Below are 56,534 nucleotides of genomic sequence, written 5' to 3'. Positions count from 1 at the left end.
TCATGGGCGCCCCACACTGCGGACCAGCGGTACACCATGGGCAGCAGGCTGTTGGAGTTCTCCGCGACGTAGCGGACGGAAAAATCCTGCTGTACGAAGGCGGCCGTCAGCACCGCGAACGCCGCGAGCACCAGCACCAGCTGCGCGAACGCGGCAGGCCGGGCGACCTGCATCCAGCTGCCGATGCGGCGATGCGCACCCACCAGAGGCAGGCTGGACTGCAGCAGCGCGGCCAGCAGGGCCAGCAGCATCAGGATCTGTCCGAGTTCGGGCAGCACTCAGCGCACCTCGGGCACGGGCACGGGCACATCGTGCTTCACGTGCGCCTCGCCCATCTTGTCGGCCAGTTCCTTCGGCATGTAGGTTTCATCGTGCTTGGCCAGTACTTCTTCGGCGACGAACTGGCCGCCCTGCAGACGTCCGGTGACCACCACGGCCTGGCCTTCGCGGAACAGATCGGGCAGGATCTGGTCGCTGCGCACGACGAGGTCCGCATCGCCATCGGTCACGGTGAAATGGGCGACCAGCGAGCCAGGCTCCCGGGTCAGAGAGCCCTTGGCGACCATGCCGCCCAGTCGGAAACGTTCGGCATTGCCGTTCTCGCCACGCAGCACTTCGGCCGGCGTATACAGATAGGCCACGTTGCGCTGCAGGGCCATCGCCACCAGCGCGGTGGCCAGCCCCGAAGCGGCCAGCAACAGCACTACCCACAGCAGGCGACGGCGGCGCTGCGGGTTCATCGCTCCAGCTCCAGCGGCCCGGTCGCGGCACTGCGCCGCGCGTCCTGGCGTTGCTGGCGCTGCCGTGCGACCTGCAGGGCCCGGCGCAGGCGCAGGCGCGAGCCGATGGCATCGACGACCAGCAGGCCGACGAATACCGCGTAGGCGCCGACGACGTAACCGAGATAGCTCATGGCGCGCCTCCCAGCTGGCGTTGTACCCAGTCCTTGCCGGCCTCGCGCTGCAGGTTGTCCGCACGCGCCTTGGCCAGCAGCGAGCCGACGAACCACAGCTTGGTGCCGATGACCATCAGCCACAGCGGCAACTGCATGCTCGCATCCAGCGTGGTCGGCCCGAACAGACGGATCGTCTGGCCCTGGTGCAGGCTGCCCCACCAGTCCACCGAATAGCGGATGACCGGTAACAGGGCAACGCCAACGATGGCCAGCAGCCCCGCGGCGCGCGCGGCATTGCGCCGGTCTTCGATGGCCATGTACAGGCCGATCACCCCGAAATACAGGAACAACAGAATGAGTTCGGTGGTCAGCCGCGGATCCCAGTCCCACCACGTGCCCCACATCGGCCGGCCCCAGATGCTGCCGGTGAGCAGGGTGACGGCGGTGAAACCGGCGCCGATCGGCGCGCAGGCCATGGCCAGCACTTCGCAGATCTTGATCTTCCAGATGAGCGCGATGGCGGCATACAGGGCCATCAGCGCGAACACAAACAGGCTCATCCACGCGCTGGGCACGTGCACGAACAGGATGCGGAAGCTGTCGCCCTGCTGGTAATCGGCGGGCACCACGAACAGCGCCTGCCACAGGCCCAGGGCCAGCACCGGCAACGAGGCGACGAGGAAGAGACGGGACCAGCGACGAGCGAAGCGGTCGAAGGTGGGCGGCGAGCCGAGTTGGTGGAACCAGCGGACGATCGGTTGCATGCGGTAGCGGCTATCCCGGGTGGTCGGTGTGGCTCGGCTCAAGAACAATCAGCTCAACGAGATGCGGATCGCCGCTGCCGTGGCCAGGGGCGCCAGCACCAGCGCGACCACCAGGCCGGCGGCGAGCATCAGCAGCGCACCCAGTGGATCCTGGCCGCGTGCGGCGGCGGCGACACTGCCTGCACCGAACACCAGCACCGGTACGTACAGCGGCAACGACAACAGTGCAACGAGGATACCAGAGCGTCGGATGCCCACCGTCAGTGCGGCGACCATGCCACCGATCAGGCTCAGCAGGGGGGTTCCCAGCAGCAACGATGCCAGCAGCATCGGCCATTGGTCATGTGGCAGATGCAGCATTTCCGCCAGCAGTGGACTGATCACGATCAACGGCAGGGCGGTGGTCAGCCAGTGCATCAGCACGCGGACCAGCACCAGCCAGGACAGCGGTACCGGGGCCAGCAGCCATTGCTCCAGCGAGCCGTCTTCGGCATCGGAACGGAACAGCGAATCCAGCGCCAACTGGCCTGCCAGCAGCACCGCCAGCCACAACACGGCCACCGCATTGGCCGCCAGCACCTGCGGGTCGCGGCCCAGCGCCAACGCGAACAGCACGACGACCAGCAGGGCGAAAAGCACCGGTTGCAGCGCATCCCCCCGCCGCCGCCAGACCAGGCGCAGGTCGCGGCTGGCAAGGGCGCGCGCGGTCTGCCACAGGCCCGGCTCGGTGCCCGGGGCGATCATGCGATCACCTGCAGCGGCAATTGCAGTTGGCGCGTCCGCACCGGCGGCGCAGCGTAGGCACCGTGGGTGGTGACCAGCGCCGCGCCACCGCCGCGCAGGTGGGCGGAAATCATCCGGTTCACCAGGTTGATGCCCTCCAGGTCGAGGTTGGCGTAGGGCTCGTCCATCAGCCATAACGGTGCCGGCGACAGCCACATGCGGGCCAGCGCCAGCCTGCGCTTCTGCCCAGCGGAAAGATGCCGCACCAGGGTGTTTTCATATCCGGCAAGGCCCACCACGGCCAGCGCACTGCCCGGCATCTGCCGCGCGCGTCGCCCATGCAGCCCGCACAGGAAGTGCAGATTTTCCAGGGTATCCAGATCCGCCTTCAGCGCGGGCAGGTGGCCCAGGTAGGCGACGAAGTGCGCACGTTCGGCGACGCCTGCGGCGCGTCCATCGATCTCGACCGTGCCTGCGGCCGGGCGCAGCAGCCCGGCCAGCACACGCAGCAGGGTGGTCTTGCCGGCGCCGTTGTCGCCCTGCACCAGCAGGGCCTCGCCTGCATCGACATGGAAGTCGAGCGGACCAAACACCGTTTCTTCGTCGCGGGAAAAACACAGGCCACGGGCGGCCAGCAGCGCAGGGGTATCCAAGGGGCGATTCTCTGCGCCGAACACGGGCCCCGATTGTAAAGGGTAGTGACGGCCGCTGGCCGTCAAGGCGCTACACTCACATGCCTGTCTTCCAACCCCGCACAGGCCGATGCAACCGCAGACCAAGCTGCCCAAGGTGGGCACCACCATCTTCACCGTGATGTCCCAGCTGGCAGCCGAACACGGCGCCGTGAACCTCGGCCAGGGCTTTCCCGACTTCAGCGCGCCGCAGCGGCTGATCGATGCCACCACGGCGGCCATGGCCGACGGTCTCAACCAGTATCCGCCGATGACCGGCGTGGCGCCGCTGCGCCAGGCCATCGCGCAGAAATCGCTGGACCTGTACGGCGCAGAGGTGGACCCGGATACGGAAATCACCGTCACCAGCGGTGCCACCGAAGCGATCTTCAACGCGATCCACGCCGTGGTACGTGCCGGCGAAGAAGTGATCGTGCTCGACCCGGCGTATGACTGCTACGAGCCGGCGATCGATCTTGCCGGCGCGCGCGCGGTGCACGTGCCGCTGGATCCGCATACCTTCGCCGTCGACTGGGATCGCGTGCGTGCGGCGATCACCCCGCGCACGCGGATGCTGATGGTCAACACACCGCACAATCCGTCCGGCGCGATGCTTGATGCGGCGGACATGCAGGCCCTGGCCGATCTGCTGCGCGGCACGGACATCTATCTGATTTCCGATGAAGTGTACGAGCACATCATCTACGACGGCCGCCGCCACGAGTCCGCCCTGCGGCATCCGGAGCTGCGCGAGCGCGCGTTCGTGATCTCCAGCTTCGGCAAGACCTACCACTGCACCGGCTGGAAGATCGGCTACGCCATCGCCCCGCCCGCGATGAGCGCGGAATTCCGCAAGGTGCACCAGTACAACACCTTCACCAGTTTCGGCCCGGCACAATATGGATTCGCGGCAATGATCCGTGATGAGCCGGAACACCACCTGCAGTTGGGGGCGTTCTACCAGGCCAAGCGTGACCGCTTCCGTGAGCAGCTGGCGCAGACGCGCCTGCAGGCGCTGCCGGTGCCCGGCGGTTACTTCCAACTGGTGGATTACTCGGCGATCAGCGACTTGCCGGACCATGAATTCGTGAAGTGGCTGACGATCGAGAAAGGCGTGGCGGCGATTCCGCTGTCACCGTTCTACGAAACGCCGCCGGCCGGCCAGCGCATCGTGCGCTTGTGCTTCGCCAAGAACGAAACGACGCTGGATGCGGCCATCGAACGGTTGGCACGGCTGTGAGCGCGGTCCCGACGAACGCACAGGGTGCTGTGCAGGACCTGCGTATCAGCCTGGTGCAGGGCGACACGCGTTGGCACGATCCGGCCGGCAACCGCACGTATTACGGTGACCTGCTGTCGCCGCTGGCGGGCCGCACCGACCTGGTGGTGCTGCCGGAAACCTTCACCAGCGGCTTCTCCAACGAGGCGATTGCCCAGGCCGAAGACATGCAGGGGCCGACCGTCGCCTGGATGCGCCAGCAGGCCGCGCAGCTGGATGCGGCGGTGACCGGCAGCGTGCAGCTGCGCGAAGGCGAGGCGGTCTACAACCGGTTGTTGTTCGCCACGCCCGATGGCGAGGTGCAGCAGTACGACAAGCGCCACCTGTTCCGTTACGGCGGTGAGCATGAGCGCTACGCCGCCGGCCGCGAGCGCCTGAGCGTGCAGTGGAAGGGCTGGCGGATCAATCCGCAGGTCTGCTACGACCTGCGCTTCCCCGTGTTCTGCCGCAACCGGTACGACGTGGAGCGGGCAGGGCAGTTGGACTTCGACCTGCAGCTGTTCGTGGCCAACTGGCCCTCGGCGCGTGCCTATGCCTGGAAGACCCTGCTGCGTGCGCGTGCGATCGAAAACCTCTGCTTCGTCGCCGCGGTCAACCGGGTGGGTGTGGACGGCAACGATCTGCACTATGCCGGCGACAGCGCGGTGATCGATTTCCTGGGCCAGGCTCAGGTGGAGGTGCGTGAGGTCGAACAGGTCGTGACGACCACGCTGTCGGCCGGTGCGCTGGCGGCACACCGCGCCCGTTTCCCGGCGATGCTCGATGCCGATGCCTTCGTGCTGGAGCAGCCGACGGCTGACTGAACCACGGGACGCGGATGGCGCAGCTGCCCCTGTCCGGAGGAGGGGGCCACTGCTAGATTTCGCGCATTCCACAACGCGGAGCACCCCTATCATGAAGTCCACCGTTTCCCTGCTGCTCGTGCTCGCTGCCTCTGCTTTCGTCGCGCCCGCCGCGCAGGCAGCGGGCAACATCGAATGCAACCTGCGCTACGACATGTCCGGTTGGTCGGTGTTCTACAAGACGGCCTCCGGTACCGGCACGATCACCTGCGACAACGGCATGACGATGCCGGTCAAGCTCAAGGTCAAGGGCGGCGGGCTGACGATCGGCAAATCGAAGATCGTCGATGGGACCGGCCGCTTCAGCGGCGCGTACTCGCCCAATGATCTGTTCGGCACCTATGCCGCCGTTGGCGCACATGCGGGCGTGATCCGCTCCAGCGGTGCAGCGGCGATGACCAAGGGCGACATCTCGCTTGCCTTGGCCGGCACCGGGAAGGGCTGGGACCTGGGCATCGACGGGACCGCGTTCACCATCGAGCGCCGCTGAAAGCCGCCACTACCCGACACAAAAAAACCCGGCCGCGAGGCCGGGTTTTTTATTGATCAGCCGCCGCGCGGGCCGCCGCCACGTCCGCGGTTGCCACCGGGGCCACCCGGACCGCGATTGCCGCCACCGGGGCCGCCGGGACCACGATTGCCGCCACCGGGACCACCCGGTCCGCGGTTGCCACCGGGACCACCCGGCCCCCGGTTGCCGCCGGGGCCACCCGCCGAGCGGTTACCGCCCGGGCCACGGTTGCCGCTGGCCGGACGGGCACTGCCGTACGGGCTGAAGCCCGGGTTGGCATGATCGGACGGGAATGACGGGGCGTTGCCCGGATGCCCATAGGGATGCTTGTTGCCCTGGCCACCCTGGCCCTGGCCGCCGCGGTTGCCACCGGCGCCGGCACCCGGCGACTTCGGCTTGGCATAACCGCCACGAGCGCCTTCACCCTGGCCCTGGCCGTAACCGCCACCCTGGCCTGGACCGCGCGCACCCGGACCCCGGGCACCCGGACCACCGGGACCGCGCGCGCCGGGGCCACCGGGACCACGGGCACCCGGACCGCGGGCAGCGCCCGGGCCGGCATTGCGGTGTCCACTCGGGCCGGTGCTGACGCCGTCCGGCACGTACCAGCTGCGGAACGCAGCCGGGTTGCCTTCCGGCAGGCCACGATCGTTCTTCTGCGGGCGGGCCTTGAACGGGCGCTGCGACTGCTTGGCAGCCGCTTCACCGCTGACCGTCAGGCCGCCCTTGAAGCCGCCACCCGGCTTGCCGCCGCGACCGCGGCCGCGGTCTTCGCGCACGTTGTCGAAGCGGCGCAGTTCGCGGCCTTCATCGGCGGTGTTGTGGCCATTGACGTAGGCCGTACCCCGACCTCCGTCACGGCCGATGCGCACCGTGGTCTTGGCAGCGCGACGCTGACCGATCACCGGCTGCAGCGTCAGCGCCGAGGGTGCGCCTTCTTCCAGCTTGAGGTCGGCGCGCAGGGCGTCGACCTGTGCGGTCGTCAGCTCCACGGAATGACCACGGACCAGTTCGCGGGGCAGGCTGACCTTGCCGTAGCGCGTGCGCTTCAGCCGGCTCACCTGGCAGCCCTGCGATTCCCACAGGCGACGGACTTCGCGGTTGCGGCCTTCCTTCACCACCACGCGGAACCAGTCGTGGGAATCGGTGCCGCCGATGCGTTCGACTTCGTCGAACTTGGCCGGGCCATCTTCCAGTGCCACGCCGCGCTGCAGGCGCAGGATGGTGTTGTCGTCGACCTTGTCCTGGCCTTCCGGGGCACGCACGCGCACCACGTACTCGCGCTCGACTTCGAAGGACGGGTGCATCATGGCGTTGGCCAGCTCACCGTCGGTGGTCGCCAGCAGCAGGCCGGTGGTGTTGATGTCCAGGCGGCCGACGGCGATCCAGCGTGCGCCCTTCAGTGCCGGCAGCGACTCGAACACGGTCGGGCGGCCTTCGGGATCTTCGCGGGTGGTCACTTCGCCTTCCGGCTTGTTGTAGACCAGCACGCGCGACGGCTCGGCCAGGGCGGTGGCGACGAAGCCGCGGCCATCCAGCTCGATACGGTCGCCGCTGCGCACGGACATGCCGGTCTGCGCGACTTCGCCATTGACCTTGACCAGGCCCTCGGCGATGCGCTGTTCCAGCGCGCGGCGCGAGCCCAGGCCGGCCTGCGCCAGCACCTTGTGCAGGCGCTCTTCCAGCTTGAACTGTTCGGAGGTGGCTTCACGCTTCAGCGAGAGCTTGTTCAACGAAGGCTTACGGGGGGTGTCACTCATTAACTTTGGCTCCAGCCGACGTTTCGTCATCGGCCTCTGGTTCGGAATCGGCTAGGTCAACAGCCACGGTCGTCATCGCGACGGCGTTGTCTTCGCTTTCGTTCACTGGCGCCGCGCGCGTTCCCGGCGCGGTTTCGGGGTGCCCGTTTTCGGTGGGCGAAGGTGCTTGCTCATCAGGGTCCGCCGCCACGGGGGCGTCGGATGAATCGGGTGCGGCATCGGCGCCATCGGCGGCCAGGGTGCCTTGGTCGTCACTGCCATCGGCGGCGGTGTCATCGTTTGCGGCCAGGTCCGGGCTGCCTGCACTCGCCGTCAGGGGCGCGTCGGGCTGCCCATCGGCGCCAAGCGGCAACTGCGGTTCCAGGTCGGCCAGGTCGCGCAGCTCGGACAGCGGCGGCAGCTCGTCCAGCCGCTTCAGGCCGAAGTAATCCAGGAATCCCTTGGTCGTGCCGAACAGGGCCGGCCTGCCGGGCACGTCGCGGTGGCCGACCACGCGGATCCATTCGCGCTCTTCCAGGGCCTGGATGATATTGCTGCTGACCGCTACACCGCGCACCTGCTCGATCTCGCCGCGGGTGATCGGCTGCCGGTAAGCGATCAACGCCAGGGTTTCCAGCGTGGCACGCGTGTAACGGGTCTTGCGTTCGGTCCACAGCCGGCTGATATGGCTGTGGACTTCAGCGGTGACCTGGTAACGGAAGCCGGAGGCGACCTCCACCAGTTCCACGCCGCGTTCCGCACAGGCCTCACGCAGGTATTCCAGCGCGCGCTCGACACTGCCGGCCGGTGCCGGCTCGTCTTCCGGGAACAGCTCCTTGAGCTGCACCAGGGTCAGCGGCTGCGCAGATGCCAGCAGGGCGCCTTCGACGATACGGTTGATCAGCGGTTGATCCATCGGCAGTTCGGGCTCACTCAGCGTCGTTGTCGTCGAATTCGCTGCTGAAGGACAGCGGCTCATTGGTGTTTCCCGCCGCCAGCGACTTGACGTAGATCGTCGCCAGCGGGGCTTCCTGCACGATATCCAGCAGTTGTTCCTTGGCCAGTTCCAGCATTGCCAGGAAGGTGACCAGCACGCCGAGTTTTCCTTCCTCGGCGCCGAACAACGACTCGAACCGGTAAAACACGCCTTCGTCCATGCGGCCCAGCAGGTCGCCCATCCGCTGGCGCACACTCAGCGCCTCGCGTTTGATCGCGTGGCCGCTGAACAGCTCGGCGCGCTTGAGCACGTCATGCAGCGCCATCAGCATTTCCTTCAGGTCCACCGGCGGTGGCAGCTTTATCGCTGCACGATCGGGGACGAAGGCATGCACCACGGTGGTGTCGCGGTCCTGCCGGGGCAGGCTGTCGATATCCTCGGCCGCCTGCTTGAAACGTTCGTACTCCTGCAGCCGACGCACCAGCTCCGCGCGCGGATCGGCCTCGTCGCCGTCCTCGCTGATCGGCCGCGGCAACAGCATCCGCGACTTCACTTCGGCCAGTATCGCCGCCATCACCAGGTATTCCGCGGCCAGCTCGAAACGCAGCTCGCGCATCACGGTGATGTATTCCACGTACTGCCGGGTGATCTCGGCGACGGGGATGTCCAGCACGTCAAGGTTCTGCCGGCGGATCAGGTACAGCAGCAGGTCCAGTGGTCCCTCGAACGCGTCGAGGATGACTTCCAGTGCATCCGGCGGGATGTACAGGTCCTGCGGTATCTGCAGGACCGGCTGCCCATGCACCACGGCCAGCGGCATTTCCTGCTGCTGTGGATGGGGCGGCCGGGTTGACGGATTCGCGCTGGGCGCGGTTTCAGAGGTCATCTAGGGACATCAGGATTGCAACGGACCGGTCGCGGTACCGCGCAGCGCCAACAGGAGATGACCTGACAGGCGATCGCGGGAACCAGGACACGCCGGAGTCGGCGCGATTCCACACATCAATGAAGCAGGACGCACCGCATCTGCGGAAGCGACGAAACTACGGGGAGGTCGTCTACATGGTCTGGTCGGGGGCAGCGGATCGATCATCGGGGGCTTGTAGGGCCACTGATCCGACGGGACGCTGCGTCCAGCCACGTGCAATGGAAGTAGGTTACGGCTTTGCCTGGCTGCTGTCCAGCCTGCGCGGGGCAGGGGGGGCGAACGGGCTGAGCCCCCTCGCGACTGGCTGCGCTTCGGTTGGACCTGAGAGCGGCCCGGGCGGGGTGGGTTACACGGGGCACGCTGCAAGTACGTCCATGTAAGCTCCTTTCCGCCCGTCCGGGGCTCCAAGGGCCCCGTGTAACCCACCCCGCCCGGACCCCTGACCGGCTACGGGCGCTGCCGGTCGCGGATGAAGAATAAAAAAAAGCGATGGAGCGATAAGGCGGTGGCGCCGCGCCGTGGTCGGCGGCGCTGTTGCCGCTGGGGCTAGAATCACCGGCGATTCCCGTCCCGGGACAGTGAGGAGACAACCATGTGGTACGTGATCGAAGGCTATGACGCTCCGGATGTCCTGCCAGCGCGTCTGGAGGCGCGGCCTGCGCATCTTGCGCGGCTGCAGGCCCTGGTGGAGCAGGGGCGCTTGTTGGTGGCCGGCCCGTGCCCGGCGATCGACAGCGAAGATCCCGGCCCGGCGGGATTCAGCGGCAGCGTGGTGATCGCTCAGTTCGATTCGCTGCCGCAGGCGCGCGCGTGGGCCGATGCCGATCCCTACGTGGCCGCTGGCGTTTATGCGCGGACCGATGTCCGCCCGTTCCGGAAGGTGCTGCCGTGAGCAATGCGGAACGGGTCGAGCGTATTCGTGCGGCACTGCAGCAATCGCTGGCCCCTGTGCACCTCGATGTGGAGGATGACAGCCACCGTCATGCGGGCCATGCAGGGGCCCGCGACGGGCGCGGTCACTTCAATGTGCACGTGGTCAGTGCCGCCTTTGAAGGTATGGGCGCACTTGCGCGGCATCGGGCCGTGTACGCTGCCGTTGGCAGCATGATGGATACCGATATCCATGCGTTGTCGATCAACGCACAGACCCCGGCCGAGGCTGGCTGATCCCTGTCCGCTCTTGTCCCGTGGCGTCGTGGTGACGTCCCGCCAGGACAGCGGGCGGGCGTCGAATGACAATCAGGACTAACGGAGTGTTTACATTGGACATTGGAAACGCTTACATTCCGCGCCAAGCCGAATGGCTCAAGTCGTGGAGGGCGACTTCGTGAACAAGGCAGCGATCACCATCAAGGATGTCGCACGGGAAGCCAAGGTCTCAGTGGCCACGGTTTCGCGCGCGCTCAACGGACACGAAAATGTCGCCGAGCCGGTTCGCCAGCTGGTGCTGGAGGTGGCTGCGCGCCTGCGCTACACCCCGCATGCCGCGGCGCGCAGTCTCAGCAGCCGCCGCACCAATACGGTGGGCGTGGTGCTGCCTGATCTTTACGGCGAGTTCTTCTCCGAACTGATGCGTGGCATCGACCAGATCGCCCGTGTGCGCCGCCAGCATCTGCTGGTGTCCAGTTACCACGGTGACCAGGAACAGCAGGGTGCGGCGCTGCGCGCGATGCGCGGCCGCGTGGATGGCCTGCTGGTGCTGTCGCCGTATGCCGAAAGCCCGGGTTTCCTGACCGACAACCTGCCGCAGTCGTTGCCCACCGTTCTGATCAACACCTATCTGCCCGACCAGGACCATCCTGTGTTGAGCATCGATGACCATGCCGGTGCGGTGGCGATGACCCGCCATCTGCTGGACGTCGGTCACCGACGCATTGCATTCATTTCAGGCCCGGACTCCAACTACGATGCGCGCGAACGCCTGCGAGGCTTCCGTGACGCGCTCACTGCCTTCGGCGCGCAGGCGCAGGGGATCGAGTTGCCCGGTGATTTCGACGAAGCTTCCGGCCATCGTGCCGGTCAGGAGTTGCTGGCAGCGGGGACGCTGCCCGACGCGGTGTTCGCAGCCAACGACATGATGGCGCTGGGGTGTCTGTATGCGTTCGCGCAGGCAGGACTTAAGGTGCCGGACGATGTGGCGTTGGCCGGATTCGATGACATTCCGCTGGCCCGTTTCGTTCACCCGTCTTTGACGACGATGCAGGTGAGTATCGCCGAGCTTGGTGACATGGCGATGACGCGCCTCATGCAGTTGATGGATTCAAAAACCACGGAAGGAGCGGGCGACAAGCAGACGCTGGTGCCGCGACTGATCGTGCGTGATTCAAGTAAGTGCAAGCCCAGGAACGAGACGCCATCCGGCCGCTGAAGCCGGAGGCATTACCTTTTTGTTTGACATGAAAGGGGCGGCCATGACGGTCGCCACCACCCCCGGAGATTTTCATGATGCATCTCAATAACCATCGTCGGATGCCGGCTCGCCGCCTGCTGACCTGTGCCCTGGCCAGTTGCCTGGTGTTCGCCGCTGCCCCGGACGTGATGGCCCAGTCGGCCAACGCGAGCCTGCGTGGCCAGGTCGCTTCGGCCCAGGCCGGCAGCGAAGTGGTCGCCACCAACGTGGCCACCGGCACCGTGCGTCGCGGCACTGTCCGCGCCGACGGCAGCTACTCGCTGATGGGCCTGGACCCGGGCACCTATGACGTGGTGGCCAACGGCCAGACGCAGAAGGTCACCGTGACCGTGGCCTCGACCGCGACGCTGAACTTCAGCGGCGCCCAGGCGGCTGCGCCGGCCGATGGCAGCGCGACCAACCTCGATGCGATCACCGTCGTGGCACCGACCCTGTTGCAGGAAGTGCGCACCTCTGAAGTCGGCAAGACCGTCAGCCTGCAGCAGATCCAGACCACCCCGCAGGTGTCGCGCAACTTCCTGGAATTCGCCGACGCGGTTCCGGGCCTGATCTTCACCCGTGATGCGAAGGGCAACACCTCGCTGCGCGGCGGTGCCACCAACTCCGACGGCACCAACGTGTACATCGACGGCGTGGGCCAGAAGAGCTACGTCAAGGGCGGCGGCGTGGCCGGCCAGTCCGGCAGCGCCGGCAACCCGTTCCCGCAGCTGGCGATCGGTGAATACAAGGTCATCAGCGGCAACTACAAGGCCGAATACGGTCAGGTCTCCAGCGCGGCCGTGACCGCGGCGACCAAGTCCGGTACCAACGAGTTCAAGGGTGAAACCTTCTACCGTTACACCAACGAAGACATGCGCGCCAAGACCCCGGCCGAACGTCAGCCGGGCCAGAGCAAGGAAGCGTCGGCCGAGAAGGAATACGGTTTTGCATTGGGTGGCCCGATCATCCAGGACAAGGCCCACTTCTTCGTGACCTATGAAGCCAAGCGCTTCGACCTGCCGGTCACCATCGCCCCGGAAGGTTCGGTCACCAACCGCGTCGGCCTGCTGCCGGCAGACGCCGCCGCCGGCCTCGGCCCGGCCAGCCAGCCGTTCCAGCAGGACCTGATCTTCGCCAAGATCGACTTCGAGCCGACCGACAACGATCGCATCGAACTGAGCTTCCAGGATCGCGACGAGACCCAGCAGCAGTTCAGTGGTCAGACCGCGCCGGAAGCCGGCCGTGAAGTGGTCAACACCGACCGTCGTTACGCGCTGCGCTGGAACCACAGCGGTGAGCGTTTCTACAACGAAATGATGCTCACCCACGAAGACTCGTTCAACAATCCGACCCCGCTGACGCTGGCCAACGGCTTCACCTACACCGCACCGGACGGCACCGAAGACCGCACCCTGGTGAAGATCGGTGGCGCATCGGCGCTGGATTCGCAGGTGAAGGGCCAGAAGGGCTGGGCGATTGAAGACAACCTGACCCTGGATGGCATCACCTGGAATGGTGACCACACCATCAAGATGGGCGCCAAGTACAAGGAAATCGACCTGTACGCATCGGATGCGGCACAGATCAACCCGGCGTTCACCTATACGCTGGGCGATCCGGACTTCCCGTCCGACATTCCGTACAAGGCGCAGTTCGTCAAGCCGGTGACCGGCGTGTCGGGCGTGTCCGGCGAAGTGCGTTCGAAGTCCAAGCAGATCGGCCTGTTCATCCAGGACGACTGGCAGGTCAACGACCACCTGCAGCTGAACCTCGGCCTGCGCTGGGACTACGAAAAGACCCCGGCCTACCTGGACTTCGTGACCCCGCAGGCAGTGGTCGACGCGATCTACTCGCAGGATCCGCGCGCTGCTGCTGGCCAGACCTACGCCGATTCGCTGGCGCTGGGTGGCCTGGACATCAGCCAGTACATCAGCACCGGCAAGAACCGCAAGGCGTTCAAGGATGCCTGGCAGCCGCGCATCGGCTTCTCGTATGACATCAACGCCGACGAGCAGCACGTGTTCCACGGCGGTGCCGGTCGTTCGTACGATCGCGACCTGTTCGACAACCTGCAGCTGGAAACCACCAAGCTGGCCCTTCCGCAGCCGACCATCTACTTCCGCAATCCGAACACCGGCACCTGCCTCAATGGCCAGGCCGCCTGCTATGACTGGAACCCGAACCTGCTCAACGGCATCGGCAACCTGCAGTCGCTGGTCGGTTCGACCAGCAATGCCGGCCTGGAAGTGGACCTGCTGAACAACAACCTGAAGGTGCCGTACTCCGATCAGTTCAGCTTCGGCATGAGCAACCAGGTCGGCGATTGGCTGACCGATGCGACCATCTCCCGCACCCTGAGCTACGATGGCTTCGCCTTCACGCTGGGCAACCGTTACCCGACCGGTCAGTTCTTCGATGACCCGCGTCTGTGCGGTGGCTCCGACCCGGGCCTGAGCCAGGCCTGGAGCTGCAACGTGCCGGGCTTCGGCAGCCTGATCATCGGCCAGCAGGGCATCAAGACCCGCGCGACCCAGCTGCTGCTGTCGGCGCAGAAGCCGTTCACCCAGGAAAGCGGCTGGGGCTCCTCGATCGCTTACACCTGGACCACCGCACGCCACAACCGCGACATCAATGAGAAGTACGCGTTCGACCGTGGCCTGATCGAGGACTACCCGACCATCCGCTCCAACGGCGCTCCGCGTCACCGCCTGGTGGTCACCGGTTCGTATGCCGGCTTCTGGGGCATCACCTTCGGCGGCAAGGTCACCCTGGCCACGCCGACCGCGGTGAACGACTGGTACCCGGTCACCCAGTCGACCGGCTTCGACCTGCCGACCCCGGGTGCCGCAGTGCCCAACGGCAACGGCAAGTTCCTGCTCGGTGGCAAGATCTTCGGCTACCGTTCGGTCGACCTGCAGGCGACGAAGACGTTCAAGATGGCGCACGAGACCGAGCTGTACGCTCGTATCGACATCATCAACGTGTTCAACTTCGACAACTTCTCCAACTACAACTACACCAAGACCAACGGCAAGTTGCTGGCCAGCTACAACGAGACCGGCGACATCGTCGGTACCCCGCGTCAGGTGAAGGCCGAAGTCGGCTTCCGCTTCTGATCCAGGGGGGTTGAGAGGAACCGCGGTGCCGCCTTCGGGCGGTACCGTGGGCAGGCAATGGCGGATCTTCGGATCCGTCCATTGTCCAGCCCGCTGCCAGTGAGGGGGCAGCGGGCTGGGCAATGATCCATCGGTCCCGACCACCGCAGGTGGTTTTTTTCGGGGCAGATATGTAAACGATTTCAAGTCATGGGACGTTATGCTCTGTACTCTTGAACAGCAAAAAAGGAAGGGGCCGATGCGGGTACGCCACGTGTTGACTGTCGCGTTGTTCGGCCTGGCCACCGTCGGCTGCAAGCCACAAGCGGCGCCGGAGCCGGTCAAGCCAGCCCCCCAGGTGATCCTGGTCGAGGCGGACCTGCCGCCGCGGCCGATGAAGCCGGAACTGCCGCCGCTGTTCGATGACATCGAGCGCCGCACGTTCCAGTTCTTCTGGGATACCACCAACGAGATCAACGGGCTCACCCCGGACCGCTATCCTTCGCGTCCGTTCGCCAGCATCGCCTCGGTCGGTTTCGCGCTGACGGCGTACCCGATCGGCATCGAAAATGGCTGGGTCAGCCGTAACCAGGCGGTCGAGCGCACGCTGACCACCCTGCGATTCCTGCGCGACGTGCCGATGGGCCCGCAGCGCACCGGCAAGGGCGGCTACAAGGGCTTCTATTACCACTTCCTGGACATGCAGCAGGGTCAGCGTTACGACAGTTGGGTCGAGCTGTCCTCGGTGGATACCGCGCTGCTGATGATGGGCGTGCTGTTCGCGCAGTCGTATTACGACGGTGGCGACAGCCGCGAGAAGGAAATCCGTGACATCGCCGACACCCTGTACAAGCGGGTGGACTGGCCGTGGCTGCAGGAACGCGCCCCGCTGATCTCGATGGGCTGGTTCCCGGAAAGCGGCACCATTGAACACGACTGGATGGGCTACAACGAGGCGATGATCGTCTACATCCTGGCCTTGGGGTCGCCCACCCATCCGGTCAGCCCGGATGCGTGGACGGTGTGGACACGGACCTATGACAACGACTGGGGCGTGTACCAGGGCCAGGAATACCTGTCCTTCGGCCCGCTGTTCGGTCATCAGTACAGCCACGTCTGGATCGACTTCCGTGACATCCAGGATGCGTACATGCGCGAGCGTGGCAGCACCTATTTCCTCAACAGCCGTTCGGCGGCGCTGGCACAGCGCGAGTACGCCATCAGCAACCCGATGAACTGGAAGGAATACGGCCAGAACGTGTGGGGCCTGACGGCCAGCGACGGGCCGCAGAACACCACGCAGGAGTATCGCGGCGAGCAGCGCCAGTTCCGCCATTACTCTTCGCGTGGCGCGGGCCTGCGCGAGAATTTCGACGACGGCACGATCGCCCCGACTGCGGCGATCTCGTCGATCGTGTTCGCCCCGGAAGAGGTGATCCCGGCCACCCAGGAAATGCACAAGCGCTTCGGTGACTACATCTATTCCAGCTACGGGTTCCTGGATTCGTTCAACCCCAGCTTCAACTACGACATCCCGATCAAGACCGGGCGGATGGTGCCTGATCGTGGTTGGGTGGCCAGTGATTACATCGGCATCGACCAGGGCCCGATCCTGACCATGATCGCCAACTACCGTAATGATTTCGTGTGGGAGGTGATGAAGAAGAACCCCCACATCCGCAAGGGGCTGGAGCGCGCTGGATTCAGCGGCGGCTGGCTGACCCCCGAAGGCGAGCAGCAACCGCTGCAGCTGGAGAAGGACGAACAGGCCGCCGGCGCACGCGCTGTTGGTATTGCAGAATCGCGCGCTGCCGCGGCACAGGAACAGAAGAATGCATCCCGCAACAACAACCCCGGCAAGTAAGCCGGTGGCCGCAGTGAAATCCGTCGCCCGGCGTTGGCGCCGTGCCGCCGTGCTGGTCGCCATGCTGGCGCTGGCCGGCTGCGGTCGGCAGGACGAGGGCACCACGGTGCGCTTCTGGGCAATGGGGCGCGAAGCCGAAGTAGTGGCCGAGCTGATCCATGAGTTCGAAGCGGAAAACCCGGGTATCAAGGTGGATGTGCAGAACATCCCGTGGACGGCGGCGCATGAAAAGCTGCTGACCGCGTTCGCCGCCGATGGGCTGCCCGACGTCTGCCAGCTGGGGAACACCTGGATCCCCGAGTTCGCCGAACTCAATACGCTGGTGCCGCTGCAGCCCTACATCGACCGCTCCAGCGTGGTGAAGCCGGACGACTATTTCCCCGGCATCTGGGACACCAACGTCATCCACGACGAAGTGGTCGGCGTGCCGTGGTACGTGGACACGCGCCTGCTGTATTACCGCAAGGACCTGCTGGCCAAGGCCGGCCACGATGCGCCGCCGCGCACCTGGGCCGAGTTCGAGCAGCAGATGGCCGACATCAAGAAGATGCAGGGCGCGAACCGCTATGCGGTGCTGATGCCGATCAACGAGTTCGAGCAGCAGCTGTCCTTCGCCCTGCAGCAGCCCGATCCGTTGCTGCGCGACGACGATACCCGTGGCAATTTCCGCAGCCCGGGCTTCCGTCGCACGCTGGGCTTCTACGCCAACATGTTCGAGAAGGGCTGGGCGCCGAAGATGTCCGAAACCCAGATCTCCAATGTCTGGGATGAGTTCTTCCGCGGCTTCAACGTGTTCTACATCTCTGGTCCCTGGAACATCCGTGAGTTCAAGAAGCTCGAGCCCAAGGAGCTGGCGGGCCAGTGGGGCACGGCCGCGCTGCCGGGTCCGGATGGCCTGGGTGCTGGCATCGCCGGGGGCACCAGCCTGGTGATCTTCCGCAAGTCGCAGCAGAAGGAAGCGTCATGGAAGCTGATCGAGTTCCTGTCGCGTCCGGAAATCCAGGCCCGCTTCCATTCCATCATCGGTGACCTGCCGCCGCGTCGCAGCACCTGGGAAGCGCCCTCGCTGGCCAATGACCCGCTGGCGGCTGCCTTCCGTGACCAGCTCGAGCGCGTGAAGCCCACGCCGAAGGTGCTGGAGTGGGAGCGCATCGTGCAGGAAATGCGCATCGTGACCGAGAAGGTCGTCCGCGGTGGACAGGCGCAGGATGCGGCCGTGACCGAACTGGATGATCGCGTGGACAAGGTGTTGGCCAAGCGTCGCTGGATGCATGAGCAATCGTTGCAGGAGGCACCGCCGCAGGGCGATGCATCGGCGGTCGAAGGAGGCCTGCCATGAACCGTTCTTCCCTTGCCGGCTGGATCTTCGCCGCACCGGCGGTGATCGTGCTGGGCGTGTTCTTCGGCCTGCCGGTGGCTTCGGCGCTGGCGCTGAGTGTCACCGATTTCGACCTGTATTCGCTGGCCGACAGCAGCAACCTGCGCTTTGTCGGGCTGGGCAACTACATCGACCTGCTGCAGACGCCGATGTTCTGGAAGTCGCTGTGGAATACCACCTACTTCGTGGTGATCGGCGTGCCGCTGTCCATCGCGGTGTCGCTGGGTGCGGCCATCCTGCTCAATGCACCGGCCGCCCGTTTCAAGGCGCTGTTCCGCACCGCGCTGTTCGCCCCGGTGGTGACCACCCTGGTGGCGGTGGCGGTGATCTGGCGTTATCTGTTCCATACCAGCTACGGTCTGGTGAACTACGGCCTGGGCCACATCGGCATCAGCCCGATCGACTGGCTGGGCGACCCGAACTGGGCCATGCCGACCATCATGCTGTTCGCGGTGTGGAAGAACTTCGGCTACAACATGGTGATCTTCCTGGCCGGCCTGCAGGCGATCCCGCATGACCTGTACGAGGCGGCGCGCATCGATGGCGCATCGCGCTGGAAGCAGTTCCTGCACATCACCCTGCCGATGCTCGGCCCGGTGCTGCTGGTGGTGGGGGTGATCACGGTGTCCGGCTACTTCCAGCTGTTCGCCGAACCCTACGTCATGACCCGCGGCGATCCATTGCAGAGCACCGTCAGCGTGCTGTATTTCATGTTCGAAGAAGGCTTCAAGTGGTGGAACCTCGGCCGCGCGTCGGCGGTGGCGTTCCTGTTGTTCCTGATCATCCTGGCGGTGACGTCGGTGATGCTGCGCTTCGGGCGCAAAAGGCAGATGGTATGAGTCGCGAAATCGGCCAGTCACGCTGGCACGGATGGTGGATCAACGGTGGGCTGCTGGTGCTGGCGCTGGTCAGCCTGGCGCCGCTGTTGTGGATGGTCTCGGTGTCGGTGATGCCGGCTGGCGAGGCCACCACGTTCCCACCGCCGCTGACCCCGTCGCACGTCACCTTCGCCAACTACCACGAGCTGTTCGCGCGGACCGGCATGGGCGTCAACTTCGCCAACAGCCTGCTGGTGTCGGTGTCCATCACCCTCGGTTCGCTGCTGATGAACACGATGGCCGGGTACGCCTTCGCCAAGTTGCGGTTCGTTGGCCGTGAGCGTCTGTTCCAGGTGCTGATGGCGGCCCTGGTGATCCCGGCACAGGTGGCGATGCTGCCGCTGTTCCTGCTGATGAAGCAGCTGGGCCTGGTCAACAGCTTCGGCGGGGTGATCGTGCCGGCGCTGGCCACGGTGTTCGGCATCTTCCTGGTGCGCCAGTACGCGCGCTCCATTCCGGATGAGCTGCTGGAAGCAGCGCGCATGGACGGGGCAGGGGAGCTGCGGATCTTCTTCCAGATCGTATTGCCGATGCTCAAGCCGGTGCTGGTGACACTGTCGATCTTCACCTTCATGGGCGCCTGGAACGACTTCATGTGGCCGCTGATCGTGCTGACCGACCAGGAGCACTACACGCTGCCGGTGGCGCTGGCGACATTGTCACGCGAACACATCATGGATGTTGAGATGATGATGGCCGGCGCGGTGGTCACCGTGATTCCGGTGCTGGCGTTGTTCCTGCTGCTGCAGCGCTATTACATTCAAGGTCTGATGTTGGGGAGTGTCAAAGGGTGAACCGGAAAATCATCGCTGGCCTGGCGTTGTTGTGGTCCTGCGTGGCAGTTGCTGCCCCGCCTCCTGCCGCACCTGCACCGAAGGTCATCGATGATTTCGACGACATGGGCCAGTGGAAACTGGTGCTGTCCGACCAGGTCAGTGGTTCCCTGCGCAACGTCGCCGGTGCGGGCGGCGGGCGTGCGATGTGCCTGGATTACGATTTTCACGACGTGTCCGGCTACGTCGGCGTGCGCCGCGCGCTGAACATCGAGTACCCGGCCAACTACCGGTTCGGTTTCCAGCTGCGCGGTGATTCGCCGTCCAACGACCTGCAGTTCAAGCTGATCGACGCCAGCGGCGACAACGTCTGGTGGGTCAACCGCCCGGCCTACCGCTTCCCCAAGGCGTGGACGCCGGTGGAATTCCGCAAACGGCACATCGACAAGGCATGGGGCCCTTCGCCGGAGAAGGAGCTCAAGCGCAGCGCGGCGATGGAGTTCACCGTCTACAGCAAGGTCGGTGGTCGGGGCTCGGTCTGTTTCGACAAGCTCACCCTGCAGGGCTTGCCCGCGCAGGATGATTCGCCGCTGCATCCGCAGGTGCTGACCGATACGGCGACTGCGCTGCAGGACCGGATGATCGACGGTAAATCCGATACCTTCTGGGTCAGTGGCGGGGTCAAGGAGCAGACCATCAGCCTGGACCTGGGCAAGCCGCGCGAAGTCGGCGGGGCGGTGATCGACTGGCTGCCCGGCCTGGAGGCCACGCGCTACACCGTGCGCGCATCGCAGGATGGACGTGACTGGCACACCGTGCGCGAAGTCACTGCCGGGAGTGGCGGCCGTGACTGGCTGGCCCTGCCGGAAACCGATGCCCGCTACCTGCGTTTCGACCTGCAGGGCGGCCCGAACTGGCGCTACGGCATCCGCGATATCGCACTGAAGCCGCTGGCGTTCGCCGCCACGCCCAACGCGTTCCTGTCCTCGGTGGCGGCTGATCTGCCGCGCGGTTCACTGCCGCGTGCCTATGTGGGCGAGCAGCCGACGTGGACCCTGCTGGGCCTGGACGGCGGCCGCGAACAGGCGCTGATCAGCGAAGACGGCGCGCTCGAAATGGCACGCGGCAGCTTCAGTGTCGAGCCCTTCGTAAAACTCGACGGCAAGCTGATCAGCTGGGCTGACACCACGACGATCCAGTCACTGCAGGACGGCTACCTGCCCGTGGCCAGCGTGGACTGGCAGCATGACAAGGCATCGCTGGCGGTCACCGGCTTCGTGCAGGGCACGCCGGATGCTTCGCAGCTGGTAGCGCGTTACTCGCTGAAGAATCCCGACAAGGTGGCCCACGAGTACACGCTCGCGCTGGCGATCCGTCCGTGGCAGGTCAACCCGCCCACCCAGTTCCTCAATACGGTGGGTGGCTTCAGCCGGATCGACAGTCTGGACGTGGAAGAGGGCCTGGTGAAGGTCAACGGCGAGCCGCGGCTGTACCCGCTGCAGGTGCCGGACGCACGCTTCGCCACCCCGTTCGACGGCAAGCTGGAGGTGATGCACCTGGCCGACGGCAAGCTGCCGACGACCACCTCGGTCAAGGACCCGACGGGCATGGCGTCCGGCGCGCTGTTGTACACGATCAAGCTCGAGCCGGGCCAGAGCCGCGAGATCGCGCTGGTGTTGCCGCAGGTCGGCAACTTCAATCCGCGCGGCTTCGATGCCGGCAAGGCGCAGGCGCAGGTGGCGACGATGTGGCGGCAGAAGCTGGACGGCCTGCAGTTGCAGCTGCCCCGCGAAGGCCAGCCGTTGGCCGATACCCTGCGCACAGCGCTGGCCCACATGCTGATATCGCGCGTCGGTCCGCGCCTGCAGCCCGGCACGCGTTCCTACGGACGCAGCTGGATCCGCGACGGCGCGATGATTTCCGAAGGCCTGTTGCGCATGGGCCGCAGCGATGCGGTGCGCGATTACGTGCAGTGGTATGCCCCGTTCCAGTTCGACAACGGCAAGGTGCCGTGCTGCGTGGACGACCGCGGCAGCGATCCGGTACCGGAAAACGACAGCCATGGCGAGCTGATCTACAACATCGCCGAGTACTGGCGTTACACCGGCGATGACGCGTTCCTCGAGGCCATGTGGCCGCACGTGGCCGGCGCCTTCCATTACATGGAGCGTCTGCGCGCCAGCGAACGCACGGAAGAAAACCGCGCAGTCAATCCGGCGTTCTACGGCATGATGCCGGCGTCCATCAGCCACGAAGGGTATTCGGCCAAGCCGATGCACTCGTACTGGGACAACTTCTGGGCGCTGCGTGGCTACAAGGACGCGGCGATCATCGCCGAGCATCTGCAGAAGATGGAAGTGCTGGCGATCACCGGCGCGCGCGATGAGTTCCGCGCCGACCTGCAGGCGTCGCTGTATTCGGCGATGGAGCAGCATCACATCGATTACCTGCCCGGTTCGGCCGAGCTGGGCGACTTCGACGCCACCTCGACCACGATCGCGCTGGCACCGGGCGGCGAGCAGGGTCGCTTGCCGCAGCCGCAGCTGGACAACACCTTCCAGCGCTACTGGACCGAGTTCGTCGCGCGTCGCGACGGCACGCGCGAGTGGAAGGATTACACCCCCTACGAATGGCGCAATGTGGCGGCCTTCGTGCGGCTGGGCTGGCGCGACCGCGCTTGGCAGGCCACCGAATTCTTCTTCAAGGATCGCTCACCGCAGGCCTGGAACCAATGGGCCGAAGTCGTCTCGCGCACCCCGCGCAAGCCGTTCTTTGTCGGCGACCTGCCGCACGCCTGGGTGGCATCGGACTTCGTCCGCTCCGCGCTGGACATGTTCGCCTACAACCGTGACATCGATCAGTCGCTGGTGCTGGCTGCCGGCGTCCCGGTGCGCTGGTTCGAAGGGCAGGGCATCGCGGTGAAGGGCCTGCGCACGCCGCAGGGCCAGCTGGACTACCGCCTGCAGCGCAGCGACAAGCAACTGGTGCTGGAGGTGCGTGCCGGCATCGTGCCGCCCGCCGGCGGTCTGGTACTGCCCTGGCCGTATGCCGGTGAGCCCGGTGCGGCCACCCTCAATGGCGAGCCGGTGCACTGGGTTGACGGCGAACTGCACGTGCACCAGGTGCCGGCGAAGATCGAGATCGAGGTCCCGGCGGCCGTTCGCCGGGCCGAGCGCAAGGGGTAACAGCATGCGGGTGAGGGAAATGAAGGTCGCGCACCCGCTCGTCGGACGCGCGCTGGGCGGTGTGGTGGGGCTGGCGTTGCTGCTGCCCTGTGCTGCAGGAGCGGCAGATCCGCCCTCGCGCGCCCTCGCTGCAGCCAACCCCACCGTCGCGGGCGACGCCATGCGCGATGCGGGCATGAGCATGGTGACCTTCAACCTGCATCATGATCGCGAGGATTGGCCGGAACGCCGGAAGACCATCCTCGCCGAACTGAAGCGCCTGCAGCCCGATGCGATCGCACTGCAGGAGGTCATCCAGAAGCGCGACGTACGCAACCAGGCCGAATGGCTGGCGGCGAAACTCGGTTACAGCTACCAGTTTGTTTCCACTGATCCGGTCGGGTCGGTGAAGCGCTATGGCAATGCCTTGCTGACGCGGCGTCCGGTACTGGCGCGTGGCGAGCACCTGTTGGCGCCGCTGGGTGACTACCGCACGGTGGCTCATATCCGCATCGATGTGGACGGACGGCCGGTAAACGTCTACGCCACGCACCTCAACGAACGGGCGGACGACGCAGGCAAGCGGATCCGTCGCGAGCAGGTGGAAGACCTGCTGCGTTTCATCAGCGCCACCTCGGCCGGTGCGCCGGTGGTGATCGCCGGTGACTTCAATGCACTGGTGGACGCGGGCGATCTCAGCGAGCTGCGCAGCCACTACGGCGACAGCTACGGCAGCGTGCACGTCAACAATGACCTGAGCACGGTCAGCACGCTCAACCGCCACTACTTCCAATCGCCGTCGCGGATCGACCATATCTTCTTCCAGCAGGACGTGATGCTGGCGCGCGAGGCGCGGATCCTGTTCGACACGCCCGACGAAGGCGGCCGCTGGGCATCGGATCACTATGGCGTGTGGACGCGCCTCCAGTTCGCGCCGGATCCCCCGCGCTGAGCGCCGGGTAGAGCCGCGGGTAGAGCCGACTTCAGTCGGCTGATCTTTTGGTAGAGCCGACTTCAGTCGGCTGAACATCGGGTAGAGCCGACTTCAGTCGGCTTGCAGCATGAGCCGACTGAAGTCGGCTCTACCAGCGGAATGCGCCCAGCCGACTGAAGTCGGCTCTATCAACGGAATGCGCCCAGCCGACTGAAGTCGGCTCTATCAACGGAATGCGCCCAGCCGACTGAAGTCGGCTCTACCGGGGATATCGGCTGCGCCGGCCACAAAAAAACAGCGGCCCGAAGGCCGCTGTTTTCGTTTGCGTCACCGCTGGAGATCAGCCCTGGGGCAGATTGTCCGGCTTGGCCTTCTCTTCATCCGCGTCGGCAGCCCGTGCGTTGGTCTGGCTGACGATCGCGGCCTGCTCGGCGGCGTCGGTGCCGCCGGCCAGGATCGCCGGTTCGGCAGCCGCAACGGCTTCGACCACGGCCGGGGTGGCGACCGCTGCAGGCAGCGGATCCGCAGCCGGCTCAACCGTCGGCTGGACGGCCGGCGTGCTGGCGACCGGACGTGCAACCGCGGCAGCTTCCTGTGCAGCCACCGGCGCACGGGCGGCAGGTGCGTTCACCGCGTCGAGCATGGTGGTCTGCACCGGGGCAGGCGATGCCACCGGCGAAGGCTTGACGGCTTCCGGTTCGGCGGCAGGCACGTGGGCGGGAGCCGACGGTGCCGGCTGCCAGGTCGGGGCGGTGTCGGTAGCAGCTGCCGGCGTCGCAGCAGCCACCGGGGCGTCAACCTTGCTGGCCTCAACCTTCGGGGCCTCGACCTTCGGAGCCTCAACCTTCGGAGCCTCAACCTTCGGAGCCTCAACCTTCGGAGCCTCCACCTTCGGAGCCTCCACCTTCGGAGCCTCGACCGGCGTTTCGACCTTCGGTGCCTCGACGGCCGCGACGGGCGGGGCCATCGGAGCTGCGGCAACGATCGGCGTCTCGACCTTGGGCAGTTCAGCCTTCGGTGCTACTTCCTTCGGCGCCTCGACCTTCGGCGCGGCCGGAGCCACGAAGGCGACCGGTGCGCTGCTGGCTGCCGGGCTGGCCGCGACCGGCACGATCGCCGCCGTGGTCATCACCGCAGCCGCACGCTTCTCGCGCTCGGCCGGCGCAGGCGCATCGCCTTCGTCATCGAAGTCGAACTCCGGCTGCGGACGCGACGACCTGGGTGCACGCGGTTCGGCCGAATCGCCGTCCTGCGCCTCAGCGCCCTGGGCGACGTCACCGTCCTCGTTGTCATCCTCGTCCGCATCATCCTGGCCGAGCGAATCGGTGGCGGTGCCTTCGGCATTGCCACGACGACGGCGACGACCACCACGACGGCCACGACGACGACGCGAGCCGCCTTCGCCTGCACCTTCATCACCGGCGGGCGGCAGTTCGCCGTCGGCCTGGGTGACCGTGTTGGTTTCGTCCGTGTCCGCTGCGTTGTCGGCAACAGCATGGGAAACCGCAGCAATGTCCTGTGCGGCCGGCATGACCGGCGTTGCCGCCACGTCCTGCCTGGACGGGTCGGCGGCAGTCGATGCGGCAGCAACGCCTGCCGTCGCGGTCGCAACGGTGGCGGCGATGGCGGCCGTGTCGATCTGCTCGGCCGCATCACGCTGCGGCTTCTCGCCATTGGCACGCTCGCCATCCTGCTGACGCGGCTGGCGCGGCTGCTTCACCTTCGGCTGCTGCTGGCCCTGTGCGGGCGCCTGGCCTGCGGCCTGCTCGCTGCGTTCGCCACGCGGCTTGCCCTGTTCCTGGCGCTGCTTGGGCTGCTGCTGGCCATTGCCGTTACCGTTTCCGGCAACCGGCTGGGCGGCGACCTGTGCATTGCCACCCTGTGCGTTGCCCTGGCGGCGTTCGCCGCGTTCGGCACGTTCACCGCGCTCGCCACGGTCCTTGTTGCGACCCTGGCCCTGTGCAGCAGCGTTGCCGGCTGCCGCGCCGTTGCGACCTTCATCACGGCGGTCCTTGCGGTCCTTGCCGTTGCGATCCTTGCCGCTGCGGTCCTTGCGGCCACTGTCGTTGCCGTTCGAGCGCGCGGCCGGTGCCGGCGCCGGCGCGGCGGCCGGTTCACCACCGAAGATGCGCTTGAACCAGCCGACCACACCGCCGGTAGCGGCCGGTGCGACAGCAACCGGAGCCGCGACGGGCGCGGGGGTCGGCTGCGGTGCGGCTTCGTCGCGGATCGGGGCGGGCGAGTTGTGCTGCACCTGGGTCACGGCCGGCGGCGGGATGTTCAGCTGGCCCTTGGTCAGGGCATGCACCGGCAGCTTGCGCGGGGTGCCGCGCTGGTAGCTCGGCTTGCCGCTTTCTTCACCCAGCTCGTTCTCACGCAGGCGGGTGACGGTGTAGTGCGGCGTGTGCAGCTGCTCGTCGGCGACGATCACGATCGGGGCTTCGTGACGCGCCTCGATCTCACGCAATGCGCTGCGCTTTTCGTTGAGCAGGTAGTTGGCGATTTCCACCGGGGCCTGGACCAGCACCTGTCCGGTGTTCTCCTTCATCGCGTGCTCTTCGGCGACGCGGATGATCGACAGCGACAGCGATTCGACGCTGCGCATGCGGCCATGGCCGTCGCACTGCGGGCAGACCAGCTGGCTGGATTCGCCCAGGCTCGGACGCAGGCGCTGGCGGCTCATTTCCAGCAGGCCGAAGCGCGAGATGCGCCCGACCTGCACGCGGGCACGGTCGTACTTCAGGGCCTGCGCCAGGCGGTTCTCGACCTCGCGCTGGTGCTTGTTGGACGACATGTCGATGAAGTCGATCACGACCAGACCGCCCAGGTCGCGCAGGCGCAACTGGCGGGCCGCTTCGTCAGCCGCTTCCAGATTGGTCTGGAACGCGGTGTCCTCGATATCGCTGCCCTTGGTGGCGCGCGAGGAGTTGACGTCGATGGCGGTCAGCGCTTCGGTCTGGTCGACCACGATCGATCCGCCCGACGGCAGACGCACGTTGCGCTCGTAGGCGCCCTCGATCTGCGATTCGATCTGGAAGCGGTTGAACAGCGGGATGTCGTCGGTGTAATGCTTGAGCTTGCGCAGGGTCTGCGGCATCACCTGCTGCATGAACTCGCGGGCGTGCTCGTACATTTCTTCGGTATCGACCAGGATCTCGCCGATGTCCGCACGCAGGTAATCGCGCAGGGCACGTACGATCAGGCGCGATTCCTGGTAGATCAGGAACGGGGCCGGCTTGCTCAGTGCGGCTTCGGCAATGGCGCGCCACACGTTCAGCAGGTAATCCAGATCCCACTGCAGCTCTTCGGCATCACGGCCGACGCCGGCGGTACGGATGATCACGCCCATTTCGTCGGGAATGTTCAGCTTGTCCAGCGCGTCCTTCAGGGCGGCGCGGTCTTCACCTTCGATGCGACGCGACACGCCACCGGCGCTCGGCGAATTCGGCATCAGCACCATGTAGCGGCCGGCCAGCGAGATGAACGTGGTCAGGGCGGCGCCCTTGTTGCCGCGCTCATCCTTGTCGATCTGCACCACGATTTCCTGGCCTTCGCGCAGGAGCTCCTTGATGCCGGCCTTGTTGTGGTCCACACCGGCCTGGAAGTAATCGCGGGAGATTTCCTTCAGCGGCAGGAAGCCATGACGGCCACCGCCGTATTCAACGAAAGCCGCTTCCAGCGAGGGCTCGATGCGGAAGATCCGGCCCTTGTAGATGTTGGACTTCTTCTGTTCCTTGGCCGGCTGCTCGATGTCGATGTCATACAACGACTGGCCATCCACGATGGCGACGCGCAGCTCTTCAGCCTGCGTAGCGTTGATCAGCATTCGCTTCATTGTTGCGTTCCTCGCAAGCGGCTACCGCGCGGAACGCCATGGAGTTTCGCCTCTGGACACGGCTGGCCGCCCATTCGCGCAGGCGCGGGGAGGGAGGCCCGGGTTTCCAGCGCTACGACACCACGGCAGGCCGCGGGAGCGCTCTTCTTATCTGGTTTTGGTAGTACGGGACCGGCGGCAGCTGTCAGCCAAAACTGGAGCGCCACGCGGGACATGTTCAGCGCGATTACGTGTCAGGCAATCGGCGATGGCCGGGAGTGCCGATGAGCCGCTAACATGGCCGCCCCGGGGGCGGTGGTCGCGCACTGTGCCGGATTCGTCGGAAGACAGGCTTCTGGCCTGGAGTAACTTCCAACGAAATCAATCCCTTATCTCGCCGCCCGAGTGTAACAGAATAAACAGGCTGATGACTGCTCAAGACCCCGCAAGCCCCAATTCCGACAAGCCTTCCGTGCGCATGATCACCGTTCCCGATGACCGGGCGGGACAGCGGCTGGACAATTTCCTGCTCGGACAACTGAAGGGCGCACCGCGCAGCCTGGTCTACAAGCTCGTCCGCAGCGGCCAGGTGCGGGTGAATGGCGGCCGCGCCAAGGCCGAGCGCAAGCTGGAGGGCGGTGAGGTGATCCGCATCCCGCCGGTTCATCTCAGCGAGGAGGGCGACAAGACCGGTCCGCCGGAATCGTTCATGCGGCGGCTGGAACAGGCCATCGTCTACGAGGACGAGCGCCTGCTCGCACTGAACAAGCCGTCGGGCGTGGCCAGCCACGGCGGCAGCGGGATCAGCTTCGGCGCCATCGAGACCTTGCGGGCCCTGCGCCCGGGCAGGACGTTGGAGCTGGTGCACCGTCTGGACCGTGACACCTCCGGCCTGCTGATCGTGGCCAAGAAGCGCTCGGCACTGAGCGAGCTGCAGGCCCTGCTGCGGGAAGACCATGGCGCGGGCATCCGCAAGAAGTACCTGACCCTGCTGGTCGGGCGCATGCCCGATGGCACGATGACCGTGGATGCGCCGCTGCACGTCGGCCTGCGGCAGGGCGGGGAGCGTCACGTGCAGGTGAATGCGATCGGCAAGGAGTCCATCAGCCACTTCAAGGTGCTTGAGCGTCGCGGTGGCCATTCTTATTGCGAGGTGCGCATCGAGACGGGCCGCACCCACCAGATCCGCGTGCACGCCCAGCACCTCGGGCATTCGGTAGCCGGTGACGACAAGTACGGCGATCCTGCAGTCAACAAGCGCTTTCGTGAGCAGATCGGGCTGAAGCGGCTGTTCCTGCACGCCGCGTCGCTGGAGTTCTCGCTGGACGCGGGTAAGACGCCCTATCTGCTCACTGCGCCGCTGGCCGAGGAGCTGGTCGAGGCGCTGGATCGGCTGAAGTAGGGATCAGCGAACGCCGGAGCCCCTCGCGGCGGACGGTTTGAAGCAGGTTGCGTGTTTGGGGCTGGGCGCTGGGACTGGTCGGGGGACGGCAAGAGCCGCATCCATGCAGGCCTCGTTTCGCGCCATCCATGGCGCTCAACGCCCCCGCCCAGCCCCACCGCCCGGCCCCCTGACAGGTTCAGTGGCCGCCCGCCGCGTATGAAAAAAGAGAAAAGCGGTAGCGCCGACCCATGGTCGGCGAGCGCAGCGGGCCGTTGGCGGAAACCCTCCGCCGACCATGGATCGGCGCTACCGATGAAGATATCCCGTCTGGTGGAGGGAGCCCCTGAGTCAGGGGCGGGCGGGAGGCGGGGGGGTGTGGGTGCTGGTGAGACGGGGCCCGCGGTTTGCGCAGCAAAGCGTGGGAGCGGCAGCGCGAATGCGATGACGTGCCCTCTTGCCCGTTCGACTACCCACTCACCACTTGAATAGCACCAGGCTCAACGCCAGCGTCATCATGCCCGCCACCAGCCCGTAGACCGTTTCGTGACCCTTGGCGTAGCGCTTCGCGGCCGGCAGCAGCTCGTCCAAGGCCAGGAACACCATCACACCGGCGATCAGGCCGAACACCCAGCCGAAGGTCGCGTGGTTGAGTGACCCGGAAAGCAGGAAATATCCGATGGCCGCGCCAATCGGCTCGGCCAGGCCGGACAGCAGGCTCGCGGCGAACGCATAGAACTTGTTCTGCGTGGCGAAGTACACCGGGATTGCGATCGCGATGCCCTCCGGGATGTTGTGGATGGCGATGGCGAAGGCCAGCGGCATCCCGACCGAGGGGCTTTCCAGCGTCGCGAAGAACGTGGCAAGGCCTTCCGGAAAGTTGTGCGCGGTGATCGCAACGGCGGTCAGCAGCCCGACCCGCTTGATGTAGGCCTTGTTGTCGTCGCGAAAGGCCGGGTCTTTCTTGTCCAGGCTTTCGTGCGGATTCGGGATCAGGTGATCGATGCCCATGATCAGCAGGATGCCGAGCAGGAAGGCGAACGTGCCGAAGGTGAAGCCCAGTCGCGCGTCGTAGGCCTGGGTGAACGAGTCGATGGACTTGTTGAGAATCTCCGACAACGACACATACACCATGGCACCGCCGGCGAATGCCAGGCCGAATGCCAGCAGCCGGGGGTTCGGCCGCTTGGCGAACAGCACCATGAGGCTGCCGAGGGCCGTCGCCAATCCGGCGGCGAGGGTGACCCCCAGCGCCATCCAGACGTTTTCAGTGGAAATCTGCAACATGGGCCAGCGCGATCCTTCAGGGAGTGCGCGCCCCGCAGAGGCGGGGCGCAATGGGCAGGGAAGGCGGGCGCTGGCTGGCCTTGGGTGTCAGGAAAGGACGTCAGCCGCCGCGGCGCAGGCGCTCTTCCACCGCGAAGCATTCGGTGGGGCGCGGTTCGGGCGGGTTGAAGCTGACCGGTACCTGGATCGTCGCCGGTACCTTCTGGCCGTTGCGGCTGGCCGCATTGAACTGCCACGCCAGCACGGCGGTGCGGGCGTTTTCATCCAGCTGCGCATTGCCGCTGCCGGTCAGCACGGTCACTTCGGTCGGTTTGCCTTCAACGCCGACGACGACCTTCAGCGTGCTGGTGCCACCGACGCCGGTGCAGGCCAGCTCGATGGGGTATTGCGGCGGCGGGGTCTTCACCGCGGCCACCTCCGTCGGGGGCGTACGGGGTGCAGCCGGCGCATCCGCGGTGCCGGTGCCACCACACGCCGCCAACAGCGCCGCGGTGGTCAAGGGGACGATCAACAGGCGCAGTTTCATGGGGCTCACTCCGTCAGGGCCGATGCTTTGGCGGCGCAGATGAAATCATTTTCGCTGAGGCCGCCCACGTCATGGGTGGAGAAGCGCACCACGGCCCTGTCGTAATGAACCCCCAGGTCCGGGTGGTGGTCTTCACGGTGGGCCACGAACGCAAGCGCGTTCACGAAGGCCATCGTGCGGTGGTAATCGCTGAAACGGAACGTGCGCTGCAGGGCCTGGCCGTTCTCCACCAGTTCCCACCCGGGGATCTGCGGCAGCAGTTCCGTCACCCGGGCCTGGCCCAAGCGGTGTTCGTTGCCGCGGCGCGGGATGCAGTGGGCCTGTGCCAAGGGGACCAGGTCGTTCATGGGACGCTCCACGTATGAAAAAGTTGACTGAACAGTGCGCGGTCAGGTGTATAAACCGAATGAGCGCGAAATGATCGCCTGACAGGGTACTTGGTTAGAATAGCCCGATGATCCAGATATCCGACACTGCCCAGACCCATTTCAGTCGATTGATCGAACGCGAAGGCGTGCCCGGAATGGGCGTGCGGTTGAGCGCGGTCGATCCCGGTACGCCGCGTGCCGACGCGCGCTTGGAGTTCGCTGACCCCAGCGACCTGCAGGGCGATGAGTGGGCCGTGGACTGTAATGGCTTTACGTTGTACGTCGCCGCAGACAGCGTGGGCTGGCTGGATGGCGCGGAGATCGACATCGTCACCGGTGCGGCCGGCGGCCAGCAGCTGACCATCAAGGCGCCGCGCATCAAGGGCGAAGCGCCCGGCGATGCGGCTTCCCTGGTCGAACGCGTGCACTGGGTCGTGGAGAACGAGATCAACCCGCAGCTTGCCTCGCATGGTGGCAAGGTCGCGGTGCAGGAGGTGTCGGCCGAAGGGGTCGTCCTGCTGCGTTTCGGTGGCGGTTGCCAGGGCTGCGGCATGGCCGATGTCACCCTGAAGCAGGGCATTGAAAAGACGTTGATGGGCCGCGTGCCGGGCATCACCGCAGTGCGCGACGCCACCGACCACGAAAGTGGCCAGGCGCCGTACATCCCCCGCGGCAACGCCGCCTGACGCCCGCTGCGTGCCGTCAGCCCGGGCGACACAGTTGATCGACGCCCTGCTGGCACGCCAGCAGGAGCCGCCCATCCTGGAGAAAAAGACCCGCCTGCCTTATGGCTGGGCGATCTGGTTCCGTGCGTTGTCTCCGTTGCCGCGTCCGCTGCATGCACGCGAGATTGTCGCCGTCCTGGTACCACGCCCGCTGCCGGCATCGCCCGGCCGGTTGCCGCAACTCGGTGCGTGGACGGCCCTGCGTCGGCTGGCGTGGCAGCAATGGGAACCGGCACCCCGCGACCAGCGCTGGATGCGCTGGACCTCGGCGGCCGTCAGTGTCCTGCTGCATCTGCTCTTCGCATTCCTGCTGCTGTGGGTCGCCCTGGTGCGGTCGCCTACGCCTGAAACACAGGGCGGTGATGGCGAGCGCGTGCAGGTCGAGTTCGTCGGGCAGGGCGCGCAGGAAGGCGGAGGAGACCAGTCGGGTGGCGATCCCGCTGCGGCCGCCGCCGCCAGCGCAGCGCAGTCCGCGGCTGAGCCGTCGCCTGCTTCGAACGCTGCCGCCGATGCGTCCCCGCCGCCGGCCGAGACCGCCCCGGCGTCTGCTTCGGCAGCATCGCCGGCCGAGACGCAACCGTTGCCGCCACAGCCTGCGCCCGCTCCGCCTGTGCCGGCCGATCCCGCTCCCCCTGTGCAGGCCACCACGGTGGTCGAGCCGACAACCGATTTCATCGTGCCGCCGGTCACCGTGCCGCGTACCGAGGTCACGGTCGTACCGCGCGAGGTCGCGCCGACGGTGCGCGAGCGCGAGGTGCGGCCACTGTCCGTGCCCACGCCTGCCGTGCCCACGGTGACGACCGAGGTGCGTCCGCGACCGGTGACCCGCACCGTCCCGGAGGTGCGCGAGCGGGAAGTGACGCTGCCGGTACAGGCACCGACGCCCGTGCGTGTCGCCCCGGCCGAGGTGACCGTTCGCGTGCCGGTGCGTGAGCCTGCCCCTGTGCGCGAGCGCGAGGTCACGACGGTGACGGCACCGACCATCACGCTGCCGACGCTGAAGGGCAATGAGCCCGTAGTGCAGCCGCGCCCCGCCGCTGTGGCTGCGGTGCGCGAGCGCAGCGTGGCCAACGCAGTGGCGCCGTCCCCGTCACGCCCATCGCCTGCCGCGTCATCCGCCTCCTCGTCGTCGTCATCGAATGCCGCCTCCCAGACCGCTGCACAGCAGCGCACAGGTGACCGTGCTGCCGCTGCGCCGTCCCGCGCTGGCGCTCAGCCCAGCCCGACGCCGGGCAACTGGGCGACACCGGCGCGCGGCGATGACTGGGGCGCGTCCAATCGCAACCAGGCCGGTGCTCCAGCGGGCGCGCAGGCGGGCCGCGCGGCCGGCAAGGGCGACGGTCTGTTCAACGCCGATGGCAGCACCCGCGTGCCGGGCCAGGACGGCAAGGGCGACAGCGAACGTGGCGCGCCAGGCGGTGACAGCGACGGCTGGTCGCGTGAGCGCATCGCCGCCTCTGGTACGTGGCTGAAACGGCCGCCGTACGATTACACGCCGACCTCGTTCGATAAGTACTGGGTGCCGCAGGAATCGTTGTTGGCGGAGTGGGTACGCAAGGGGGTGCAGTCGGTGGAGATCCCGATTCCCGGCACGAGCACGAAGATATCGTGCGTCATCTCGGTGCTGCAGTTCGGTGGCGGCTGCGGCCTGAACGATCCGAACATGCAGGAGCAGCCCGCCATCGCCCGCCCGCCGCCGGATATCCCGTTCAAGAAAGAGCTGCAGGAAGACAACGGCAGCCGCTGACGGCCAGCGGCCGTCACTACCTGGCTACGGTGATCGGGTCGGTGTAGCGCCGAGCCACGCTCGGCGAGCGCGCAGCGCGGCGCCTTGGTTGTTTCGCCGAGCACGGCTCGGCGCTACCGACGCACACGCGGGTGCCGTTATCGGGTGGCGGGACCGGGGCCGGTGTAGCGCCGAGCCACGCTCGGCGAGCGCGCAGCGCGGCGCCTTGGTTGGTCCGCCGAGCACGGCTCGGCGCTACCGGAGCACACGCGGGTGCCGTTATCGGGTGGCGGTGATCGGGGTCGGTGTAGCGCCGAGCCACGCTCGGCGAGCGCGCAGCGCGGCGCCTTTGCTGTTCCGCCGAGCACGGCTCGGCGCTACCGGCGCACACGCGGTTGCCGTCATCGGGCGGCGGGGCCGAGGCCGGTGTAGCGCCGAGCCACGCTCGGCGAGCGCGCAGCGCGGCGCCTTGGTTGTTCCGCCGAGCACGGCTCGGCGCTACCGACGCACACGCGGTTGCCGTCATCGGGCGGCGGGGCTGAGGCCGGTGTAGCGCCGAGCCACGCTCGGCGAGCGCGCAGCGCGGCGCCTTGGTTGTTCCGCCGAGCACGGCTCGGCGCTACCGGAGCACACGCGGGTGCCGTCATCGGGCGGCGGTGATCGGGGTCGGTGTAGCGCCGAGCCATGCTCGGCGAGCGCGCAGCGCGGCGCCTTGGTTGTTCCGCCGAGCACGGCTCGGCGCTACCGGAGCACACGCGGGTGCCGTCATCGGGCGGCGGTGATCGGGGTCGGTGTAGCGCCGAGCCACGCTCGGCGAGCGCGCAGCGCGGCGCCTTTGCTGTTCCGCCGAGCACGGCTCGGCGCTACCGACGCACACGCGGGTGCCGTCACCCGGCGTTGGGATCCGGCGCGGCGGAAAGAAACACCCACATCGGCACATCCTGCCCCAGCCAGAACTGGCTGGCCTCGTCCAGGATATCCAGCAACGTGTCGAAGCTTTTGCTGTCCTGTGCGCGCAGTGCGTCGATGCGGTCGAAGAACAGGGCATGGCCCGTTTTCGAGCGCAACCACTGCAGGTCACGCAGGTTGTCCGCCAGCGCATCCCAGTTGCCACCGAAGCCGGCCGGGAAATCCAGCTGGGCCGACAGCCGCGCCAGCAACGTGCGCTTGTCTGCCACACCCTGCAGATCGATGCGGCGCACCTGCAACCCGGCATCGCGCATCGCCGCAGCCAGTGCCGCTTCGTCGCCTTCGGCTATCGCATAGACGCCGGCATTGTTGATGTCGTGCAGGCCGAGACCGAATGCATCCTGGCTCATCGTGTGGTCTCCCGCGCCGGGACGCTGAAGCTGCGGAACGACGCGTAGTGGTCGCTGGTGTAATACCAGCCGTCTGGCGGATCACCGCCGGTGATGATGCGGCGCGCGCCACGGTTCGAGGAGCCAGGCGTGCGCACCGTGTACTCGCGGTAATAGCCGCGCGGACGCTGCGGCAACTGCTGCTCGCGGTTGCCGAAGGTGCTGCCATCCTGCGCATGCGGGTAGGGGCCTCCGCGCTGGATCAGCGCGATGGTGTCCCGCGCCTCGCGCGGCAGGAACGACGGCAACGCGTCGTGCGTACTGCCACTCGCTTTTGCATCGGAGGCGGCCGGTGCGCCAGGCGCCGACAAGGAGGGCGCGAACTGCGGCTTGGCCGGGCGCTGCAGGTAGTGATTGCCGATCAGGCCCAGCAGCAGCAGGCCGATGGCGGTGATCAACAGCCGGGGGTTGCGCATGGTGGCGACGGAGAAAGGGAGGAAGGGGAATATCGTAGCGTCTGTCCGCTGCACCGGGGATGAGACGGCGGCTGTCGCACCACGGTCACCTGCAGGACGAAGTTTCCTTTACATCCCACTTGGTAATCTTCACGCCTGTCCCCATCCTTTACTGCGCACCGCCCGGCAGTCGCCGGGTCCCCAAGTTACAAGGAGATGCACCATGGCCTACACCCTGCCCAAGCTGTCCTACGCCTACGATGCCCTGGAACCGCATATCGATGCGGCCACCATGGAAATCCACCACACCAAGCATCACCAGACCTACATCAACAACGTCAACGCCGCGTTGGAAGGCACCGAGTTCGCCGATCTGCCGGTTGAAGAGCTGGTGAAGAAGCTGAAGTCGCTGCCGGAAAACCTGCAGGGCCCGGTGCGCAACAACGGCGGCGGCCATGCCAACCACTCGCTGTTCTGGACCGTGATGGCCCCCAATGCCGGTGGCAATCCGGTGGGCGACGTGGCCAAGGCGATCGACGCCGATGTCGGTGGTTTCGACAAGTTCAAGGACGCCTTCACCAAGGCCGCGCTGACCCGTTTCGGCAGCGGCTGGGCGTGGCTGAGCGTCACCCCGGACAAGAAGGTCGTGGTGGAAAGCACCGGCAACCAGGACAGCCCGCTGATGGAAGGCAACACGCCGATCCTGGGCCTGGACGTGTGGGAACACGCGTACTACCTGAAGTACCAGAACCGTCGCCCGGATTACATCGGCGCGTTCTTCAACGTCATCGACTGGAACGAAGTCGAGCGCCGTTACCAGGCCGCGATCGCCTGATCGCAGTTGCTGGGTGAAACGCAGGGGCCGTGCAGCGATGCGCGGCCCTTTTTTGTTGCTTGTGGGGCAGCGAGGGTCACTGCCGATGCATCAGCCTGCCGGACTCTGCAGCCTCAGCACCGCCATGACGCCCAGCGGCAGCAGGGGCTGCTCGCCTTCCGCGGCCAGGTCGACGCGTTGTTGACGCCGGCCGCTGAACGACTTCACCTGGAACAACACATCCAGGCCATGGCTGCCTTGGCTGCCATTGTTTCTGTCCGGATGCGCGGACGGATTTCGCCGCGAGGGCTGGAATCCGGGCATACCCCGCACCACTTCACTGCTGCCTGCGCCGAAGTCGCCCACGATCAGGCTCGGATGTCCTTCCGCCGTGGCCGCGATCCAGGCCATCAGGTCGTTGGCCTGGTGCTGCCGGTTGGCGGCCGAGTCCGGATCCGTACGCAGCCGCGCCGCATAGATGTTGACCTGGGTCTCGCCCAGTGCCACCCGCATCATGCCGGCCGCGCTGTAGGGTCCCGGCGGATGCAGCAGGGTCACCCCGTCTTCTTCGACCCGCAGGCGGCTGAGCAGCGCACTGCCATGGCGTTCTGCCTGGCTGGGCGGATCGGCGGTAATGAAATCGCAGCTGTAACGCAGGCGGCTGGCCAACCAGCAGGCCGGATTGCGTCGACCCTCCTGCAGTACCTGTTGTACCGAGATGACATCCGGCCGCAGCGTGGACAGCAACTGCGCGATGGCCTCCCGGCGCGCCAGCCAGGCCGGATCATCCTGTGCGGGAAGATGCAGGGTCGCCACAGTGAGCTCGGGAACCGGCGCGGACGCGGCAGGCTGCGCACGTAATGCCAACGGAGTCAGCAGAAGGCCAAGGCAGAGCAACACAGGGGAGGGCAGGGCGCGCATAACGATAAGTTTACGCTTGTGCCGTGCAGGTATCGTGACCCCGGATCTACCATAGCTGCGCCTGCCACGCTTCCATTCGCGTGTCATGCAGCCCTGCAGCGTGCGCAGGGCTGGCCCATTCCGGTAACCTTGGCGCTTTCGTGTCCGCAGGAAAGCATCACAGGATGAGCCATAACGCAGCCGCCCCCGCCGGCAAGGGCACCATGCCGCGCCAGATTCCCTACATCATCGGCAACGAGGCCTGCGAACGGTTCAGTTTCTACGGGATGCGCAACATCCTGGTGCAGTTCCTCATCACCTCGCTGCTGCTGCAGGAGCTCACCGCGGAAGGGCGCGCCGGTGAGGCCAAAGACATCATGCACAGCTTCATGATCGGCGTGTATTTCTTCCCGCTGCTCGGTGGCTGGCTGGCCGACAAGTTCTTCGGCAAGTACCACACCATTCTGTGGTTCAGCCTCATCTACTGCCTGGGGCACCTGTGCCTGGCGCTGTTTGAAGGCAGCCGCGGAGGCTTCTTCTTCGGGCTTGGGTTGATCGCGCTCGGTGCCGGTGGCATCAAGCCGTTGGTTGCCTCGTTCATGGGCGACCAGTTCGACCAGAGCAACAAGCACTTGGCGAAACTGGTGTTCGATGCCTTCTACTGGATCATCAACTTCGGCTCGCTGTTCGCCTCGCTGCTGATTCCGTTGGTGCTGAAGAACTGGGGCCCGCAGTGGGCCTTCGGCATCCCCGGCATCCTGATGTTCATCGCGACCTTCGTGTTCTGGCTGGGGCGCAAGCGCTACGTGTTGACCCCGCTGCCGCCGAAGGACCCGCATTCCTTCTCCAACGTGGTGCGCACGGCACTGACCGCGCGCGTACCGGGCCGCGGTCGCCCCGGCCTGGCCATTGCGGTGGCCGGCATCGTGCTCGCGGTCGCCTCGTTCGGCCTGGTGGGATCGCTGGGCATCGTGATCTGCCTGTGCCTGGCGCTGGTGGCCATCCTGGCCGGCATCGGCGGCGGTACGTGGATGCAGCTGGATCGCGCACGCAGCGTGCATCCGGCCGAGGCGGTGGAGGGCGTGCGCTCGGTCCTGCGCGTGCTGGTGATCTTCGCGCTGACCACCCCGTTCTTCTCGCTGTTCGACCAGAAAGCATCCACGTGGGTGCTGCAGGGGCAGCAGATGGAGATGCCGAGCTGGTTCACCGCCTCGCAGATGCAGGCGCTGAATCCGCTGCTGGTGATGATTCTGATCCCGTTCAACAACCTGGTGCTGTACCCGGCACTGCGTCGCTTCGGTTTCGAGCCGACCGCGCTGCGCCGGATGACCGTGGGCATCGCCTTCAGTGGTCTGGCGTGGATCGTGGTGGGTGGCATCCAGGTGGTGATGGACGGCGGCAACGCGATGTCCATCTTCTGGCAGATGCTGCCGTATGCGCTGTTGACCTTCGGCGAAGTGCTGGTCTCGGCCACCGGCCTGGAGTTCGCCTACAGCCAGGCCCCGCAGGCGATGAAGGGCGTGGTGATGAGCTTCTGGAACCTGACCACGACGATCGGCAACCTGTGGGTGCTGCTGTCCAACGCCGCAGTGCGCAACGATACGGTGACCCATCGGATTGCCAGCACGGGCTTGAGCGAAGCCGCTTTCCTGATGTTCTTCTTCGCCGGCTTTGCGTTCGTGGCGGCACTGGCCTTCGGCTGGTATGCACGCCGTTACCGCATGGTCGACAACTACCGCGCTGCCTGAGCCTGACATGACGCCCGTAAATCTTCTCCTGATCGCCATCACCGTCATCGTGTCCTGGATGGCATTCAACAACCGCAAGCTGGCGGACCGGCTGATCCTGTGGCCGCCGGCGGTGGACCGTCATCGTCAGTACGACCGCCTGATCACGTATGGCTTCCTGCATGCGGACTGGCCGCATCTGATCTTCAACATGATCACGTTGTTCTTCTTTGGTGGTCAGATCGAAGGCTTGATGGTGCGGTTGTCAGGCAGCTATCTGACGTATCCGGCCTTCTATCTGGGGGCGCTGGTGATTTCCATCCTGCCGAGCTACATCAAGAACCAGAAGAACCCGAACTACCTGAGCCTGGGTGCATCGGGCGCGGTGTCGGCGGTGCTGTTCGCCTTCATCCTGCTCAGCCCGTGGACGCGCATCTTCGTGTTCTTCATCCCGGCACCGGCGATCCTCTACGCGGTCTTCTATGTCGGCTACAGCATCTGGATGGACAAGCGCGGTGGCGATCAGGTCAACCACAGTGCCCACTTGGCCGGCGCCGCGTTCGGCGTGTTGTTCATGCTCGCGATGCAGCCCAGCATCTTCAATCACTTCCTGACCGAGCTGGCGAACCCGCGCTTCGGCCTCGTCGGCTGACACGCGTGCGGGTAGAGCCGACTTCAGTCGGCTGCGCAGGAAACAGCGGTAGAGCCGACTTCAGTCAGCTGGGCGGAGAAACCAGCGGTAGAGCCGACTTCAGTCGGCTGGGCAGGAAACAGCGGTAGAGCCGACTTCAGTCGGCTGCGCGGAGCGCGTGCAACATCAGCCGACTGAAGTCGGCTCTACCAGGGCAGGGCGCGTGCAACGTCAGCCGAATGAAGTCGGCTCTACCAGGGCGGAGCGCGTGCAACGTCAGCCGACTGAAGTCGGCTCTACCCTCGGGGTCTGGCGGTTACCGTGAGGCGGTGTCTACGCCATAGGTATCCAACAGGCGGGTGAAGACTTCCTCGCCGATCTGCTGGAACTGACGGTCGTCGGTATGGCCTTCCACGGCGAGTTGCAGCAGCCCTTCCAGCAGGGTGGCATCGCTGGCTGTTCCGTCGGGGGCCGGGGTGGGGGAGTGGCGCATCAGAACCTCCTTGGTACGGGGGCGGGGTGCAGCGGCAAGCCACCCCATCGACCCTGTGAGCGGCCGCGCGGCGGTTTTCTTTAGCGTGGCCGCCTGCGACCCCACCAAACCCCTTGCCCCTGTTCAGGCTTCACACGATCATGGCGGCTGGCTGCGCACCATCGGCAGTGCCGCCCAAGGAGTAAGGTCCATGGCTTCGGTCACGCCCCCCGGATTGGCCTATGAGGTCGACCATGATCTGGCCGGCCACCGCTTCACCGCCCGTGTCCGCGGGCATCTGGCGTTGCTGGAGTACCAGCTGAAGCGCCGCCGCATGGTGATCACCCATACGGAAGTGCCCGAGGCGATCGGGGGCCGCGGTGTTGCCGGCGAGCTGACCAGGGTGGCGCTGCGCTGGGCGCGCGAGAACAAATACAAGGTGGTCCCCGCCTGCGCATACGCAGAGGCGTTCTTTGACCGCCACGAGGAGTTTCATGACCTGTTGGCCGGATGACCCGGCAAGGTCCGTTCTAGCAAGGGAACCACAGTGATGTTGTCTGAAAATCAGGGGAAATGCATGGAGCCGGCACCGCGCCGAATTCTCACCGCCTCGCTGCTGAGCCTGGCGGTCACCGTCGTGCTGCTGGCCGGCTGCGGTCGCCAGGGCGATGCAGACGGCACCGCGCAGGCACCGGCGTCGTCGGCGGAGAGTGCCCTGCCTGCGCCGGTGGCCGAGGCCCCGGCCGACGCTCCGGTTGCGTTGACCGATGTCATCGAGACCAGCGGACAAGCGGTGGTAGGCATCAGTTATGCCGCCGGGCTGGATCGTTACCCCGGTCTGGCCAAGGCGTTGCAGGATTACGCCGCCGCCGCGCGTGGCGAGCTGCAGCAGGCGGTGGACGGGTTGGGTAACGACAAACCGAGCATGCCGTACGAGCTGTCACTGGCCTTCGAGAAGCAGTTGGAGACCGCTGACCTGGTCGTGGTCAAAGCGGAGGGAAGCCGGTACACCGGCGGGGCGCACGGCGAACCCTTGGTGGCACGCTTCGTCTGGCTGCCGCAGCAGGGCCGGATGCTGACCGCCGATGAGCTGGTGGCCGATGCGAAGGGATGGAAAGCGATCAGCGATCACGTGGCCGACCAGCTGCGCGAGCGCGTGGCAACCCGCCTGAGCAGCGAGGACATGGAGCCGGGCGAACTGCAGGAGTCGTTGCGCAGCGCATCGCGGATGATCGCCGATGGCACCGGCGCGAAGGCGGACAATTTCCGTCAGTTCGAACCGCTGACCGACGCCAGCGGCAAGGTCACCGCGCTGCGGTTCGTGTTCCCGCCCTATCAGGTGGGACCGTATTCCGAAGGCACGCAGACCGCCGACGTGCCGGCGGCCGTACTCGCGCCGCTGGTCGCGCCGGAGTACGCCCCCTTGTTCGCGCACGGCTGACCGGGGGACAGGGTGGACGCGGCGCTGCAGGCACGTGTCACCACCCTCCTGCATGACGCCGGCATCGAGGTCGGCGGGCCATGTGGACACGATATCCAGGTGCATGACCGGCGCTTCTTCGCGCGGGTCATCGCCGGTGGTTCGCTGGCGCTGGGCGAAAGCTACATGGACGGCTGGTGGGACGCGCGCCAGCTTGACGGTCTGCTGCTGCGTTTGATGCAGGCGCATCTGGACCAGCGCGTGCAGGGATGGCGCGACCTGGCCGATGCAGTGCGTGCACGGGTGCTCAATGCGCAGGCGGGGCAGGGCAGCTACGAGGTCGGTCGGCGACATTATGATCTGGGCAATGATCTCTACCAGGCGATGCTGGGCCGACGCTTGGTTTACAGCTGTGGCTACTGGCCCAAGGCGCGCGACCTGGATGCCGCTCAGGAGGCCAAGCTGGACCTGGTGTGCCGCAAGCTTGGCCTGCGCCCAGGGCAGCGTGTGCTGGACATCGGCTGTGGCTGGGGCGAGGCACTGAAGTTCGCCAGTGAACGGTATGGCGTGAGCGGCGTCGGGGTGACCATCTCCGAGGAGCAGGCGACGCACGCACGCGAGCTGTGTGCGGGGCTGCCGGTGGAGATCCGCCTGCAGGACTATCGCCAACTGGACGAACGCTTCGACGCGGTGTTTTCGATCGGCATGTTCGAGCATGTCGGCGTGCGCAACTACCGGCATTTCTTCGACGTGGCACGGCGCTGCCTGGCACCGGACGGATTGCTGTTGCTGCACACCATCGGCGGTAATGTCAGCCGCTATCGCACCGATCCCTGGATCGCCCGCTACATCTTCCCCAACTCGATGCTGCCATCCGCCGCGCAGATCACCCGCGCATTCGAAGGACGCTTCGTGTTGGAGGACTGGCACGGTTTCGGCACGGACTACGACCTCACCCTGCAGGCGTGGCGAAGCAACATTGAAAGCGCGTGGGCGTCGCTGGATCCCCGGCGTTACGACGAGCGGTTCAAGCGGATGTGGCGGTTCTATCTTGCTGCGTCGATGGCCAGCTTCCGCTGTCGCCACGCCCAGTTGTGGCAGCTGGTCCTGTCGCCTGATGGCGTGCCGGGTGGTTACACCGCGGCACGTTGAAAAAAAATCGCCCGGTTTCCCGGGCGATTCTGGTCACACGTTACGTTTCACGCTGAGTCGCTCAGTTGCCAGCGCCGGTCAGGCCACGCTTCTCCAGCAGCGGCTCGATCTGCGGCTCGTGGCCAGCAAAATCGCGGAACAGCTGCATGGCATCGACACTACCGCCGCGCGACAGCAGGGTCTTGCGGAAATGGTCACCGTTCTTGCGGCTGAGGCCGCCGTTCTCGTTGAACCACTTCTGGGTGTTGGCATCCAGCACTTCCGACCAGATGTAGGCGTAATAGCCGGCCGAGTAGCCGCCCATGATGTGGCTGAAGTACGGGGTCTTGTAGCGCGGCGGAACCGGCGCGTAGAAGATGCCGTCCTTGACCAGCGCATCGGCTTCGAACTTCATCACATCCGCTGGCGCCGGCACCTGGTCGGCACTGATCTGGTGCCAACGCTGGTCGAGCATGGCTGCACCCAGATACTCGGTGGTGGCGAAGCCCTGGTTGAACTTGGCAGCCGCCACGACCTTGTCCAGCAGCGCCTGCGGCATCGCCGAACCATTCTGGTAGTGCTTGGCGTAGTTCTTCAGGATGACCGGATTGTCGGCCCACATTTCATTGACCTGCGAGGGGAACTCCACGAAGTCGCGCGGCACGGCGGTGCCGGAGAAGTACGGGTACTTCACATCGGAGAACATGCCATGCAGGGCGTGGCCGAACTCATGGAAGGTGGTGGTCACTTCGTCCCAGGTCAGCAGCGTCGGCTTGCCGGCCGGCGGCTTGGGGATGTTGAGGTGGTTGGCCACCACCGGCTTGAAGCCGGTCAGTTCGGACTGGGACACATACGAGTTCATCCACGCGCCACCGCGCTTGGACGCGCGCGCATACGGGTCGAAGATGAAGATCGCCAGCTGGCTGCCATCGGCATCGAACACGTCATACACGGTGACATCGTCGTGGTACACCGGCAGGTCGGTGCGCTGCTTGAAGGTCAGGCCGAACTCCAACTGCGCGGCATGGAACACGCCGTTTTCCAGCACGTTCTTCATCTCGAAGTACGGCTTCAGCTGCGATTCGTCGAAGTTGTACTTCGCCTGGCGCACCTTCTCGCTGTAGAACGCCCAGTCCCAGGCTTCCAGCTTGAAGGTCGGCTTGCCGGCGGCCTTCTGCTCCTGGTCGATCATCGCCTGCAGGTCGGCGGCTTCGCGCTTGGCATTGGCCACGGCGGCCGGTGCCAACTGGCCCAGCATCGCATTGACCGCTTCCGGCGTCTTCGCGGTCTGGTTGGTCAGGTTGTAGGCGGCGAAATTCGGGAAGCCCATCAGCTTGGCCTTGTCGGCGCGCAGCTGCATGATCCGCGATACCAGGGCGGTGTTGTCGAACTCACCGCCGCGGCTGCCGCGGGTCGTCGATGCCTCGAAGATCTTCTGGCGCAGCGCACGGTTGGCCAGGTTGGTCAGCGGCGGCTGGCCGGTGGTGTTGAGCAGGGTAATCACGTACTTGCCGTCCAGGCCGCGTGCCTTGGCGGCTTCGGCAGCGGCGCTGATCTGCTCCTGCGACAGGCCGTCGAGTTCCTTGACGTCATCCACGGTGAGCGCTGAGGCATTCACTTCGGACTGCACGTTCTGGCTGAACTTCGTGCCCAGGTTGGCCAGCTCGGCATTCATTTCCTTGAGCTTGGTCTTGTCCGCCTCGGACAGCTTGGCACCGGCGCGGACGTAGTTCTCGTAGTACTTCTCGACCAGGCGCACGCCCTCGGCGTCCAGGCCCAGCTTCTGGCGGCCGTCGTACAGCGCCTGGATGCGGGCGAACAGCTTGCCGTTCAGTGCGATGGTATCGCTGTGCGCGGCGAAGCGGGCCGAGTAGTCAGCCTGCAGCTTCTTGCGCGCATCGTTGGTATCGGCACCGACCAGCGAGAAGAACACGGTGGTGGCACGATCCAGCGTCTCACCGCTCTTTTCCAGCGCGATCAGCGTGTTTTCAAAGGTCGGCTTGGCCTTGTTGTTGGCGATCGCCTCCACTTCCTTCAGCTGCTGCGCCATGCCGGCGTCGAAGGCCGGGGCGAAGTCGCTATCGGTGATCTTGTCGAACTGCGGGTAGTGCAGCGCAAGGGGGCTGTCAGCGAAGAACGGGTTGGCCTGCTGTGCGGCAGGGCTGGCTGCCGGGGTGGCGGCGCCGGCCGAATAGGCGGGCAGGGCAAGGCCGAGGGTCATGGCCACGGCAAGGGCAAGGCGGGTGGTCAAGGTCAGTACTCCACGAAAACAAGTCCCCGAGGGTAACCCGGCGTTGAACGGGGCGGCTTGTGTCGAAAGGCATGGACGTTCAGGCTGGGCTGTCTCCTTTCCGGACCGGACCGCCATGGGCAGTGCCTACGACTTCGACATCACGACCCTGGAGGGGGAAACGTACGCGTTGTCCCGGTATCGCGGTCAGCCCTTGCTGCTGGTCAACGTGGCCAGCCGCTGCGGCTTCACCCCGCAATACGCGGGGTTGGAACAGCTATGGCAGGAGCGGCGTGGACAGGGGCTGGTGGTCATCGGCTTTCCGTGCAACCAGTTCGGCGCGCAGGAACCGGGCGACGCCGCGCAGATCCGTGCCTTCTGCTCGCTGGAGTATCCGGTGACCTTCCCGCTGTCGGCCAAGATCGACGTCAACGGTCCGCACGCCGACCCGCTCTGGCAATGGCTGTCCACGCAGAAGCGTGGCGTGCTGGGCACCGCGCGTATCAAGTGGAACTTCACCAAGTTCCTCATCGACCGCGAGGGCCAGGTCGAGGCACGCTTTGCCCCGACCACGAAGCCGGAGCAGATCTTCTGAAACGTGAAAAAGGGGACGGAGGGGATTAAGTCGCATCTGGCCCATGGGCCAGATGCGACTTAATCCCCTCCGTCCCCTTTTTCAGAGTTGGCCGGCCGCTTCCGCCGGCTTCTGCTTATTTTTCGACGAAGGCGCGTTCGAAGACGTAGTGGCCGGGGCTGCCGATGCGTGGGGAGACCTGGAAGCCCTTGGCATCCAGCACCGTACGCAGGTCAGCCAGCATCTGCGGGCTACCACAGATCATGGCGCGGTCGTTGGCCGGATCAAGTTCCGCAAGGCCCAGCGTGCGCTGCATTTCGCCGCTCTCCATGAGCGAGGTCAGGCGGCCCTGGTTGGCGAACGGTTCGCGCGTGACCGCCGGGTAATACAGCAGCTTGTCGCCGATCATCTCGCCCAGGAACTCATGCTCGCGCAGCTCCTTCTCGAAGTAATCGCGGTAAGCGAGGTCCTTTTCGTAACGCACGCCGTGGGTCAGGATCACCTTGTCGAAACGCTCGTAGGTTTCCGGGTCCTTGATGATCGACAGCCACGGTGCCATGCCGGTGCCGGTGCCCAGCAGGTACAGGTTCTTGCCCGGGTGCAGGTCGCTGATCAGCAGCGTGCCGGTCGGCTTCTTGCCCACCAGCACCTTGTCACCCGGTTTGATGTGCTGCAGGCGCGAGGTCAGGGGGCCGTCCTGCACCTTGATGCTGAAGAACTCCAGGTTCTCTTCCCAGTTCGCGCTGGCGATCGAGTACGCACGCAGCAGCGGGCGCGCTTCAGTTTCAAGGCCGATCATCACGAACTGGCCGTTCTCGAAGCGGAACCCGCTGTCACGGGTGAGGGTGAAACTGAAGTAGGCATCGGTCCAGTGGCGGACCTCAAGCACCGTCTCGGCGCCGAAAGCAGCAGACATGGGGGTAGCGTATCCAGGAAATCGTCCGCGCCATTCTACCTCAAATGAGACAGGTTCTCATTGAGGGAAATGAGAGTCGTTCGTGATGGTCGCTCAGCGGTAGCCAGCGGCCTGCAGTTCGAACAGTTCGGCATAGCGGCCACCCTCGGCCATCAGCTGCGCATGGCTGCCACTGGCCTCGATCCGACCATCGGCCAGCACCAGGATGCGGTCGGCCATGCGTACCGACGAGAAACGATGCGAGATCAGCACTGCCGTACGCTGTTCGGACAGTTCGCGGAAGCGCTGGAACACCTCGTACTCGGCCCGCGCATCCAGCGCCGCGGTAGGCTCGTCGAGGATCATCACCTGCGCTTGGCGCATGTAGGCACGGGCAATGGCGATTTTCTGCCACTGGCCGCCCGACAGGTCCACACCCTGTTTGAAGCGCCGGCCGATGACCTGTTGGTAGCCGCCCGGCAGTGCCTCGATGACATCGGCGGCCATGCCACGGCGGGCGGCCTCGCGGATGCGTTGTTCGTCATCCAGCGCGTCGACCTGGCCCACGCCGATGTTCTCGCCGGCGGTCAGGTTGTAGCGCACGAAGTCCTGGAAGATCACCCCCATGTTCGCCCGCAGATCGTCCAGGTCGTAGTCGCGCAGGTCACGTCCGTCCAGCAGGATGCGCCCTTCATCGGGGTCGTACAGACGGGCCAGCAGTTTCACCAGTGTGGTTTTGCCTGCCCCGTTCTCACCCACCAGCGCCAACACTTCGCCAGCGTGCAGCTGGAAATCCAGATGGCGCACCGCCCAGGTCTCTGCATCCGGGTAGCGGAACCCCACGTCTTCGAAGACGAAGCCCTGGCGGATCGGGCGCGGTATCGGCACGGCATCGGCGCGGCTGTGGATCTCCGGTTGGATCTGGAAGAACGTGAACAGGTCATCCAGGTACAGCGCCTGGCTGGCGACCTGCGAGAATCCGATCAGCAACCCTTCCAGCAGTTGCCGCAGGCGCAGGAAGCTGCCGGCGAGGAAGGTGAGGTCGCCGATGCTGAAATCGCCGCGCACCGTGCGCCATGCGATGTACGCATAGGCGGTGTAGTAGCCCAGCGTACCCAGCGCGGCCAGCAGCGTGCCCCATATCGCACGGCGCCGTGCCAGCGTCCGGTTGGCCAGGAAGAAGCGGTCGGCGAGCAGCTTGTAGCGGTTGATCAGGAAGCGGTGGAGGTTGAAGATCTTCACCTCTTTCGCGGTCTCGACGCTGGCGCCCACCTGACGCAGGTAATCCAACTGACGGCGCTCGGGCGTCCACTGGAAATTGAGGCTGTAGCCGGCGGCGTTGAAGTGCGACTCGCCGATGAACGCCGGCACCAGGGCGAGGGCGAGCAGCACGATCAGCCAAGGCGCATACACCAGTAGGCCCACGGCAAGGCTGGCCACGGTGATCGCATCCTGTACCTGGCCGAACAGCTGGCTCATCAGGTTCATCCGGCCCATGGTCTGGCGCCGCGCACGGTCCAGCTTGTCCTGCAGTTCCGGGTCTTCGAAGTCTTCCAGGTCCAGCGATGCGGCGTGCTCCATCAGACGCACGCTGGTGACATTGGTGAACAGCTCCGACAGCAGGGCATCGGCGTAGCTGACGATGCGCCCCAACAGGTCCGACGCGATCGCCAGGCCGAACTCGAGCGCCAGCAGATACAACAGCGGATTGAGCAGGCCGCTGGCGAGGGCATCGCCGAAAGGCGGGAAGCCGGCATCGTGCTGGCTGAGCTGAACCGCCGAGTCGATGATGAGCTTGCCGACGTACAGCATCGCCACCGGCAGCAGCGCGCGGATGATGCGCAGGCCAAGGCTGGCACTGGCCAGGCCCGGACTGGTCTGCCACACCTGGCGCAGGAACGGTGGCAGGTTGCGCATGGCGGAGAAGCGCTGGCGCAGGCTGGGGCGGGCGGACGCGGGGATATCGGGCATGCCGGTAGTGTGCGCCGTCATGGCGTGACGAGGGTATAGCCGACCGGTAGAGCCGCCGGGTAGAGCCGACCGGTAGAGCCGACCGGTAGACCCGACTTCAGTCGGCTGCGTTGCCCACAGCCGACTGAAGTCGGCTCTACCCGTGGGCTCTACGGGTCGCCTCTACCCGTCAGCGCAACCCGTCGGCGCAGCTGGCCGGCATCGCAGCGGGCTTAAGCCAGCGGCGGCAGCAGCCCGGCGCCCAGCCGGTTCCATGCGTTGATCACGGCCACCGCCATGCTCAGGTCGCTGATCGCCTGCTCATCGAAATGCGGTGCCAGCGCATTGAACGCGGCATCGGACGGGGCACCGTCGGGCAGCCGGGTGAGGGCCTCGGCCCAGCCCAGGGCTGCGCGCTCGCGTGCATCGAAGAAGCGGCTCTCGCGCCACGCCGCAACGGTATCCAGCTTGCGCAGTTCGACGCCAGCTTTCCGCAGCGCTGTCGCGTGCATGTCCAGGCAGTAAGCGCAGCCGTTGATCTGCGAAACGCGCAGGAACACCAGCTGCTGCAGCTCACTGTCCAAGGTGCTGCCATGGACCGTACGGCTGACCGCCAGCAGGCCGTTATAGGCGTCGGCCGACAGGCGGGTGTAGGGAACGCGCGGGGTGGTGTTACTCATGCCAAGGCTCCAAGGGCGCGCCGGAATGGCCGCCTCTCATGCCAAAGACGCGTCGCCATCGCGCGCTGTGACAGCCCCGCGCAATTTATTTGGATTCAGCACGCTGTACACCGCACTGATGCGATCGTCTTCCACCACGATGGTGGTGACCGACTGCAGCCGCGTACCGTCGAAACGCAGGATGGCCGGCTCGCCGTTCACTGTCCCCAACTGCGCCGGCAACGCACCACCGCGACGCGCGATCGCCCAGTACAAGCGACCGATGCGTTCGGCGCCCAGCAGGGGGCGGAGTGCGGCGGTGACCACGCCGCCGCCATCGGAGACATGCCGGGCGTTGGCATGCAGCAAAGCCTGGATCGCTTCGCTGTCGCCGCGCTGGGACGCGTCCAGGAAGCGCGCGAGCAGGCGGCGATGCTGTCCGGCATCGGCGCTGAAGCGGGGCCGGCCTTCCTGCAGGCGCCTGCGCGCCCGATGCACCATCTGCCGGCAGTTGGCCTGGCTGTGCCCCAGCAGGGCGGCCACCTGCGGGTAGTCCTGGTCGAAGACCTCCTTCAGCAGAAAGGCCGCGCGCTCTTCCGGGGCCAGTTGCTCCAGCAACGCGAGGAAGGCCAGTGATACGTCTTCGGCCACGGCATGCACCTGCGCCGGATCGGGCTCAGGTGGCAGGTCGAGGGCGACATGCAGGGGTTCGGGCAGCCAAGGGCCCACATAGTCCGTGCGTTGCCGCTTGACGGCGCGCAGGCGGTCCAGCCCGAGCCGGGTGGTTGCGGTCACCAGCCATGCGAGCGGATCGACGATGTGGGCATGATCGGCGCCGGCCCAGCGCAGCCACGCATCCTGCACCACGTCCTCGGCATCGGCACGGCTGCCCAGCAGGCGATAGGCCAGCGCCAGCAGGCGGGGGCGGTGCTCATGGAAAGCGGATTCGGTGCTCATGGACCCAGGACGCGGCGGCGGCATGCGGTGTGACAGCCATGGCGGCAAGTGAAGCACGGTTCGCGTTTGCAGGATGGCGGGAGTCGGCCGTCGCGGTTGAACGTAGAGCAACCGACTGGTAGAGCCGACTTCAGTCGGCTGCCTTGCCCACAGCCATCCGGTCGGCTCTACCATCGGCGCGAACGGTTGAAGCCACATGCGCGGGCGCGCGGGGGTAAAATGGGCGGATTACCCCGCCAGCCCCCAGCAAGCGAGCAGCCCGTGACATCGATCAAGCAGGAAGACCTCATCCAGTCCATCGCCGACGCGTTGCAGTACATTTCGTACTACCACCCGGTCGACTACATCAAGAGCCTGTCCGCTGCCTACGAGCGCGAGGAATCGCCGGCGGCCAAGGAAGCGATGGCGCAGATCCTGATCAATTCGCGGATGTGCGCCGAGGGCCACCGGCCGATCTGCCAGGACACCGGCATCGTCACCGTATTCCTGGAAATCGGCATGAACGTGCGCTGGGACGACGCCACGATGGGCGTGGAAGACATGGCCAACGAAGGCGTGCGCCGTGCCTACAACCATCCAGACAACAAGCTGCGCGCTTCGGTATTGGCTGATCCCGCTGGCAAGCGCACCAACACCAAGGACAACACTCCGGGCGTGGTGAACGTCAAGGTGGTGCCGGGCAATACGGTGGACGTCATCGTCGCGGCCAAGGGCGGTGGCTCGGAAGCGAAGAGCAAGTTCGCGATGCTCAATCCCTCCGACTCGATCGTCGACTGGGTGTTGAAGACGGTGCCGACCATGGGCGCTGGCTGGTGCCCACCGGGCATGCTCGGCATCGGCATCGGCGGCACGGCCGAAAAGGCGATGCTGTTGGCGAAGGAGTCGCTGATGGAGCCGATCGACATCAACGAGCTGAAGGCACGCGGAGCGTCAAACCGCGCCGAAGAGCTGCGCCTTGAGCTGTTCGACAAGGTCAATGCGCTGGGCATCGGCGCGCAGGGCCTGGGCGGCCTGACCACGGTGCTGGACATCAAGGTCAAGGACTTCCCGACCCATGCGGCGAACCTGCCGGTGGCGATGATTCCGAATTGCGCGGCGACCCGCCATGCGCACTTCACCCTGGATGGCAGTGGTCCGGTGATGCTGGACCCGCCGTCGTTGGCCGACTGGCCGCAGATCACCTATGACGCATCCAAGGGCACGCGCGTTGACCTGGATACGATCACCCCGGACGACGTGGCCAGCTGGAAGCCGGGCCAGACCCTGCTGCTCAACGGCAAGCTGCTGACCGGGCGCGACGCAGCGCACAAGCGCATCGTGGAGATGCTGGACAAGGGCGAGCCGCTGCCGGTGGACCTGAAGGGACGCTTCATCTACTACGTCGGCCCGGTGGATCCGGTGCGCGACGAAGTCGTGGGCCCAGCCGGCCCGACCACCGCAACGCGGATGGACAAGTTCACCCGTCAGGTGCTGGAACAGACCGGCCTGCTGGGCATGGTGGGCAAGGCCGAGCGCGGCCCGGCGGCGATCGAGGCGATCCGTGACAACAAGTCGGCCTATCTGATGGCCGTGGGCGGATCGGCGTACCTGGTGTCCAAGGCGATCAAGGCTGCCAAGGTGGTGGGTTTCGCCGACCTGGGCATGGAAGCCATCTACGAGTTCACGGTGGAGGACATGCCGGTGACCGTGGCGGTGGATTCCACCGGCGAATCGGTGCACATCACCGGCCCGCGCGAATGGCAGGCCCGCATCGGCAAGATCCCGCTCGTGGTGGTGTAAGCCACCACGCCCGCAATGCGCGTGCATTCCACGGTAGCGCCGAGCCACGCTCGGCGAGCGCAGCGGCCTCGCGGCAAGGATCCGTACGGTAGCGCCGAGCCATGCTCGGCGAGCGCAGCGGGGTTTTTGCAGAGCCAGGGCAGCCGACTGAAGTCGGCTCTACCAGGGCGGCTCTACCCGCCAGCACTCAAAGGATGTCCAGCACCCGTTCCGGCGGGCGACACAGGCGCGTGCCCTTGTCGGTGATCACGATGGGCCGGTTGATCAGGCGCGGATGGGCGGCCATTGCCGCCACCAGAGCAGCTTCGTCCGCACCGGACAGCCCCAACTCGGTGAACAGCGGTTCCTTGCTGCGCACCAGTTCCAGCGCGCCCAGCCCGGCATCGTCGAGCACCCGGCGCAACGTCGCCGCATCGGGCGGTGTCGCCACATAGTCCACGATGACCGGCTCCACGCCGGCATCGCGGATCAGCTTCAACGCACCGCGCGAGTTGCCGCACGCCGCGTTGTGCCAGATCGTCACCGCCATCAGAACCATTCCAGCAGCGACACACCCACGCCGATGTAGGTGGCCTTGTGGTTGTAGTCGATCATGCTCTCGCCATAGCCGTCGAACACCTGCACATGGCCGCGCAGCAGGTTGCTGATGGGGAAGCCATAATCCAGCTGCAGCGCGCCGTGCGAGCGGTCGCCGCCGCGCAGCGAGTGGCGGGCCAGCAGCGCGACCTCGTGGCCCTTGTGGTTCCAGACCAGGGTGGCATCGCCACGGCCCATGTAATCTTCGATGTCCGGATTGTTGTCTTCGCTGCGCGACTCGGGAATGCGGTACCACGGACGCAGGGTCAGGGCCCAGTTCTCGCGGTCCAGGCCGACACTGACGATCACCCGGTTCCAGCTGCGCGAGAACGGATCGGAGCGTCCATTGGACTGATGGTTGACGCCGATCGTGCTCATCCGGCCACGCCAGCCGCCGATGGAATAACCGTTGCGGAACACGGCCATGACCTCCGGCTCATAGTTCGTTTCGCGGAACGGTCGCGAGTTGTCCGCGTTGTAGGCCTGCCAGCGCGAACTCTGCGTGTAACCGGCCCAGATATCCCCGTTGTCGCCGAACAGGTTCTCGACGATCTTGGTCTTGAAGCTGAGCTGGAACTTCAGCTCGTTGCTGTCCAGCAGCTGCGGCGTGGTCACCGTGTTGGCCGGGTTCGGCGACTGCGGCATCAGGTTCTTGTCGCTGGTCCAGAAGGCGGGCAGCAGATAGACCGGCTTGTAGGCGCGCAGCTGGAAGGGGCCGAGCTTGGAAGCCTCCGCCAGTTCCCAGCGGCTGTCCAGCAGCGAGCCGCGACCGGCATTGGCCACCGCTTCATCGTGCGGGGCGGGGCGAAACAGATCGCCCACGCGCGAGCGGATCTTTTCCTCGCCCTCGCTCACCCGCACGGTCTGGCGTTCTTCGCGACGGTCCTGCTTGGCCGCTTCGGCAGCCGCGTCGGCCTGCGCGGTGGTTTCCTGGGTCGGACCGAACAGCTGGTCATAGCACGCAAGGCGCGCGGCATCGACGGTGATGGCGGCGCAACCGGTGGGCGTGGTCGCTGCAGAGGAAGTGAACTCCTGCGCGGCCAACGGCGCGCTGGCCATGGCGAGCACCAGCGGGGTGATGCGGGGAAAGGGAGAGGTGAGGGTCATTGCTGCGGGCCCTTGCACAAGAGGCGAAGTAAGGAGAATGGGCGACAGTGTGCTGCCTGCGGTGCATGCAGGCCAGTACCGGCGGCGATATGCCCGCCACTATCGTGAGGTGACCGTGAAGGCGGTGCGTTCAGAGGAACCAGGCAAACGCGAACAGGCCCAGCATCGCCACCACCAACGCAAGCTTGAGCGCGAGGCCCAGCAGGATACCCAGCCAGGTGGACAGCCCCACGCGCGTAGAGCGGCCGAGTTCGCGGGTATGCCAGTACTCCCCCAGCAGCGCACCGACCAACGGGCCGAGGAACAGGCCGATCGGCATGAAGAACAACCCCGCGATGCTGCCGACGAAGGTGCCCCACAGCGCTTTGCGACTGGCCCCCACCCGCTTGGCACCGACGACCGTCGCCAGGATGTCGACCACGAAGGACAGTACGGTCAGCAGGGCCAGCACGAGCAGGGTGGGCCAGCCGACATGGACGAATCCGTCAGCCCATGCGGCAAGCAGCAGGCCGAGAAAGACAAGCGGGATACCCGGTAGGGCGGGCAGGGCAATGCCCGCGATGCCGACAACAACGAGGAGTGCCGCTAGCAGGTACAAGATGAATGAAAGGTCCATGCTTATCCGTAGGGAGGTCGAAATGGTCTTGACACCCGGCAAATCTACCCGTTGCAAATTCGTTTTGCTCGGGTTAAGTTGACCTCGCTGAGCTTGGCAAGGTCACCGTGGATCGTGGCCTGGTGTTGGTGGATCGTCACGAACCGCTGCATCGTTGCACCTCGCTTCCCCCTTGCTGTCAGCCGCCTGCCAGGGCGTATCCAACAACAAGACAGTCAGGGAGTAGGCAAGATGAGTGAGAAGGGCACCGTCAAGTGGTTCAACGACGCCAAGGGCTTTGGTTTCATCAGCCGTGAGAGCGGCGAAGATGTGTTCGTGCACTTCCGTGCGATCGAATCCCAGGGCTTCAAAAGCCTGAAGGAAGGTCAAGAGGTCGAGTTCGAAGTCGTGACCGGCCAGAAGGGTCTGCAGGCGGACAAGGTGAAGCCGCTCTAAGCGCGCACCGCACATCCTGCGGGAGAGACACCAGAAGGGCCCGCTCGCGCGGGCCCTTCTTTGTTTTCATCCGCTTGGAATGCAGAGCAGGCGGTCGATCAGCGCAGGATCACGCGGCCATTCACGACACGAACGTACGTGTTCTCGCGGATGCCGGCCAGGTCACGCTGGTTGACCACGATGGTGCGCCCGTCGTCCATGCGCACCGAGATGTCGTAGGTATCGCTGGTGACGTTCTTCTGGATCTGGTTGCCTGCCAGTGCACCACCGACCGCGCCTGCTGCAGCGGCGATGTTCTTGTTGCCGCGGCTGCCGCCGGTGTGGTCGGAGATCTCATGGCCGGCAACGGCGCCGACGATGCCACCCAGCACGGCGCCGGTGGCGGTCGGTGCCGCGCGGCCGGAGGCGACGGTGTTGATGCGGGTCACGATGCCGCAGTCCGCACAGCGATTGGTGTTGTAGTTGCCGCCGCTGTTGCCATAGCTGTTGTTGTTGTTGTAACCGCCGCCGCCGTAACCCGGGGAGGTGGCACAACCGGCCAGGGCGAGCGTGGCAATGGCACTTGCGGCGATGAGCTGGATCTTCATGGTGGTTCTCCTGGCCAGAATGAGGTGGTGGAGCGTCTGGTGCGCGTGGGGGGATCGTCCTGCTTTGAACGTGAACGGAGCGCCAACCACGCCAGGTTTAGATGGCTGGCGGATGAACCGTTTCCGCTTGGCCCCTCGAATGAGCGGGATGCGAGGGAACGCGCGAGCCGCTTTACACTATGCCGATGAATGAATCGATCAAAGAGCGCTTCGCCGGCGTTGAACGGCTGTATGGGCGGGGTGCACTGGAGACGCTGCAGGCACGCCGGGTCGCGGTGGTCGGCATGGGAGGGGTGGGCTCGTGGGTGGTGGAGGCACTGGCGCGGTCGGCCGTGGGCCACCTGACGCTGATCGACGCCGATGACATCTGTGTCTCCAACACCAACCGGCAACTGCCCGCGCTGGAAGGCAACTACGGCCGTAACAAGGCGATCGCGATGGCGGAACGGTGTCACGCCATCAATCCTGCCATCGACGTGGCCGCGGTCGAGTCGTTCTTGACCCCTGCGAACATGGCGGACCTGCTGGACCACGGATTCGATCTGGTGATCGATGCCTGTGACAGCTTCCGGGTGAAGGTGGAAACCATCGCCTGGTGCCGCCGGCGCAAGCTGCCGCTGCTGACCGTGGGCGCGGCCGGTGGACGCACCGACCCCACCCTGGTGCGCGTGCGTGATGTGTCGCGCACCGAGCACGATGCCATGTTGGCGATGATCCGCAAGAAGCTGCGCAGTGAGTTCAATTTCCCGAAGAACGCGAAGCGCTACTTCGGCGTCCCGGCGGTGTATTCGCTGGAGAACGTGCGTTACCCGCAGGCCGATGGCAGTGTCTGCGGGATCCGGCCGAACCTGGGCGCCGATGCGGCGATGAAGCTCGATTGCGGTGCCGGGCTGGGTGCAGCCACCCACATCACCGGCGCCTTCGCCTTCGTTGCCGTGGCCAAGGCACTGGAGATGCTGCTGGCCCCGGCAAAGCCGTAACGACCGCCGCCATCGGCGGCATGAGCCAGTTGGTGCGATCCGGGCGGCGCGATCCAGGTGGCGCGACCCAGGCGGGGTGATCCGGGCGGCGCGATCCAGGTAGCAACTGTGTTGTCAGGCGGAGGCCATCATGGCCTCCGCGTCGCGTTTGCGGGCATTCAGGATGACCAGCATTTTGCGCATAACGGCAACCAGGGCAACTTTCCCCGGCTTGCCTTTTGCTTTCAGGGATTTAAAGAAGTGACGTAATTGCGGCTCATACCGGCAGGCTGACAAGGCGGCCATGTAGAGCGCTTGTCGTACGACCGCGCGGCCGCCCGTGATGCGTCGATGCCCCTGCCAGGAGCCGCTCTCGCGGTTCATGGGGGCTACGCCGACCAAGGCGGATATCGCCTTGCCACTCAGCTTTCCCAGCTCTGGCAGTTCACAAGCAAGCGTGGTCATCACAACGGTGCTCACGCCTTTCATCTCCACCAAGCTGTTCCAACTGGGCTGATTCCTGAGCTGTTCGGCGATTGCCTTGTTCAGCACGCGGATCTGCTCGTTCAAGTACTCCAGTTGGCTGTTCATCATCACCTGGAGAACTGGCTCGCTGAATGCACGCATGCGCTGCTTTTCACTGCTACGCATCTGCACTAGATGACGCCGGCGCAGTGAAAATTCAGCTAGTTTGCGCTGCCACGGCGCTGCTGGTGTATATCGAGTGTGCTTCAACAGGTGTGCCATCTGGGCCAGCACCATCGCATCGAT

At 65.8% G+C, this 56,534-nt stretch carries 53 protein-coding genes (1 of these 53 running past the window's edge); 26 read left to right on the top strand and 27 right to left on the bottom strand.

The annotated features are described in order from the left end of the window. The 6 genes in view from IFT65_RS10470 to ccmA are tightly spaced (at most 48 nt apart) and all read right to left on the bottom strand, a layout consistent with a single transcriptional unit that may run on beyond the window. Nucleotides 1–278 carry the beginning of a heme lyase CcmF/NrfE family subunit gene (locus IFT65_RS10470; protein ID WP_188326823.1) on the bottom strand. The gene continues 1,642 nt to the left of window position 1, outside the view, so the window shows 278 of its 1,920 coding nt (coding positions 1–278); the start codon lies at nt 276–278; the stop codon falls past the left edge of the window. After that, nucleotides 279–740 (bottom strand): cytochrome c maturation protein CcmE, encoded by a 462-nt coding sequence (ccmE, locus tag IFT65_RS10465; RefSeq protein ID WP_192081392.1) that lies wholly within the window; start codon nt 738–740, stop codon nt 279–281. Continuing rightward, nucleotides 737–913 carry a heme exporter protein CcmD gene (gene ccmD / locus IFT65_RS10460; protein ID WP_188326825.1) on the bottom strand — a complete coding sequence of 59 codons (177 nt, stop codon included), beginning with the start codon at nt 911–913 and terminating at the stop codon, nt 737–739. Before ccmD ends, ccmE begins: the two co-directional genes overlap by 4 nt. Beyond that, nucleotides 910–1,659, bottom strand: coding sequence for a heme ABC transporter permease (locus IFT65_RS10455; RefSeq protein ID WP_192081391.1), 750 nt, complete (start codon nt 1,657–1,659; stop codon nt 910–912). The genes ccmD and IFT65_RS10455 overlap by 4 nt, the downstream gene beginning before the upstream one ends. 48 nt (nt 1,660–1,707) lie before the next feature. Beyond that, nucleotides 1,708–2,403, bottom strand: coding sequence for a heme exporter protein CcmB (gene ccmB, locus IFT65_RS10450; RefSeq protein ID WP_188326827.1), 696 nt, complete (start codon nt 2,401–2,403; stop codon nt 1,708–1,710). Further along, nucleotides 2,400–3,035: a heme ABC exporter ATP-binding protein CcmA gene (gene ccmA / locus IFT65_RS10445; protein ID WP_249405132.1), complete on the bottom strand. Its 636-nt coding sequence runs from the start codon at nt 3,033–3,035 to the stop codon at nt 2,400–2,402. The genes ccmB and ccmA overlap by 4 nt, the downstream gene beginning before the upstream one ends. A 109-nt stretch (nt 3,036–3,144) precedes the next feature. Between ccmA and IFT65_RS10440 the strand changes: the two genes are divergently transcribed. The 3 genes from IFT65_RS10440 (at nt 3,145) to IFT65_RS10430 (ending at nt 5,664) form a co-directional block, all read left to right on the top strand. Continuing rightward, on the top strand, nt 3,145–4,293 hold the full coding sequence (locus IFT65_RS10440; protein WP_188326829.1) for a pyridoxal phosphate-dependent aminotransferase: 1,149 nt from the start codon (nt 3,145–3,147) through the stop codon (nt 4,291–4,293). A gap of 29 nt (nt 4,294–4,322) precedes the next feature. Further along, entirely contained in the window at nt 4,323–5,135 is an 813-nt protein-coding gene (locus IFT65_RS10435) for an amidohydrolase (protein WP_188327234.1), read from the top strand. A 91-nt stretch (nt 5,136–5,226) separates the two neighbouring features. After that, entirely contained in the window at nt 5,227–5,664 is a 438-nt protein-coding gene (locus IFT65_RS10430) for a hypothetical protein (RefSeq protein ID WP_188326830.1), read from the top strand. Nucleotides 5,665–5,720: 56 nt separating this feature from the next. Here the strand turns inward: IFT65_RS10430 and IFT65_RS10425 are convergent, their stop codons facing one another. The 3 genes from IFT65_RS10425 to IFT65_RS10415 are packed head-to-tail and all read right to left on the bottom strand — an operon-like array spanning nt 5,721 to nt 9,247. Then, nucleotides 5,721–7,445, bottom strand: coding sequence for a pseudouridine synthase (locus IFT65_RS10425; RefSeq protein WP_188326831.1), 1,725 nt, complete (start codon nt 7,443–7,445; stop codon nt 5,721–5,723). Next, the gene (gene scpB / locus IFT65_RS10420) at nt 7,438–8,340 is read right to left on the bottom strand and encodes an SMC-Scp complex subunit ScpB (protein ID WP_188326832.1); all 903 of its coding nucleotides are present in this window, start codon (nt 8,338–8,340) and stop codon (nt 7,438–7,440) included. The genes IFT65_RS10425 and scpB overlap by 8 nt, the downstream gene beginning before the upstream one ends. A gap of 13 nt (nt 8,341–8,353) precedes the next feature. Next, on the bottom strand, nt 8,354–9,247 hold the full coding sequence (locus IFT65_RS10415; protein ID WP_188326833.1) for a ScpA family protein: 894 nt from the start codon (nt 9,245–9,247) through the stop codon (nt 8,354–8,356). 634 nt (nt 9,248–9,881) lie between these two features. Here IFT65_RS10415 and IFT65_RS10410 point away from each other — a divergent pair. From IFT65_RS10410 to IFT65_RS10365, 10 genes are all read left to right on the top strand, one after another. After that, complete coding sequence (locus IFT65_RS10410) at nt 9,882–10,181, top strand: YciI family protein (protein WP_188326834.1); 300 nt, start codon at nt 9,882–9,884, stop codon at nt 10,179–10,181. Continuing rightward, the gene (locus IFT65_RS10405) at nt 10,178–10,456 is read left to right on the top strand and encodes a BolA family protein (RefSeq protein ID WP_342365877.1); all 279 of its coding nucleotides are present in this window, start codon (nt 10,178–10,180) and stop codon (nt 10,454–10,456) included. Before IFT65_RS10410 ends, IFT65_RS10405 begins: the two co-directional genes overlap by 4 nt. Before the next feature lie 145 nt (nt 10,457–10,601). Continuing rightward, entirely contained in the window at nt 10,602–11,657 is a 1,056-nt protein-coding gene (locus IFT65_RS10400) for a LacI family DNA-binding transcriptional regulator (RefSeq protein ID WP_188326836.1), read from the top strand. A gap of 74 nt (nt 11,658–11,731) precedes the next feature. After that, entirely contained in the window at nt 11,732–14,794 is a 3,063-nt protein-coding gene (locus IFT65_RS10395) for a TonB-dependent receptor (protein WP_192081390.1), read from the top strand. 238 nt (nt 14,795–15,032) lie between these two features. Further along, a complete protein-coding gene (locus tag IFT65_RS10390) occupies nt 15,033–16,637 on the top strand; it encodes a glucoamylase family protein (RefSeq protein ID WP_188326838.1) in 1,605 nt (534 codons plus the stop codon). Nucleotides 16,638–16,698: 61 nt separating this feature from the next. Then, nucleotides 16,699–17,976 (top strand): sugar ABC transporter substrate-binding protein, encoded by a 1,278-nt coding sequence (locus tag IFT65_RS10385; RefSeq protein WP_188327235.1) that lies wholly within the window; start codon nt 16,699–16,701, stop codon nt 17,974–17,976. Next, nucleotides 17,973–18,854 (top strand): sugar ABC transporter permease, encoded by an 882-nt coding sequence (locus IFT65_RS10380; protein ID WP_188326839.1) that lies wholly within the window; start codon nt 17,973–17,975, stop codon nt 18,852–18,854. The genes IFT65_RS10385 and IFT65_RS10380 overlap by 4 nt, the downstream gene beginning before the upstream one ends. After that, nucleotides 18,851–19,687 carry a carbohydrate ABC transporter permease gene (locus IFT65_RS10375; RefSeq protein ID WP_192081389.1) on the top strand — a complete coding sequence of 279 codons (837 nt, stop codon included), beginning with the start codon at nt 18,851–18,853 and terminating at the stop codon, nt 19,685–19,687. Before IFT65_RS10380 ends, IFT65_RS10375 begins: the two co-directional genes overlap by 4 nt. A 41-nt stretch (nt 19,688–19,728) precedes the next feature. Beyond that, nucleotides 19,729–22,851, top strand: coding sequence for a discoidin domain-containing protein (locus IFT65_RS10370; protein ID WP_342365881.1), 3,123 nt, complete (start codon nt 19,729–19,731; stop codon nt 22,849–22,851). Between the two features lie 4 nt (nt 22,852–22,855). Further along, nucleotides 22,856–23,782 carry an endonuclease/exonuclease/phosphatase family protein gene (locus IFT65_RS10365; protein ID WP_192081387.1) on the top strand — a complete coding sequence of 309 codons (927 nt, stop codon included), beginning with the start codon at nt 22,856–22,858 and terminating at the stop codon, nt 23,780–23,782. Between the two features lie 322 nt (nt 23,783–24,104). Here the strand turns inward: IFT65_RS10365 and IFT65_RS10360 are convergent, their stop codons facing one another. After that, nucleotides 24,105–27,599 carry an Rne/Rng family ribonuclease gene (locus IFT65_RS10360; protein WP_192081386.1) on the bottom strand — a complete coding sequence of 1,165 codons (3,495 nt, stop codon included), beginning with the start codon at nt 27,597–27,599 and terminating at the stop codon, nt 24,105–24,107. A gap of 406 nt (nt 27,600–28,005) precedes the next feature. On the opposite strand from IFT65_RS10360, the gene IFT65_RS10355 reads away from it, so the two are divergent. Continuing rightward, complete coding sequence (locus IFT65_RS10355) at nt 28,006–28,980, top strand: RluA family pseudouridine synthase (RefSeq protein WP_188326844.1); 975 nt, start codon at nt 28,006–28,008, stop codon at nt 28,978–28,980. Nucleotides 28,981–29,436: 456 nt separating this feature from the next. On the opposite strand, the gene zupT is transcribed toward IFT65_RS10355, so the two are convergent. From zupT to IFT65_RS10340, 3 genes are all read right to left on the bottom strand, one after another. Continuing rightward, the gene (gene zupT / locus IFT65_RS10350) at nt 29,437–30,246 is read right to left on the bottom strand and encodes a zinc transporter ZupT (RefSeq protein WP_188326845.1); all 810 of its coding nucleotides are present in this window, start codon (nt 30,244–30,246) and stop codon (nt 29,437–29,439) included. Between the two features lie 100 nt (nt 30,247–30,346). After that, the gene (locus IFT65_RS10345; RefSeq protein WP_192081385.1) at nt 30,347–30,772 is read right to left on the bottom strand and encodes an energy transducer TonB; all 426 of its coding nucleotides are present in this window, start codon (nt 30,770–30,772) and stop codon (nt 30,347–30,349) included. A gap of 5 nt (nt 30,773–30,777) precedes the next feature. Then, nucleotides 30,778–31,119 carry a 4a-hydroxytetrahydrobiopterin dehydratase gene (locus IFT65_RS10340; RefSeq protein WP_188326847.1) on the bottom strand — a complete coding sequence of 114 codons (342 nt, stop codon included), beginning with the start codon at nt 31,117–31,119 and terminating at the stop codon, nt 30,778–30,780. A 107-nt stretch (nt 31,120–31,226) separates the two neighbouring features. Here IFT65_RS10340 and IFT65_RS10335 point away from each other — a divergent pair, with 107 nt between their 5' ends. Together IFT65_RS10335 and IFT65_RS10330 are read left to right on the top strand one after the other, a co-directional pair. Continuing rightward, nucleotides 31,227–31,826 carry an NfuA family Fe-S biogenesis protein gene (locus IFT65_RS10335; RefSeq protein WP_188326848.1) on the top strand — a complete coding sequence of 200 codons (600 nt, stop codon included), beginning with the start codon at nt 31,227–31,229 and terminating at the stop codon, nt 31,824–31,826. Between the two features lie 34 nt (nt 31,827–31,860). Beyond that, on the top strand, nt 31,861–33,612 hold the full coding sequence (locus IFT65_RS10330) for a hypothetical protein (RefSeq protein WP_197974085.1): 1,752 nt from the start codon (nt 31,861–31,863) through the stop codon (nt 33,610–33,612). 866 nt (nt 33,613–34,478) lie between these two features. On the opposite strand, the gene IFT65_RS10325 is transcribed toward IFT65_RS10330, so the two are convergent. Together IFT65_RS10325 and IFT65_RS10320 are read right to left on the bottom strand one after the other, a co-directional pair. Further along, nucleotides 34,479–34,910 carry a barstar family protein gene (locus IFT65_RS10325; RefSeq protein ID WP_192081383.1) on the bottom strand — a complete coding sequence of 144 codons (432 nt, stop codon included), beginning with the start codon at nt 34,908–34,910 and terminating at the stop codon, nt 34,479–34,481. Beyond that, nucleotides 34,907–35,365, bottom strand: a complete 459-nt coding sequence (locus IFT65_RS10320; protein WP_192081382.1) for a ribonuclease domain-containing protein — start codon at nt 35,363–35,365, stop codon at nt 34,907–34,909. Before IFT65_RS10320 ends, IFT65_RS10325 begins: the two co-directional genes overlap by 4 nt. Before the next feature lie 202 nt (nt 35,366–35,567). On the opposite strand from IFT65_RS10320, the gene IFT65_RS10315 reads away from it, so the two are divergent. Then, nucleotides 35,568–36,179: a superoxide dismutase gene (locus tag IFT65_RS10315; RefSeq protein WP_188326852.1), complete on the top strand. Its 612-nt coding sequence runs from the start codon at nt 35,568–35,570 to the stop codon at nt 36,177–36,179. Between the two features lie 90 nt (nt 36,180–36,269). Here IFT65_RS10315 and IFT65_RS10310 read toward each other — a convergent pair whose 3' ends face one another. Next, a complete protein-coding gene (locus tag IFT65_RS10310) occupies nt 36,270–37,079 on the bottom strand; it encodes an endonuclease/exonuclease/phosphatase family protein (RefSeq protein ID WP_192081381.1) in 810 nt (269 codons plus the stop codon). 164 nt (nt 37,080–37,243) lie between these two features. Between IFT65_RS10310 and IFT65_RS10305 the strand changes: the two genes are divergently transcribed. Both IFT65_RS10305 and IFT65_RS10300 read left to right on the top strand, forming a co-directional pair. Then, on the top strand, nt 37,244–38,806 hold the full coding sequence (locus IFT65_RS10305) for an oligopeptide:H+ symporter (protein WP_192081380.1): 1,563 nt from the start codon (nt 37,244–37,246) through the stop codon (nt 38,804–38,806). 7 nt (nt 38,807–38,813) lie between these two features. Then, the gene (locus tag IFT65_RS10300) at nt 38,814–39,437 is read left to right on the top strand and encodes a rhomboid family intramembrane serine protease (RefSeq protein ID WP_192081379.1); all 624 of its coding nucleotides are present in this window, start codon (nt 38,814–38,816) and stop codon (nt 39,435–39,437) included. 295 nt (nt 39,438–39,732) lie between these two features. Here the strand turns inward: IFT65_RS10300 and IFT65_RS10295 are convergent, their stop codons facing one another. After that, nucleotides 39,733–39,909: a hypothetical protein gene (locus IFT65_RS10295; RefSeq protein ID WP_192081378.1), complete on the bottom strand. Its 177-nt coding sequence runs from the start codon at nt 39,907–39,909 to the stop codon at nt 39,733–39,735. A 190-nt stretch (nt 39,910–40,099) separates the two neighbouring features. Here IFT65_RS10295 and IFT65_RS10290 point away from each other — a divergent pair, with 190 nt between their 5' ends. Genes IFT65_RS10290 through cfa form a run of 3 tightly spaced genes read left to right on the top strand, consistent with a single transcriptional unit; the run spans nt 40,100 to nt 42,460 of the window. Continuing rightward, nucleotides 40,100–40,402 carry a GNAT family N-acetyltransferase gene (locus IFT65_RS10290; RefSeq protein WP_192081377.1) on the top strand — a complete coding sequence of 101 codons (303 nt, stop codon included), beginning with the start codon at nt 40,100–40,102 and terminating at the stop codon, nt 40,400–40,402. 36 nt (nt 40,403–40,438) lie between these two features. Then, nucleotides 40,439–41,329, top strand: a complete 891-nt coding sequence (locus tag IFT65_RS10285; RefSeq protein ID WP_249405131.1) for a DUF3298 and DUF4163 domain-containing protein — start codon at nt 40,439–40,441, stop codon at nt 41,327–41,329. Nucleotides 41,330–41,341: 12 nt separating this feature from the next. Beyond that, on the top strand, nt 41,342–42,460 hold the full coding sequence (gene cfa, locus IFT65_RS10280) for a cyclopropane fatty acyl phospholipid synthase (RefSeq protein ID WP_192081376.1): 1,119 nt from the start codon (nt 41,342–41,344) through the stop codon (nt 42,458–42,460). 61 nt (nt 42,461–42,521) lie between these two features. On the opposite strand, the gene IFT65_RS10275 is transcribed toward cfa, so the two are convergent. Beyond that, nucleotides 42,522–44,690, bottom strand: coding sequence for a M3 family metallopeptidase (locus IFT65_RS10275; protein ID WP_192081375.1), 2,169 nt, complete (start codon nt 44,688–44,690; stop codon nt 42,522–42,524). A 115-nt stretch (nt 44,691–44,805) separates the two neighbouring features. On the opposite strand from IFT65_RS10275, the gene IFT65_RS10270 reads away from it, so the two are divergent. Then, entirely contained in the window at nt 44,806–45,264 is a 459-nt protein-coding gene (locus tag IFT65_RS10270; RefSeq protein WP_192081374.1) for a glutathione peroxidase, read from the top strand. A gap of 115 nt (nt 45,265–45,379) precedes the next feature. Here IFT65_RS10270 and IFT65_RS10265 read toward each other — a convergent pair whose 3' ends face one another. The 4 genes from IFT65_RS10265 to sigJ form a co-directional block, all read right to left on the bottom strand. Continuing rightward, nucleotides 45,380–46,159, bottom strand: a complete 780-nt coding sequence (locus IFT65_RS10265; RefSeq protein WP_192081373.1) for a ferredoxin--NADP reductase — start codon at nt 46,157–46,159, stop codon at nt 45,380–45,382. Nucleotides 46,160–46,252: 93 nt separating this feature from the next. Continuing rightward, a complete protein-coding gene (locus tag IFT65_RS10260) occupies nt 46,253–48,109 on the bottom strand; it encodes an ABC transporter ATP-binding protein (protein ID WP_249405137.1) in 1,857 nt (618 codons plus the stop codon). Nucleotides 48,110–48,321: 212 nt separating this feature from the next. After that, complete coding sequence (locus tag IFT65_RS10255) at nt 48,322–48,768, bottom strand: carboxymuconolactone decarboxylase family protein (RefSeq protein ID WP_192081371.1); 447 nt, start codon at nt 48,766–48,768, stop codon at nt 48,322–48,324. Nucleotides 48,769–48,804: 36 nt separating this feature from the next. Then, nucleotides 48,805–49,704: an RNA polymerase sigma factor SigJ gene (gene sigJ, locus IFT65_RS10250; RefSeq protein ID WP_192081370.1), complete on the bottom strand. Its 900-nt coding sequence runs from the start codon at nt 49,702–49,704 to the stop codon at nt 48,805–48,807. A 261-nt stretch (nt 49,705–49,965) separates the two neighbouring features. Between sigJ and IFT65_RS10245 the strand changes: the two genes are divergently transcribed. Beyond that, nucleotides 49,966–51,483, top strand: coding sequence for a FumA C-terminus/TtdB family hydratase beta subunit (locus IFT65_RS10245; protein ID WP_192081369.1), 1,518 nt, complete (start codon nt 49,966–49,968; stop codon nt 51,481–51,483). A gap of 187 nt (nt 51,484–51,670) precedes the next feature. Here IFT65_RS10245 and arsC read toward each other — a convergent pair whose 3' ends face one another. The 3 genes from arsC to IFT65_RS10230 all read right to left on the bottom strand — a co-directional run bounded on the left by arsC (nt 51,671) and on the right by IFT65_RS10230 (nt 53,782). Further along, nucleotides 51,671–52,012 carry an arsenate reductase (glutaredoxin) gene (gene arsC / locus IFT65_RS10240; RefSeq protein ID WP_192081368.1) on the bottom strand — a complete coding sequence of 114 codons (342 nt, stop codon included), beginning with the start codon at nt 52,010–52,012 and terminating at the stop codon, nt 51,671–51,673. Next, nucleotides 52,012–53,166, bottom strand: a complete 1,155-nt coding sequence (locus tag IFT65_RS10235) for a phospholipase A (RefSeq protein ID WP_192081367.1) — start codon at nt 53,164–53,166, stop codon at nt 52,012–52,014. The genes arsC and IFT65_RS10235 overlap by 1 nt, the downstream gene beginning before the upstream one ends. 130 nt (nt 53,167–53,296) lie before the next feature. After that, nucleotides 53,297–53,782, bottom strand: a complete 486-nt coding sequence (locus IFT65_RS10230; protein ID WP_192081366.1) for a DUF456 domain-containing protein — start codon at nt 53,780–53,782, stop codon at nt 53,297–53,299. A 231-nt stretch (nt 53,783–54,013) separates the two neighbouring features. Here IFT65_RS10230 and IFT65_RS10225 point away from each other — a divergent pair, with 231 nt between their 5' ends. After that, entirely contained in the window at nt 54,014–54,217 is a 204-nt protein-coding gene (locus IFT65_RS10225; RefSeq protein WP_188326869.1) for a cold-shock protein, read from the top strand. 98 nt (nt 54,218–54,315) lie between these two features. Here IFT65_RS10225 and IFT65_RS10220 read toward each other — a convergent pair whose 3' ends face one another. Continuing rightward, nucleotides 54,316–54,804: a glycine zipper 2TM domain-containing protein gene (locus IFT65_RS10220; protein ID WP_192081365.1), complete on the bottom strand. Its 489-nt coding sequence runs from the start codon at nt 54,802–54,804 to the stop codon at nt 54,316–54,318. Between the two features lie 185 nt (nt 54,805–54,989). On the opposite strand from IFT65_RS10220, the gene IFT65_RS10215 reads away from it, so the two are divergent. Continuing rightward, nucleotides 54,990–55,784: a tRNA threonylcarbamoyladenosine dehydratase gene (locus IFT65_RS10215; RefSeq protein WP_192081364.1), complete on the top strand. Its 795-nt coding sequence runs from the start codon at nt 54,990–54,992 to the stop codon at nt 55,782–55,784. Between the two features lie 114 nt (nt 55,785–55,898). On the opposite strand, the gene IFT65_RS10210 is transcribed toward IFT65_RS10215, so the two are convergent. After that, a partial coding sequence (locus IFT65_RS10210) for a transposase (protein WP_192081363.1) occupies nt 55,899–56,534 on the bottom strand: 636 nt, incomplete at its 5' end.

Origin of the sequence: Stenotrophomonas sp. CFBP 13725, assembly GCF_014841935.1 — a bacterium.
Lineage (GTDB): Bacteria > Pseudomonadota > Gammaproteobacteria > Xanthomonadales > Xanthomonadaceae > Stenotrophomonas.
This window is presented reverse-complemented; position numbering and strand designations above follow the sequence as displayed.

Coding starts and splice junctions, on each gene's coding strand:
- ccmE (WP_192081392.1), bottom strand. CDS start 740: ATGAACCCGCAGCGCCGCCGTCGCCTGCTGTGGGTAGTGCTGTTGCTG.
- ccmD (WP_188326825.1), bottom strand. CDS start 913: ATGAGCTATCTCGGTTACGTCGTCGGCGCCTACGCGGTATTCGTCGGC.
- IFT65_RS10455 (WP_192081391.1), bottom strand. CDS start 1,659: ATGCAACCGATCGTCCGCTGGTTCCACCAACTCGGCTCGCCGCCCACC.
- ccmB (WP_188326827.1), bottom strand. CDS start 2,403: ATGATCGCCCCGGGCACCGAGCCGGGCCTGTGGCAGACCGCGCGCGCC.
- IFT65_RS10440 (WP_188326829.1), top strand. CDS start 3,145: ATGCAACCGCAGACCAAGCTGCCCAAGGTGGGCACCACCATCTTCACC.
- IFT65_RS10430 (WP_188326830.1), top strand. CDS start 5,227: ATGAAGTCCACCGTTTCCCTGCTGCTCGTGCTCGCTGCCTCTGCTTTC.
- IFT65_RS10425 (WP_188326831.1), bottom strand. CDS start 7,445: ATGAGTGACACCCCCCGTAAGCCTTCGTTGAACAAGCTCTCGCTGAAG.
- scpB (WP_188326832.1), bottom strand. CDS start 8,340: ATGGATCAACCGCTGATCAACCGTATCGTCGAAGGCGCCCTGCTGGCA.
- IFT65_RS10415 (WP_188326833.1), bottom strand. CDS start 9,247: ATGACCTCTGAAACCGCGCCCAGCGCGAATCCGTCAACCCGGCCGCCC.
- IFT65_RS10410 (WP_188326834.1), top strand. CDS start 9,882: ATGTGGTACGTGATCGAAGGCTATGACGCTCCGGATGTCCTGCCAGCG.
- IFT65_RS10395 (WP_192081390.1), top strand. CDS start 11,732: ATGATGCATCTCAATAACCATCGTCGGATGCCGGCTCGCCGCCTGCTG.
- IFT65_RS10390 (WP_188326838.1), top strand. CDS start 15,033: ATGCGGGTACGCCACGTGTTGACTGTCGCGTTGTTCGGCCTGGCCACC.
- IFT65_RS10385 (WP_188327235.1), top strand. CDS start 16,699: ATGCTGGCGCTGGCCGGCTGCGGTCGGCAGGACGAGGGCACCACGGTG.
- IFT65_RS10380 (WP_188326839.1), top strand. CDS start 17,973: ATGAACCGTTCTTCCCTTGCCGGCTGGATCTTCGCCGCACCGGCGGTG.
- IFT65_RS10375 (WP_192081389.1), top strand. CDS start 18,851: ATGAGTCGCGAAATCGGCCAGTCACGCTGGCACGGATGGTGGATCAAC.
- IFT65_RS10365 (WP_192081387.1), top strand. CDS start 22,856: ATGCGGGTGAGGGAAATGAAGGTCGCGCACCCGCTCGTCGGACGCGCG.
- IFT65_RS10360 (WP_192081386.1), bottom strand. CDS start 27,599: ATGAAGCGAATGCTGATCAACGCTACGCAGGCTGAAGAGCTGCGCGTC.
- IFT65_RS10355 (WP_188326844.1), top strand. CDS start 28,006: ATGACTGCTCAAGACCCCGCAAGCCCCAATTCCGACAAGCCTTCCGTG.
- zupT (WP_188326845.1), bottom strand. CDS start 30,246: ATGTTGCAGATTTCCACTGAAAACGTCTGGATGGCGCTGGGGGTCACC.
- IFT65_RS10345 (WP_192081385.1), bottom strand. CDS start 30,772: ATGAAACTGCGCCTGTTGATCGTCCCCTTGACCACCGCGGCGCTGTTG.
- IFT65_RS10340 (WP_188326847.1), bottom strand. CDS start 31,119: ATGAACGACCTGGTCCCCTTGGCACAGGCCCACTGCATCCCGCGCCGC.
- IFT65_RS10335 (WP_188326848.1), top strand. CDS start 31,227: ATGATCCAGATATCCGACACTGCCCAGACCCATTTCAGTCGATTGATC.
- IFT65_RS10325 (WP_192081383.1), bottom strand. CDS start 34,910: ATGAGCCAGGATGCATTCGGTCTCGGCCTGCACGACATCAACAATGCC.
- IFT65_RS10320 (WP_192081382.1), bottom strand. CDS start 35,365: ATGCGCAACCCCCGGCTGTTGATCACCGCCATCGGCCTGCTGCTGCTG.
- IFT65_RS10315 (WP_188326852.1), top strand. CDS start 35,568: ATGGCCTACACCCTGCCCAAGCTGTCCTACGCCTACGATGCCCTGGAA.
- IFT65_RS10310 (WP_192081381.1), bottom strand. CDS start 37,079: ATGCGCGCCCTGCCCTCCCCTGTGTTGCTCTGCCTTGGCCTTCTGCTG.
- IFT65_RS10305 (WP_192081380.1), top strand. CDS start 37,244: ATGAGCCATAACGCAGCCGCCCCCGCCGGCAAGGGCACCATGCCGCGC.
- IFT65_RS10300 (WP_192081379.1), top strand. CDS start 38,814: ATGACGCCCGTAAATCTTCTCCTGATCGCCATCACCGTCATCGTGTCC.
- IFT65_RS10295 (WP_192081378.1), bottom strand. CDS start 39,909: ATGCGCCACTCCCCCACCCCGGCCCCCGACGGAACAGCCAGCGATGCC.
- IFT65_RS10290 (WP_192081377.1), top strand. CDS start 40,100: ATGGCTTCGGTCACGCCCCCCGGATTGGCCTATGAGGTCGACCATGAT.
- IFT65_RS10285 (WP_249405131.1), top strand. CDS start 40,439: ATGTTGTCTGAAAATCAGGGGAAATGCATGGAGCCGGCACCGCGCCGA.
- IFT65_RS10270 (WP_192081374.1), top strand. CDS start 44,806: ATGGGCAGTGCCTACGACTTCGACATCACGACCCTGGAGGGGGAAACG.
- IFT65_RS10265 (WP_192081373.1), bottom strand. CDS start 46,159: ATGTCTGCTGCTTTCGGCGCCGAGACGGTGCTTGAGGTCCGCCACTGG.
- IFT65_RS10260 (WP_249405137.1), bottom strand. CDS start 48,109: ATGCCCGATATCCCCGCGTCCGCCCGCCCCAGCCTGCGCCAGCGCTTC.
- IFT65_RS10255 (WP_192081371.1), bottom strand. CDS start 48,768: ATGAGTAACACCACCCCGCGCGTTCCCTACACCCGCCTGTCGGCCGAC.
- sigJ (WP_192081370.1), bottom strand. CDS start 49,704: ATGAGCACCGAATCCGCTTTCCATGAGCACCGCCCCCGCCTGCTGGCG.
- arsC (WP_192081368.1), bottom strand. CDS start 52,012: ATGGCGGTGACGATCTGGCACAACGCGGCGTGCGGCAACTCGCGCGGT.
- IFT65_RS10235 (WP_192081367.1), bottom strand. CDS start 53,166: ATGACCCTCACCTCTCCCTTTCCCCGCATCACCCCGCTGGTGCTCGCC.
- IFT65_RS10230 (WP_192081366.1), bottom strand. CDS start 53,782: ATGGACCTTTCATTCATCTTGTACCTGCTAGCGGCACTCCTCGTTGTT.
- IFT65_RS10225 (WP_188326869.1), top strand. CDS start 54,014: ATGAGTGAGAAGGGCACCGTCAAGTGGTTCAACGACGCCAAGGGCTTT.
- IFT65_RS10220 (WP_192081365.1), bottom strand. CDS start 54,804: ATGAAGATCCAGCTCATCGCCGCAAGTGCCATTGCCACGCTCGCCCTG.
- IFT65_RS10215 (WP_192081364.1), top strand. CDS start 54,990: ATGAATGAATCGATCAAAGAGCGCTTCGCCGGCGTTGAACGGCTGTAT.